The 55,904-nt window shown below is 71.3% G+C and carries 54 protein-coding genes (2 of these 54 running past the window's edge); 6 read left to right on the forward strand and 48 right to left on the reverse strand.

Features of this window, described 5'->3' with window-relative positions; all coding sequences use genetic code 11:
- Window positions 1-480, reverse strand: partial view of an NADPH:quinone reductase gene (locus tag ACYQ0U_RS12280; RefSeq protein WP_459973201.1) — the 5' end (the start) only. It extends 537 nt beyond the left edge of the window; 480 of the gene's 1,017 nt are visible here — the first part of the coding sequence; its start codon is at window positions 478-480; the stop codon falls past the left edge of the window.
- A 55-nt stretch (window positions 481-535) separates the two neighbouring features.
- Between ACYQ0U_RS12280 and ACYQ0U_RS12285 the strand changes: the two genes are divergently transcribed.
- Window positions 536-940, forward strand: a complete 405-nt coding sequence (locus ACYQ0U_RS12285) for a PPOX class F420-dependent oxidoreductase (protein ID WP_459973203.1) — start codon at window positions 536-538, stop codon at window positions 938-940.
- A gap of 105 nt (window positions 941-1,045) precedes the next feature.
- Here the strand turns inward: ACYQ0U_RS12285 and ACYQ0U_RS12290 are convergent, their stop codons facing one another.
- Window positions 1,046-2,470, reverse strand: a complete 1,425-nt coding sequence (locus ACYQ0U_RS12290; protein ID WP_459973205.1) for a MinD/ParA family ATP-binding protein — start codon at window positions 2,468-2,470, stop codon at window positions 1,046-1,048.
- 268 nt (window positions 2,471-2,738) lie between these two features.
- Between ACYQ0U_RS12290 and ACYQ0U_RS12295 the strand changes: the two genes are divergently transcribed.
- On the forward strand, window positions 2,739-7,337 hold the full coding sequence (locus ACYQ0U_RS12295; protein ID WP_459973207.1) for an NHL domain-containing protein: 4,599 nt from the start codon (window positions 2,739-2,741) through the stop codon (window positions 7,335-7,337).
- Between the two features lie 30 nt (window positions 7,338-7,367).
- Here the strand turns inward: ACYQ0U_RS12295 and ACYQ0U_RS12300 are convergent, their stop codons facing one another.
- From ACYQ0U_RS12300 to ACYQ0U_RS12425, 26 genes are all read right to left on the reverse strand, one after another.
- Window positions 7,368-8,174 carry a DUF1206 domain-containing protein gene (locus ACYQ0U_RS12300; protein WP_459973209.1) on the reverse strand — a complete coding sequence of 269 codons (807 nt, stop codon included), beginning with the start codon at window positions 8,172-8,174 and terminating at the stop codon, window positions 7,368-7,370.
- The gene (locus ACYQ0U_RS12305; protein ID WP_459973211.1) at window positions 8,119-9,492 is read right to left on the reverse strand and encodes a dihydrolipoyl dehydrogenase family protein; all 1,374 of its coding nucleotides are present in this window, start codon (window positions 9,490-9,492) and stop codon (window positions 8,119-8,121) included. The genes ACYQ0U_RS12300 and ACYQ0U_RS12305 overlap by 56 nt, the downstream gene beginning before the upstream one ends.
- A 4-nt stretch (window positions 9,493-9,496) precedes the next feature.
- Window positions 9,497-9,904, reverse strand: coding sequence for a transcription antitermination factor NusB (gene nusB / locus ACYQ0U_RS12310; protein ID WP_459973213.1), 408 nt, complete (start codon window positions 9,902-9,904; stop codon window positions 9,497-9,499).
- Window positions 9,904-10,467, reverse strand: a complete 564-nt coding sequence (gene efp, locus ACYQ0U_RS12315) for an elongation factor P (protein WP_459973215.1) — start codon at window positions 10,465-10,467, stop codon at window positions 9,904-9,906. Before efp ends, nusB begins: the two co-directional genes overlap by 1 nt.
- A gap of 94 nt (window positions 10,468-10,561) precedes the next feature.
- The gene (locus tag ACYQ0U_RS12320; RefSeq protein ID WP_459973218.1) at window positions 10,562-11,389 is read right to left on the reverse strand and encodes an SIMPL domain-containing protein; all 828 of its coding nucleotides are present in this window, start codon (window positions 11,387-11,389) and stop codon (window positions 10,562-10,564) included.
- Between the two features lie 114 nt (window positions 11,390-11,503).
- Window positions 11,504-11,935, reverse strand: coding sequence for a type II 3-dehydroquinate dehydratase (locus ACYQ0U_RS12325; protein ID WP_459973220.1), 432 nt, complete (start codon window positions 11,933-11,935; stop codon window positions 11,504-11,506).
- Complete coding sequence (aroB, locus tag ACYQ0U_RS12330) at window positions 11,932-13,041, reverse strand: 3-dehydroquinate synthase (RefSeq protein ID WP_459973222.1); 1,110 nt, start codon at window positions 13,039-13,041, stop codon at window positions 11,932-11,934. Before aroB ends, ACYQ0U_RS12325 begins: the two co-directional genes overlap by 4 nt.
- Complete coding sequence (locus ACYQ0U_RS12335) at window positions 13,041-13,544, reverse strand: shikimate kinase (protein WP_459973224.1); 504 nt, start codon at window positions 13,542-13,544, stop codon at window positions 13,041-13,043. The genes aroB and ACYQ0U_RS12335 overlap by 1 nt, the downstream gene beginning before the upstream one ends.
- A complete protein-coding gene (gene aroC / locus ACYQ0U_RS12340; protein ID WP_459973226.1) occupies window positions 13,541-14,719 on the reverse strand; it encodes a chorismate synthase in 1,179 nt (392 codons plus the stop codon). The genes ACYQ0U_RS12335 and aroC overlap by 4 nt, the downstream gene beginning before the upstream one ends.
- A 39-nt stretch (window positions 14,720-14,758) precedes the next feature.
- Window positions 14,759-15,481, reverse strand: coding sequence for a prepilin peptidase (locus ACYQ0U_RS12345; RefSeq protein WP_459973227.1), 723 nt, complete (start codon window positions 15,479-15,481; stop codon window positions 14,759-14,761).
- Complete coding sequence (locus tag ACYQ0U_RS12350) at window positions 15,478-16,329, reverse strand: shikimate dehydrogenase (protein WP_459973229.1); 852 nt, start codon at window positions 16,327-16,329, stop codon at window positions 15,478-15,480. The genes ACYQ0U_RS12345 and ACYQ0U_RS12350 overlap by 4 nt, the downstream gene beginning before the upstream one ends.
- Window positions 16,319-17,488: an endolytic transglycosylase MltG gene (mltG, locus tag ACYQ0U_RS12355; protein WP_459973231.1), complete on the reverse strand. Its 1,170-nt coding sequence runs from the start codon at window positions 17,486-17,488 to the stop codon at window positions 16,319-16,321. The genes ACYQ0U_RS12350 and mltG overlap by 11 nt, the downstream gene beginning before the upstream one ends.
- Window positions 17,485-17,955 carry a Holliday junction resolvase RuvX gene (gene ruvX / locus ACYQ0U_RS12360; protein ID WP_459973233.1) on the reverse strand — a complete coding sequence of 157 codons (471 nt, stop codon included), beginning with the start codon at window positions 17,953-17,955 and terminating at the stop codon, window positions 17,485-17,487. Before ruvX ends, mltG begins: the two co-directional genes overlap by 4 nt.
- 162 nt (window positions 17,956-18,117) lie before the next feature.
- Window positions 18,118-20,790, reverse strand: coding sequence for an alanine--tRNA ligase (gene alaS, locus ACYQ0U_RS12365; RefSeq protein ID WP_459973236.1), 2,673 nt, complete (start codon window positions 20,788-20,790; stop codon window positions 18,118-18,120).
- On the reverse strand, window positions 20,790-21,077 hold the full coding sequence (locus tag ACYQ0U_RS12370) for a DUF6167 family protein (protein WP_459973238.1): 288 nt from the start codon (window positions 21,075-21,077) through the stop codon (window positions 20,790-20,792). The genes alaS and ACYQ0U_RS12370 overlap by 1 nt, the downstream gene beginning before the upstream one ends.
- The gene (locus ACYQ0U_RS12375; protein WP_459973240.1) at window positions 21,074-21,580 is read right to left on the reverse strand and encodes a hypothetical protein; all 507 of its coding nucleotides are present in this window, start codon (window positions 21,578-21,580) and stop codon (window positions 21,074-21,076) included. Before ACYQ0U_RS12375 ends, ACYQ0U_RS12370 begins: the two co-directional genes overlap by 4 nt.
- Window positions 21,581-21,602: 22 nt before the next feature.
- Entirely contained in the window at window positions 21,603-22,970 is a 1,368-nt protein-coding gene (locus ACYQ0U_RS12380; protein WP_459973242.1) for a replication-associated recombination protein A, read from the reverse strand.
- A gap of 29 nt (window positions 22,971-22,999) precedes the next feature.
- Entirely contained in the window at window positions 23,000-24,106 is a 1,107-nt protein-coding gene (locus tag ACYQ0U_RS12385) for an ABC transporter ATP-binding protein (RefSeq protein ID WP_459973332.1), read from the reverse strand.
- Between the two features lie 167 nt (window positions 24,107-24,273).
- Complete coding sequence (locus ACYQ0U_RS12390; protein WP_459973244.1) at window positions 24,274-25,320, reverse strand: ABC transporter ATP-binding protein; 1,047 nt, start codon at window positions 25,318-25,320, stop codon at window positions 24,274-24,276.
- A 14-nt stretch (window positions 25,321-25,334) separates the two neighbouring features.
- The gene (locus ACYQ0U_RS12395; RefSeq protein WP_459973246.1) at window positions 25,335-26,351 is read right to left on the reverse strand and encodes an ABC transporter permease; all 1,017 of its coding nucleotides are present in this window, start codon (window positions 26,349-26,351) and stop codon (window positions 25,335-25,337) included.
- Between the two features lie 138 nt (window positions 26,352-26,489).
- Window positions 26,490-28,190, reverse strand: a complete 1,701-nt coding sequence (locus ACYQ0U_RS12400) for an ABC transporter substrate-binding protein (protein WP_459973250.1) — start codon at window positions 28,188-28,190, stop codon at window positions 26,490-26,492.
- Between the two features lie 120 nt (window positions 28,191-28,310).
- Window positions 28,311-29,324: an ABC transporter permease gene (locus tag ACYQ0U_RS12405; RefSeq protein WP_459973252.1), complete on the reverse strand. Its 1,014-nt coding sequence runs from the start codon at window positions 29,322-29,324 to the stop codon at window positions 28,311-28,313.
- Between the two features lie 145 nt (window positions 29,325-29,469).
- The gene (gene aspS, locus ACYQ0U_RS12410) at window positions 29,470-31,242 is read right to left on the reverse strand and encodes an aspartate--tRNA ligase (RefSeq protein ID WP_459973255.1); all 1,773 of its coding nucleotides are present in this window, start codon (window positions 31,240-31,242) and stop codon (window positions 29,470-29,472) included.
- Window positions 31,239-32,579: a histidine--tRNA ligase gene (gene hisS, locus ACYQ0U_RS12415; RefSeq protein ID WP_459973257.1), complete on the reverse strand. Its 1,341-nt coding sequence runs from the start codon at window positions 32,577-32,579 to the stop codon at window positions 31,239-31,241. The genes aspS and hisS overlap by 4 nt, the downstream gene beginning before the upstream one ends.
- 4 nt (window positions 32,580-32,583) lie before the next feature.
- Window positions 32,584-33,294, reverse strand: a complete 711-nt coding sequence (locus tag ACYQ0U_RS12420; RefSeq protein ID WP_459973259.1) for an MBL fold metallo-hydrolase — start codon at window positions 33,292-33,294, stop codon at window positions 32,584-32,586.
- Window positions 33,295-33,303: 9 nt separating this feature from the next.
- A complete protein-coding gene (locus tag ACYQ0U_RS12425; RefSeq protein ID WP_459973261.1) occupies window positions 33,304-33,468 on the reverse strand; it encodes a hypothetical protein in 165 nt (54 codons plus the stop codon).
- 187 nt (window positions 33,469-33,655) lie between these two features.
- Between ACYQ0U_RS12425 and ACYQ0U_RS12430 the strand changes: the two genes are divergently transcribed.
- Window positions 33,656-34,882, forward strand: a complete 1,227-nt coding sequence (locus ACYQ0U_RS12430; RefSeq protein ID WP_459973263.1) for a DUF349 domain-containing protein — start codon at window positions 33,656-33,658, stop codon at window positions 34,880-34,882.
- 104 nt (window positions 34,883-34,986) lie between these two features.
- Here ACYQ0U_RS12430 and ACYQ0U_RS12435 read toward each other — a convergent pair whose 3' ends face one another.
- The 8 genes from ACYQ0U_RS12435 to ruvC form a co-directional block, all read right to left on the reverse strand.
- A complete protein-coding gene (locus ACYQ0U_RS12435; RefSeq protein ID WP_459973334.1) occupies window positions 34,987-37,218 on the reverse strand; it encodes a RelA/SpoT family protein in 2,232 nt (743 codons plus the stop codon).
- Between the two features lie 96 nt (window positions 37,219-37,314).
- Complete coding sequence (locus ACYQ0U_RS12440; RefSeq protein ID WP_459973336.1) at window positions 37,315-37,842, reverse strand: adenine phosphoribosyltransferase; 528 nt, start codon at window positions 37,840-37,842, stop codon at window positions 37,315-37,317.
- 26 nt (window positions 37,843-37,868) lie between these two features.
- Window positions 37,869-39,116 (reverse strand): protein translocase subunit SecF, encoded by a 1,248-nt coding sequence (gene secF, locus ACYQ0U_RS12445; protein ID WP_459973265.1) that lies wholly within the window; start codon window positions 39,114-39,116, stop codon window positions 37,869-37,871.
- Window positions 39,116-40,846 carry a protein translocase subunit SecD gene (gene secD, locus ACYQ0U_RS12450; protein WP_459973267.1) on the reverse strand — a complete coding sequence of 577 codons (1,731 nt, stop codon included), beginning with the start codon at window positions 40,844-40,846 and terminating at the stop codon, window positions 39,116-39,118. Before secD ends, secF begins: the two co-directional genes overlap by 1 nt.
- Window position 40,847: 1 nt before the next feature.
- On the reverse strand, window positions 40,848-41,171 hold the full coding sequence (yajC, locus tag ACYQ0U_RS12455) for a preprotein translocase subunit YajC (RefSeq protein ID WP_459973269.1): 324 nt from the start codon (window positions 41,169-41,171) through the stop codon (window positions 40,848-40,850).
- Between the two features lie 118 nt (window positions 41,172-41,289).
- A complete protein-coding gene (ruvB, locus tag ACYQ0U_RS12460; RefSeq protein ID WP_459973271.1) occupies window positions 41,290-42,372 on the reverse strand; it encodes a Holliday junction branch migration DNA helicase RuvB in 1,083 nt (360 codons plus the stop codon).
- A 5-nt stretch (window positions 42,373-42,377) separates the two neighbouring features.
- Window positions 42,378-42,974, reverse strand: coding sequence for a Holliday junction branch migration protein RuvA (gene ruvA, locus ACYQ0U_RS12465; protein ID WP_459973273.1), 597 nt, complete (start codon window positions 42,972-42,974; stop codon window positions 42,378-42,380).
- A complete protein-coding gene (gene ruvC / locus ACYQ0U_RS12470; RefSeq protein ID WP_459973276.1) occupies window positions 42,971-43,492 on the reverse strand; it encodes a crossover junction endodeoxyribonuclease RuvC in 522 nt (173 codons plus the stop codon). Before ruvC ends, ruvA begins: the two co-directional genes overlap by 4 nt.
- Window positions 43,493-43,793: 301 nt before the next feature.
- On the opposite strand from ruvC, the gene ACYQ0U_RS12475 reads away from it, so the two are divergent.
- Window positions 43,794-44,789, forward strand: coding sequence for a type IV toxin-antitoxin system AbiEi family antitoxin domain-containing protein (locus tag ACYQ0U_RS12475; RefSeq protein WP_459973278.1), 996 nt, complete (start codon window positions 43,794-43,796; stop codon window positions 44,787-44,789).
- A 106-nt stretch (window positions 44,790-44,895) separates the two neighbouring features.
- Here the strand turns inward: ACYQ0U_RS12475 and ACYQ0U_RS12480 are convergent, their stop codons facing one another.
- The 8 genes from ACYQ0U_RS12480 to ACYQ0U_RS12515 form a co-directional block, all read right to left on the reverse strand.
- Entirely contained in the window at window positions 44,896-45,675 is a 780-nt protein-coding gene (locus tag ACYQ0U_RS12480; protein ID WP_459973280.1) for a YebC/PmpR family DNA-binding transcriptional regulator, read from the reverse strand.
- Window positions 45,676-45,691: 16 nt separating this feature from the next.
- Window positions 45,692-46,234 carry a pyridoxal 5'-phosphate synthase glutaminase subunit PdxT gene (gene pdxT / locus ACYQ0U_RS12485; RefSeq protein ID WP_459973338.1) on the reverse strand — a complete coding sequence of 181 codons (543 nt, stop codon included), beginning with the start codon at window positions 46,232-46,234 and terminating at the stop codon, window positions 45,692-45,694.
- A gap of 62 nt (window positions 46,235-46,296) precedes the next feature.
- The gene (pdxS, locus tag ACYQ0U_RS12490) at window positions 46,297-47,184 is read right to left on the reverse strand and encodes a pyridoxal 5'-phosphate synthase lyase subunit PdxS (protein ID WP_459973282.1); all 888 of its coding nucleotides are present in this window, start codon (window positions 47,182-47,184) and stop codon (window positions 46,297-46,299) included.
- Window positions 47,177-47,803 carry a phosphatidylinositol phosphate synthase gene (gene pgsA / locus ACYQ0U_RS12495; RefSeq protein ID WP_459973284.1) on the reverse strand — a complete coding sequence of 209 codons (627 nt, stop codon included), beginning with the start codon at window positions 47,801-47,803 and terminating at the stop codon, window positions 47,177-47,179. The genes pdxS and pgsA overlap by 8 nt, the downstream gene beginning before the upstream one ends.
- A 19-nt stretch (window positions 47,804-47,822) precedes the next feature.
- Window positions 47,823-48,998 carry an ROK family transcriptional regulator gene (locus ACYQ0U_RS12500; protein WP_459973286.1) on the reverse strand — a complete coding sequence of 392 codons (1,176 nt, stop codon included), beginning with the start codon at window positions 48,996-48,998 and terminating at the stop codon, window positions 47,823-47,825.
- Between the two features lie 12 nt (window positions 48,999-49,010).
- Window positions 49,011-50,261 (reverse strand): sugar ABC transporter permease, encoded by a 1,251-nt coding sequence (locus ACYQ0U_RS12505; RefSeq protein WP_459973288.1) that lies wholly within the window; start codon window positions 50,259-50,261, stop codon window positions 49,011-49,013.
- A complete protein-coding gene (locus tag ACYQ0U_RS12510; protein ID WP_459973290.1) occupies window positions 50,258-51,016 on the reverse strand; it encodes an ATP-binding cassette domain-containing protein in 759 nt (252 codons plus the stop codon). The genes ACYQ0U_RS12505 and ACYQ0U_RS12510 overlap by 4 nt, the downstream gene beginning before the upstream one ends.
- A 96-nt stretch (window positions 51,017-51,112) precedes the next feature.
- Window positions 51,113-52,219 (reverse strand): sugar ABC transporter substrate-binding protein, encoded by a 1,107-nt coding sequence (locus ACYQ0U_RS12515; protein WP_459973292.1) that lies wholly within the window; start codon window positions 52,217-52,219, stop codon window positions 51,113-51,115.
- A gap of 257 nt (window positions 52,220-52,476) precedes the next feature.
- Here ACYQ0U_RS12515 and xylA point away from each other — a divergent pair, with 257 nt between their 5' ends.
- Window positions 52,477-53,655, forward strand: a complete 1,179-nt coding sequence (xylA, locus tag ACYQ0U_RS12520; protein WP_459973294.1) for a xylose isomerase — start codon at window positions 52,477-52,479, stop codon at window positions 53,653-53,655.
- A gap of 60 nt (window positions 53,656-53,715) precedes the next feature.
- On the opposite strand, the gene ACYQ0U_RS12525 is transcribed toward xylA, so the two are convergent.
- Complete coding sequence (locus ACYQ0U_RS12525; RefSeq protein WP_459973296.1) at window positions 53,716-54,468, reverse strand: inositol monophosphatase family protein; 753 nt, start codon at window positions 54,466-54,468, stop codon at window positions 53,716-53,718.
- Window positions 54,465-54,983 (reverse strand): HIT family protein, encoded by a 519-nt coding sequence (locus tag ACYQ0U_RS12530; RefSeq protein WP_459973299.1) that lies wholly within the window; start codon window positions 54,981-54,983, stop codon window positions 54,465-54,467. The genes ACYQ0U_RS12525 and ACYQ0U_RS12530 overlap by 4 nt, the downstream gene beginning before the upstream one ends.
- A 22-nt stretch (window positions 54,984-55,005) precedes the next feature.
- Here ACYQ0U_RS12530 and ACYQ0U_RS12535 point away from each other — a divergent pair, with 22 nt between their 5' ends.
- Window positions 55,006-55,524: a GNAT family N-acetyltransferase gene (locus tag ACYQ0U_RS12535; RefSeq protein WP_459973301.1), complete on the forward strand. Its 519-nt coding sequence runs from the start codon at window positions 55,006-55,008 to the stop codon at window positions 55,522-55,524.
- Here ACYQ0U_RS12535 and ACYQ0U_RS12540 read toward each other — a convergent pair.
- Window positions 55,472-55,789 (reverse strand): hypothetical protein, encoded by a 318-nt coding sequence (locus ACYQ0U_RS12540; protein WP_459973303.1) that lies wholly within the window; start codon window positions 55,787-55,789, stop codon window positions 55,472-55,474. The two genes, ACYQ0U_RS12535 and ACYQ0U_RS12540, sit on opposite strands and share 53 nt — an antisense overlap.
- A protein-coding gene (locus ACYQ0U_RS12545; protein WP_459973306.1) for a hypothetical protein crosses the window boundary here: on the reverse strand, window positions 55,732-55,904 show its final stretch. Its footprint extends 511 nt past the window's final position; 173 of the gene's 684 nt are visible here — the last part of the coding sequence; its start codon lies beyond the right edge, outside the window — the gene reads right to left on this strand; its stop codon occupies window positions 55,732-55,734. Before ACYQ0U_RS12545 ends, ACYQ0U_RS12540 begins: the two co-directional genes overlap by 58 nt.

Raw genomic sequence — 55,904 nt, forward strand, 5'->3', positions numbered from 1 at the left:
CGCTCCCCCGGCCACCAGCACGACCCGGCCCTCCAGCGCGCTCGGCCCGAGCCGCGCCGGGCCGAACTCGTGGGCGGTGAGCGCCCGGTGCGCGGTCACCGCCGGCACCCCGACCGACGCGCCGAGGTCGAAGTCCGCGTTGTCGGGCAGCGGCACGACGTTCGCCACGGGCTGGACCGTGTACTCCGCCGCTGTGCCGAAGGCACGGCCGTGCTGCGCGAGCACCAGCCACACCCGGTCACCCGGCGCGAAGCCGGTGACCCCGGCACCGACTGCGTCCACGACACCCGCACCGTCCTGGCCGGGCACCACCTCGTCGTACCCGGTCATCATGCCGGCACGGAACTTCCAGTCCGTCGGGTTCACGCCCGCGCGGACCAGCCGGACCCGGACCTCGCCGGAGCCGGGCTCCGGGACGTCTCGTTCGACGACCTCCAGGACGGACGACGGGCCGGTCTCGCGATAGACGACTGCGCGCATGGCTTCCTCTCAGGGTTTCGGGTACCAGGGGCGTAACCCGACCTTAGGAGGATCCATGCCCGAGCTGCCCTTCCCCGACGACGTCCGTGCGCTGCTGGAGAAGCCGAACCCCGCCGTCGTGGCGACGCTGCGCTCCGACGGCGCGCCGGTCACCGTCGCGACGTGGTACCTGCTCGACGGCGACCGGATCCTGCTCAACATGGACCGCACGCGGGTCCGCCTCCAGCACCTGCGCCGCGACCCGAGGGTCAGCCTGACCGTGCTCGACGAGTCCGACTGGTACACCCACGTCTCGCTCGTCGGCGCCGTCGAGGAGATGTACGACGACGAGGGGCTCGCCGACATCGACCGGTTGAGCATCCACTACGGCGGAGAGGCCTACCCGGACCGCGAGTCGCCGCGGGTCTCCGCGTGGATGAGGGTCGAGCGCTGGCACGGCTGGGGCGCCGCGAAGGCCTGACACGACACCCGACACGACGCCCGACACGACGCCCGGACGAGACTGACCCGCCACGTATGGCTCCCCGAGAGGGGCCACACGTGACGGGTCAGCGGATCGTGGGGCCTAGAGGGCGGCCGCCATCCCGGCGCACGCCTTGAGCCACTGCATCTTGGTGTTCTCCGACAGCTGGGCGTAGGGCACGACCGAGCCGGCGACGAGGGCCGGGTCGTAGGGCACGCGGTACACGCCGCGCGTGCGCTGCTGGTACACGTCGACGAGGTCGTCGGCCAGCTTGGTGTCGACCTGCGCCGACGGGTCGGAGAGGACCGTGACGGCCTTGTACTTGAGGTTCTGGTAGCCGGCGTCTTGGAGGGCGTCGAGCATCCAGAGGCCGCTGTAGCCGGTGTCCTCGCGAACCGTCGAGGTGACGACCAGGAGGTCGGCGGCGCCGGCGGCCGCGAGCCAGTTCTCGGCGCGCATGTTGTTGCCGGTGTCGATGAGGATGATGCGGTAGAACCGCTCGAGCAGCTTGTGCACGGCGTCGAAGTCCTGCGCCCGGATCGTCCCGGTCACGTCGGGCCGCTCGTCGGAGGCGAGCACGTCGAAGTGGGCGTCACCCTGGGCGCGGACGAACGCGCCGAGGTCGCCGATCCGCGACTGGTAGACGTCGGTGAACCGGTCGAGGTCCTCGAGCAGCTCCCGCGTGGTGTTGCGGTGGCTACTGCGGGTGCCGCGGATGCCGAGGGTGCCGCGGGTCTCGTTGTTGTCCCAGGCGACCACGCCGCCACCGCGCACCGTGCCGAAGGTGTAGCCGGCCGCGAGGACGCCGGTGGTCTTCGCGGCGCCGCCCTTGGGGTTGATGAAGGCGATGGTCCGCGGGCCGTCGAAGTCCTTCTGGATCATCCGGCGGTCGTCCTCGTAGGCCATCTCGGCCGCGCCCATCTTCGGCGTGATCAGGCCGCCGGTCCAGCGGTGGACGCCGCCGCGCCAGCCCCACGTCGGCGGACCGTAGCCCTGGTCGGCCTCGCGCCGGTCGAGGAAGTCCGTCGCGGTCATGAACCGCCGCACCTCGGGCTCCTGCCCGAGCTCCGGGGTCGCCTCGGGGGTCGCCCCCGGGGTCGCCTCCGGCACCACGGGCGTCGCGGCTGCCGGGACCGCCGGCACCTGCGCCTGCGGACGGTACGCTGGGGGCGGGGACGACGGCGGCGGGCTGGTCGGCATCGGGGCCGTCGGCAGGACCGGCGCGGGCGCCTCCGCGGGTGCCTCCGCGGCCGCCGGCTGCTGGCCGGGGAGGGGGTCGGACAGCGGGTCGCACAGCGGGTCGGACAGCGGGTCGGACAGCGGGTCCGAGCGCACGCTGGACCCGCGGCCCTCGGGCCGGGCGGCGTACTGGGCGAGGTCCTCGGGCTGGTACAGCCGGTCGCTCGTGTCGTCGTGGTCCTGTCGCGAGCCGGCCGAGCTCCACTCCTGCGACACGGGCTGGTACAGCCGGTCGCTCGTGTCGTCGTGGTCCTGTCGCGAGCCGGCCGAGCTCCACTCCTGCGACATCGGATCCTCCCTCTGGCAAGCAGGACCGTCCTGCTCAGGCACCCCGTTCCCCTCATTCCCGCAGATCACACCCGGAAACGCGGATGGCTGGTGCACCTGGCCCGCTCACCCAAATGCGGTAGTTCAGCGCACCCTTCCCCCGGAGCCGGTCCCGCGTGGTCCGATGTCGCTACGACTGTGCGGGGCGGTCGAGGCGAGGTCGGCGTTGGTTGGGCTGGTCCGCAGCCCGCCGATGCCGCATGCCGCCCGGACGGTTCGAGGAGGCGTCGTGAGGAATCTGTTCCGGTTCGCCCTCGGATGCACCCTCCTCCTGACAGGAGCCTTGACGGTGGTCGCCACCGGTGAGCTGGCGCACGCCGACCCTGACGCGCGCCCCGGGGTGGTGGCGGAGCGACCTCGGGACGCGGGGGTGCACGCGATCGACGGCGAGGTTCGCACGGTGGCTCAGGTGGGCGGCTCGGTGGTGATCGGCGGCAACTTCACCCGGGTCGGTCCGGTCACCCGCGGCGCCGTCGGCGTCGTCGACACCGCGAACAAGACGTTCGCGCCCGGATTCCCCGACGTCGTCGGCTCGGTCAGCGTGGCGGTTCCCGACGGCTCCGGCGGCTGGTACCTCGGCGGTTCGTTCTCGAGCGTGGGCGGCGTCACCCGCACGAACCTGGCCCAGGTCGACTCGGCCGGCCAGGTGACCTCGTTCGATCCAGCGCCGAACGGTGCGGTGCTGGACCTCGCGACGGCGAGCAACGGCGACGTGCTCGCCGCCGGGGGTTTCACCACGATCGCCGGGCAGACCGCGCGAGGCGTGGGACGGCTCGCCTCCGGCGGCACCTTGGTCTGGGGCGCCACCATCACCGGCGGAACGGTGCGCGCCCTCGCCCTGTCCGCCGACGGATCGCTCGTCTACGTGGGTGGCGACTTCTCGCAGGTCGACGGCACGGCGTTCCGCCGCCTGGCCGCCCTGGACGCCACCACCGGCACCCGCCACGCGACCTTCGCGGTCGGGACGCCCAACCAGCGGGTCAACGACATCGTCGTCCGCGGCAGCGGCGAGGTGCTGATCACCGGCTCGTTCACCGCCGTCGGCGGTACCGCGCGGGTGCGGCTGGCCAACCTGGACGGCACCTCGGGGGCGCTGGGATCGCTCAACGTCAACGTGAACAACACGGTCAACGACATGGAGCTCGACGACGCCGGCAACGTGATCTATCTGGCCGGAACGTTCGGCAGTGTCGGTGGATCGAGCCGCAACCGCCTGGCCGGCGTCAGCCTCGCCGGCGCTGGGGCGGTGACGTCGCTGACCCTGACCGCCATCACGGGCAGCCTGTCCGCGGTCACGCTCGACGGCAACGGCGGCCTCTACATCGGCGGCGCGTTCCAGATCACGCCGGAGAAGGACAACCCGGGCGTGGTCGCCCGGGTCGCGATCGACACCAACGCCGTCACGGCTGTGGTGCCCTACTACGAGACGCCGCGCAGCCTGGCCCGCACGCCGGTCAGCGGCACCAGCGGTGCCCTGGCCCTCGTCCGCAGCGGCGGCTCGCTTCTGGTAGCCGGCGACTTCTCCGACTACGGCCAGACCGCGCGGAACGGCCTGGCGGCGTACGACCTCACGACGGGGGCGCTGCGCTCGGACTTCAACCCGGCGCCCGATGGCCAGGTCAACATCGTGAAGGCCTCGGCCGACGCCCAGTCGGTCTTCGTCGGCGGCGAGTTCCTCACCATCGCCGGGCAGGCGCACAGCCGGATCGCGAAGCTGGACATCGCTACGGGTCTCAACCGCCCCGGCTTCAGTGCAGCCGCCGACTCCTACGTCAAGGACATGGCCGTCCGTAGCGACGGCACCACGGTCTACGTGGGCGGCAACTTCGACTACTTCAACGGGGGCCTTGTCCACCGTCTCGTAGCGGTCAACGCTGCCACCGGCGCCACTGCTGCCGACTTCAGCATGCCGCTCACCGAGCCGACCAACGACTTCAGCGAGGGTGGGCTCCGGGCGATGGCCTTGTCGCCGGACGAGACCCGGCTGATGGTCATCGGCAACTTCCGCAAGATCGCCGGCGTCGACCGTCCGCTGGTCGCCCAGATCGCCCTCGACGGACCGTCCGCCACGGTCACCGACTGGCGCACCGAGGTCTACGACCAACCCTGTGCCCGCAGCGGCAAGATCGGGTTCATGCGGGACGTGGACATCGACCCGAACGGCCAGACGTTCTACGTCGTCAGCGCCGGTCACATCTACTACCCCGCCTGCGACACCCTGAACGCGTTCCCGATGGCTCCGGGTGGCGCCAACGTCCAGCCACTGTGGTCGGACAAGATCGGCGACACGATGGAGGCCGTCGCGGCCGACCGGGACGCGATCTACCTCAGCGGCCACTTCCGCTACCTCGAGACCGAGACGAGGACCGAGCCGCGGTTCCAGATCGCCGCGGTCGACCCCGACACCGGCGAGGGGATCAACTGGGTCCCGAACGCTGGTGGGTTCCGCGGTGTGCTGACCGTCGAGCTCGAGCCCGCCGGGTTGTTCGCCGGCAGCGACGGCAACGCCTTCGGCGGGGTCAACCACGGCCGCAACGCCTTCTGGCCGACGCCCGCGCCCGGTATCGAGGTCCGCAAGGCGCCGACCCGCGCCTGGGTACTGGCGCCGTCCGGCACGGTGGCCAACGAGATCCGCGTGCAGAACACGTTCGCCGACCGATCCCTCACCGTCACCGGTCTCAGCGACGCCAGGATGGGCAACCTCAACGGCTCGGGGACCTGCTCCCTGCCCCAGACCCTCGCCGCCGGCCAGATGTACAGCTGCACCACGGCGACCGAGACGATCAGCGGGACCGCGCCGAGCGACGTCCGTTCCACCGTGACCGCCACCGCCGACGCCGGCGGCCCGACCGTCACCGACACCGATACCTCGCTCGTGCAGGTGATCGCCAGCGCGACCACGTTCCGGCTGCGGACCGTGGTCGGTCCCGCGCAGGTCACGTACCCCGGCACCACGGCACGGTTCAACGTCACGATGATGAACCTCGACCTCGAGCGAGCCACGACGGTCACCAGCCTCACCAGCCCGACGTTCGGCGACGTCTCCTCCGAGTGCGGGCTGCCGAAGGTCGTCGGGCCCAACCAGCTCATCAACTGCCACGTGGACCGGTTCGTGACGGGGTCGGTGGGCTCGAAGCCCAGCTACAGCTTCACCGGCACCGCTACCTACAACACCGGCGCCCTGACCTCCACCAGCTCCACGAGCGCCACGGTCAACCCGCCGGTCGGCGGCACCAAGGTGCTCGCCGTCGTCGGCAACCCAGCGGCCCTGACGGGTGCGGACAACAAGGTCACCGACTTCGTCGAGGACAACTACTCGATCACCTATGCCGATGACAACACCGTCCAGGTCTCAGACGTCCTGCAGGACTACTCCTTCGTGATCCTCTACCCGAGCGTGGTCGAGGCACGGCTCGGGACGCGGCTGCGCGACCTGGACCGTCCGGTCATGGTGCTCCACAGCCGGATGCTCGACGAGATGGGGATGGCTGCAGTCGGCGGCGGGAGCGTGACGGGGACGACCGTGTCCATGGTCACCTCGATGCACCCACTGTCGGTCGCCCTCGCCGGGACCCAGACCATCAACAAGGCCGCCGCGGCGATCGGCTTCGCCACGCCGGCTCCCTCCGCCGACGTCATCTCCGAGGTCCCAGGCAGTGGCGCCACCGAGTTCGCCTACCAGGCGGGCGACGCCATGGCCGTGGGTACGGCGCCGTCGTGCCGCGTGTTCTTCAACGGCGTCACGCCCACGCAGCTGAACACGGTCGGGACGAACCTGTTCAACCGGGCCGCGGCGTACTCCGCGTACAACTGCGGTAGGAACATGCTGTGGACCTCCGCCGGCAACGGCACCACGACCTACGCCGGTGACGGCGTCCAGTCGGTCGCCCGTGGGCTCAGCTCGCCCTACGGCCTGGCGATCGACAGCCAGAACCGGGTCTACGTCGCCGACTCGGCGCTTCACGCGGTGCGCCGGATCAACACCGACGGCACCATCACCACGGTCGCCGGCACGGGCGTCTCCGGTGCCACCGGCGACGGCGGTCCCGCCACCGCGGCCCGGCTCAACACGCCGGTGCGGCTGGCCTTCGACACGGCGGGCAACCTCTACATCGCCGACTCCGGCAACAACAAGATCCGCAGGGTGACACCGGCCGGGATCATCTCCACCGTCGCCGGCACCGGGACGGCCGGAAGCACCGGCGACGGCGGCCAAGCCACCGCGGCACGGCTCCGCTCGCCCTACGACGTGGCCTTCGGCCCCGACGGGTCGATGTACATCGCGGACCGCGGCAACCACAAGATCCGCAGGGTCGCCACCAACGGCGTCATCACCACGTTCGCCGGGACCGGCGCCGCCGGCTACACCGGCGACGACATCCCGGCGACCTCCGCACGGCTGAGCAACCCTTACGGCGTCGACGTCGACGCGGACGGCAACGTCTACATCGCCGACTTCGACAACGAGCGGGTGCGCAAGGTCGATACCAACAAGATCATCACCACGTTCGCGGGCACCGGCATCGCCACCATCGACGGCGACGGCGGCCCGGCGACCGAGGCCGGCCTGCACAAGCCGATGTACGTCTTCGCCGCACCATCAGGCGACCTCTACATCGGCGAGTCCAACAACAACCGGATCCGCATCGTCCACGACGGCGCCATCGACACCCTCGCGGGCAGTGGCGTGTTCGGCTACGTCGGCGACGGCGGTGCCCCTCTGTTCTCGACCTGGCAGCGCCCCTCGTCCATGGCGTTGGACTCCTCGGGCAACCTCTGGGTCGCCGACCGGGTCAACCGCCGGATCCGGGTGATCAACGCCAGTTGATCACATGATGAGGGGCACCGGCTGGTCCACCTAGCCCTCGCCGAGGTGCTTCGCGCGGGCCAGCGTGAACAGCCCGAAGCAGGCCAGCCCGAGCCCGATCGCGCACAGCAGCACCGGGCCGAACGGCTGGTCGAGCACCTCGAAGAGCGCCTGGTCGAGGCCGCCGGACTTCTTCGCGTCGTGGGTGATCGCGGCGTAGCCGAACAGGCCGCCGACCATCGCGAACGCGACTCCGCGCGCGGCGAACCCGATCCGCCCGAACCAGAGGTACGCCGTCCCGGTGGACCCGCTGCGACCCTCGTGGTCGAGCTGATCGGCGAACTTGTCCGTCCAGGCCTTGTAGATCTCGTAGAGGCCGTAGCCGATGATGCCGAGCGCGACGGCACCGACGAGCAGCTGCCCGCCGGGCAGGTTCATCAGCGTGGCGGTCCAGGTCTCCTCGCCCTTGCCCGACGAGCCCGAGCCGGTGGCGACCTTGATGCCGCTGATGCCGATCGCCACGTAGATGACCGCCTGGACCGCGGCCGTCGCCCGGTCCTTGAGCTCGTCCGCGGCCACCACCTCGATCGCCTTCCAGATGGCCAGCACGAAGAGCCCCAGGGAGACGACCCACACCAGGACCCCGCCCAGGGGCTGCTCGGCGAGCTGTCGCATCGCCCCGGAGCTCGACGGCTTGCCCTCCCGGTCGCCGAACGCGAGCTGGAGCGCCAGCCAGGCGATCATCAGGTAGACGATGGCGAGCGCGACGTAGCCGATGCGCGCCAGGTGCCTCAGGCGGTCGTCATCCCAGCTCAGCGAGGGCAGACTCGATCGCCCGGTGGAACGTGGGGTAGGCATAGATCATCGACCTCAACGTGGCGACGGGGACCGCCGCGTGGACCGCGACGGCGAGGAAGCCGAGGATCTCACCGCCCGCGGGGCCCATGGCTGTCGCTCCGACCAGCACGCCGCGGTCGGCATCCTCGACGACCTTGATCACCCCGTGCCCACCCGCACCGTGGGTGAAACCGCGCGAGGAGCCGGCCAGGGCGGTCGTGCCGGTGCGCACGCTCAGCCCGGCGTCGCGGGCCTGCTGCTCGGTCATGCCCACGCCGCCGACCTCCGGGTCGGTGAAGGTCGTGTGCGGCACCGCGTGGTAGCGCGCGGGTGCGCCGCCGTGCCCCAGGACGTCGCGCAGCGCGACCGCGGACTGGTACATCGAGACGTGCGTGAACGCGCCGTGCCCGGTGACGTCGCCGATCGCCCAGAGCTTCTCCCCCGCCCGCAGCCACTCGTCGACCTCGACGGTCCGCGGGGCCGGGTCCAGGCCGACGGTCTCCAGCCCGAGGTCGTCGAGGTTCGGCGTGCGGCCGGCGGCGACCAGCAGCTTGTCGGCGGTCAGCTCCTCCCCGGTGTCGAGGGAGAGTGTGAACGCGCCGTCGGCGTACGACGCCCGCTGGAGCTCGACCCCGGTGAGGACGCGGATGCCCTCCTCGACGAAGACCCTCTCGAGCAGCTCGGCGGCCTCGGGCTCGTCGCCGGGCAGCAGCCGGGGGCCGTGCTGGACGAGCGTCACGCGGACCCCGAAGCGGGCGAACACCTGCGCCATCTCGCAGCCGATCGGGCCGCCGCCGAGCACCACCAGGGACCCCGGCAGCTCGGTGAGCCGCACGGCGTCGCGGTTGGTCCAGTACGGCGTGTCCGCGAGCCCGTCGACGGGCGGGACCGCCGGCCGGGTGCCGGTGTTGAGCACGACGCCGCGACGGGCCGTGAAGGCCTGGGTCTCCCCCGCCACGTCGACGGCGACCTCGCCCACGCCGGCCAGCCGGGCGATCCCGTGGCGGATCGTCGCACCCGCGTCGCGCAGCCGGTCGACCGCGATCGAGTCGTCCCAGTGGGTCGTGGCGTCCTCGTCGATGCGGCGGGCGACCACCGACCAGGCCGGCGTGATGGACGCCTCGCCCGCCAGACCGGGCGCCCGGCGTACCTCCGCGACCAGGTCGCTCCCGCGGACCATCATCTTGGTGGGGATGCAGCCGTAGTAGGGGCACTCGCCGCCGACGAGGTGCCGGTCGACCGCGACCACCTCGAGGCCCGCCCTGGCCGCGCCCGCGGCGAGGGCCTCGCCGCCGGGCCCGAGTCCGATGACGACCAGGTCGACCTCGCGAGCGCTCATGCGCTCAGACTAGAGACCCCTTGTTCCGGAGGATCGCCCCGAGCACGCCGTTGACGAACTGCGGGGACTCGTCGGTGGAGAGCTCCTGCACCAGCGCCGTCGCCTCCGCGACCGCGACCGCGTCGGGCACGTCGTCGGCGTAGAGGACCTCCCAGGTGCCGAGCCGCAGCACGTTGCGGTCGACGGCCGGCATGCGGGACAGCGTCCAGCCCTCGGCGTACGACGCGACGACCTCGTCGATGCGGGCCCGCTGCTCCTCGACGCCGCGGACGAGGACCCCGGTGTAGTCGTTCGTCGGGCCGTCACCCTCGGCGACGGCGCGCTCGAGCGCCTCGACCGCCGACTCGCCGCGCAGCTCCGACGCGTAGAGGAGGTCCAGTGCCCGCTTGCGGGCCTTGGAGCGAGCAGCCATCAGGCCTTCACGCGCCCCATGTACGACGAGTCGCGAGTGTCGACCTTGACCTTCTCGCCCTGGTTGATGAAGAGCGGCACCTGGATCTCGTGGCCGGTCTCCAGCGTGGCCGGCTTGGTGCGGCCGGTGGCGGAGTCGCCGGCGAGGCCGGGCTCGGTGAAGGTGATGGTGAGCTCGACCGAGGCCGGCAGCTCGATGAACAGCACGCGGCCCTCGTTGGTGGCCACCACGGCCTCCTGGTTCTCCAGGAGGAAGTTCGCCGCGTTGCCGACGATGTCGGGGCTGATCTCGAGCTGCTCGTAGGACTGGACGTCCATGAAGACGTACGACGAGCCGTCGTTGTAGAGGTACTGCATCGAGCGGCGGTCGACCGTGGCGGTCTCGACCTTGGTGCCGGCGTTGAAGGTCTTGTCGACGGTCTTGTTCGACTCGACGTTCTTGAGCTTGGTGCGCACGAAGGCCGGGCCCTTGCCGGGCTTCACGTGCTGGAACTCCACGACGGACCAGAGCTGACCGTCGATGTTGAGGACCATGCCGTTCTTGAGGTCGTTCGTCGTTGCCATGCGCGCGTGTCAGCCTTCGTACGTCGGGAGGAGTTCCGTGGGCGGCCCGGTGGCCGGGCGCCAACGGGGAACTCTATCGGCTGGACGCCGCGAATCAGGAACCGGCGAGCTCCCAGACGACCTTGACGGTGACCGCGCCCTTCTCCCGGCCGGCCCGGATCGGCAGCTTCGCCGCCAGGTCGCGGGCGGCGTAGGCAGCCCCGGCGTAGACCGGCGTCGGCACCGGCCTCGCGTGGACCTCCTGGAGCGTCAGCACCTCGCCGAGATCCTGACCCGACGCCTCGGCGTACTGCTTCGCCTTGGCGGTCGCCTCCGCCACGGCGGCCTCGCGTGCCCGCTCCATCACCGCGGACTCGTCGCCGACCAGCAGGCGGAGGTCGCTGACGCGGACGTCGTTCCCGCCCGACTCCACCGCCGCGGACACGGCGGCGCCGCCCCTCCTCAGCTCGCGGACGAGCACGGTCGCGCGCTGGCCGACCCGGTAGCCGATCAGCGTCGGCGGGTCGTAGGGGTGGTAGTCGTACACCGGGCTCATCGACAGCCCGGTCGTCTGCACGTCGCGGCGCGCCACGCCCGCGTCCTCGAGGACCCCGAGCACCCGCTCCATCGTGGCGCTGGCCGCCGCGAGCGCGTCGTCGAGGTCCGCACGCGTGAGGGTCACCCCGAGGTCGAAGGAGAGCTGGTCGGGCACGGCGGTCGCCTCGCCGGTGCCGGTCATCGTCAGCTGGCGGGCGGTGCTCGCGGGGTCGGGCTGCTCCTCGGCCGCCTGGGCCGGGGCGCCTGCGCCACTACCGCTGCCGAGGAGGTAGGCGACCACCAGGGCCAGGGCCACCAGGGCCGCCACCAGGATGCTGCGCACGCTCACCGTCACGTTGCCGTTCATGGCGGTGGGACGGGCGCCCCGCCCGGTCGGTTCCGACACCCCTGGCCGGGCAGCCTGTCGCGACGTCGAGTTGGGCGGCAATCGCCATCGAGTCGGGCTCGGTTCGCGCCGCGCAGCGAATCCGGCCCGATTCAACGGCGAATCGGGCCCAACTCAACGTCGGGCGAGGAGCTCCAGGGCGAGGCGGTAGCCGTCGACGCCGTGGCCGGCGATCACCTCGACGGCGTACGGCGTGACGACGGAGGTGTGCCGGAACTCCTCCGGACGCTGGCGGGGGTCGGAGATGTGGACCTCCACCAGCGGCGCGGTGAGCTGCGCGCAGGCATCGAAGATCGCGTAGGAGTAGTGGGTCCACGCGGCGGCGTTGAGCACGACCGGGTTGCCGTCGTCGGCGGCGGCGTTCAGCCAGTCGAGCATCTCGCCCTCGTGGTTGGTCTGCCGCACCTCGACCTCGAGCCCGAGCGCACGGCCCCACTCCACGCACTGGTGGGCGAGCTCGGCGTGGGTGGTGCTGCCGTAGATCTCGGGCTGCCGGCGGCCCAGGCGGCCCAGGTTGGGGCCGTTGAGCACCAGGACGCGGGTCACTTCTTGCCGCCGATCGCGGTGTAGGCGTCGCGGAGGTCGACGACCGAGGGTCCGGCGAGCACGGTCGGCTCCGCGATGTCGGAGAGCACCACGAACCGCAGCTGCGAGCCGCGGGCCTTCTTGTCGACCTTCATCGCGCGGTGCAGGTCGTCGAAGGAGGCCCGGGAGTACGTCGTGGGCAGCCCCACCCGCGCGAACGCATGGTGGTGCCGCGCGACGACCTCGGGAGCGAGGGTGCCGGCGCGGGCGGCGAGCTCGGCGACGTACACGCACCCGATGGAGACCGCCTCGCCGTGGCGGATGCGGTAGTTCTCGTTGCGCTCGATGGCGTGCGCCATCGTGTGGCCGTAGTTGAGGACCTCGCGGCCGGGGTGGCCGTGGGTGCCGCCGGTCTCGCGGAGGTCCGCGGAGACCACGTCGACCTTCACCCGGATCGCGCGCTCGACCAGCTCGCGGAGGACCGGCGAGTCGGCGCTGAGCGTGTCGACGTCGTGGTCCTCGACCAGGTCGAGGATGACCGGGTCGGCGATGAAGCCGCACTTCACGACCTCGCCGAGCCCCGCGACCAGCTCGGCCCGCGGCAGCGAGCGCAGCGTGGAGAGGTCGCAGAGCACGCCGGCGGGCTCGTGGAAGGAGCCGACGAGGTTCTTGCCGCTGCGCGTGTTGATCCCGGTCTTGCCGCCGACCGCCGCGTCGACCATGCCGAGCAGGGTGGTCGGGACGTGCACGACCCGCACGCCGCGCAGCCAGGTCGCGGCCACGAAGCCGCCCAGGTCGGTGGTCGCGCCGCCGCCGAAGGTGACGACCGCGTCGGAGCGGGTGAACCCGGCGTCGCCGAGCGCCTCCCAGCACGACGCCGCCACCGCCGCCTTCTTCGCGCGCTCGCCGTCCGGGATCGGCAGCACCATCACGTCGTACGCCGCCGCCAGCGAGTCGAGCACCGGGTTGACCAGCTCCGCCAGCGCGTCGGAGAAGACGACCGCGACCCGCTGGACCCCGACGCCGAGCATCTGCGGGAGCTGGTCGGCCAGGTCGTGGCCGACCACGACGTCGTACGGGGACGCGCCGGAGACCCGGAGCACGGTCTCGCGCAGCTTCCTCGCCATCAGGGGGCCTTCCTCGCCAGCGTCGTCACGATCTCCTCCGCGACATCCTGCGGGGAGCGTCCGTCGGTGTCCACGACCAGGGTCGCGACGGACTCATAGACCGGCGTCCGCTCGTCCAGGAGCGCCTTGATCCGACCGCGGACGTTGCCGAGCAGCAGGGGGCGGGACGTACCCAGTCCGACCCGCTTCACCGCGTCGGCCAGGCCGACGCGCAGGAAGACCACCTCGTGCCCGGCGAGCAGGTCGCGGGTCCCGGGGTCGAGCACCGCTCCCCCGCCGAGCGCCAGGACGCCGTCGTGGGTGGCGACCGCCTCGGCGACCGCGGCGCGCTCGAGGGTGCGGAAGGCCGCCTCGCCCTCGTCGACGAAGATCTCGGAGATCGGCCGGCCGGCCGTCGCCTCCACGTCGTGGTCGGTGTCGCGCGCGGTCGTGCCGAGCCGGCGGGCGACCAGGCCCGCGACCGTGGTCTTGCCCGCTCCCATGGGGCCGATGAGGACGATCATCGGTAGCGCAGGCTGTCCAGGTAGCTCTCGGCGTTGCGCCGGGTCTCGGCCACCGAGTCGCCGCCGAACTTCTCCAGCACCGCGTCGGCCAGCACCAGCGCGACCATCGCCTCGGCGACGATGCCGGCGGCCGGGACCGCGCAGACGTCCGAGCGCTGGTGGTGGGCCACCGACTCCTCGCCGGTGGCGACGTCGACGGTGCGCAGCGCGCGGGGCACGGTGGCGATCGGCTTCATCGCGGCGCGCACGCGCAGGACCTCGCCGGTGCTCATGCCCCCCTCGGTGCCGCCGGAGCGGCCGCTCACGCGGCGGATGCCCTCGTCGGTGGGCACGATCTCGTCGTGCGCGAGCGAGCCCGGCGTCGCGGCGAGCTCGAAGCCGTCGCCGACCTCGACGCCCTTGATCGCCTGGATGCCCATGAGGGCACCGGCCAGCCGGGCGTCGAGCCGCCGGTCCCAGTGCACGTGGGAGCCCAGGCCCGGCGGGAGGCCGTGCACGACCACCTCGACGACGCCGCCGAGCGTGTCGCCGTCCTTGTGGGCCTGGTCGATCCGCTCGACCATCCGCTTGCTGGTGTCGGAGTCGAGGCACCGCACCTCGTCGGCGTCGAGCCGGGCGACGTCGTCGGCCTGCGGCCACAGCCCGGACGGGGCGCGGACGCCGCCGAGCTCGATGACGTGGGAGACGATCCGGGCGCCGACGGCCTGCTCGAGGAAGTTCGACGCGACCCGGCCGAGCGCGACGCGGGCGGCGGTCTCGCGGGCGGAGGCGCGCTCGAGGATCGGGCGGGCGTCGCCGAAGTCGTACTTCTGCATGCCGACCAGGTCGGCGTGGCCCGGGCGCGGCCGGGTCAGCGGGGCGTTGCGGGCCAGCGCCTCGAGCTCGACCGGGTCGACGGGGTCGGCCGACATGACCTTCTCCCACTTCGGCCACTCGGTGTTGCCGACCTCGATGGCGACCGGGCCGCCCTGGCTCTCGCCGTGGCGGACGCCTCCGACGAGGGTGACCTCGTCCCGCTCGAACTTCATCCGCGCGCCCCGGCCGTACCCGAGGCGCCGGCGCGCGAGGGCGTCGGCGATGTCGTCGGAGGTCACCCGGACATGGGCGGGCAGCCCCTCCAGGATCGCGACCAGGGAGGGGCCGTGGGACTCACCCGCAGTCAGCCAGCGCAGCATGGGACCAGTCTTTCACGAGGGTTCCGCTGCAGATTCGGGTCACCCCCCGACGAGACGGGACCAGACCGGGTCGCCGAGCACGACGCCGGCGAGCGCCCCGCCCAGCAGGAACGGCCCGAACGGGTAGGACGCCCCCAGCACCGCCCGGCTGCGCCGGAACACCGCGACGACGAGGCCGGGCACCGCGAACACCAGGAACGCCCCGTAGATGCCGACCGCGACCTCCGCCCAGCCCAGGTAGCCGAGCGCGAACCCGAGGATCGCGGAGAGCCGCACGTCGCCGTACCCCATGCCCGGCGGGTGGATCCACCACAGCGCGTAGAAGATCCCGAAGACCACGGCGGTGGCGATCCCGGCGCGGACCAGCGCGTCCGGGTCGCGCTCGAGGTACGCCGTGAGGCAGCCGAGCAGCACGACGGCCACGAGCGCCGGGCGCACCACGGCGGTCGGCAGCAGGCGGGTGCGCAGGTCCACGAGCGCGAGAGCGACGCCGACCGGGACGAGCGGGAGCAGGTAGAGCAGCGGCCACGTCATCCCGACGCCGAGCCCGACGAGCGCGCCGGAGACGAGGCACAGTGCGACGGCGACGGTGCCGAGCGCGGGAGCGGCCGCGACGACGGCGTACGACGGCTTGGCGTGCTCCGTTGCGTCGGCAGGGTCCGGCTCCGGCTCGGGTATCCGCGCGATCAGGCTCGGGACGAGGAGGCCGGCGGCACTGCACCCGACCGCGCCGAGCGCGACCGCCGCCGGGTCGGCGCTCACCCCACCGTCCGCCGGGCGGCGAGCTCGCGCTCGCCGGCGGCGCGCATCGCGTCGAGCGGGCCGGCCACGCCGGTGAACAGCTCGAACTGCAGCACGGCCTGGTGGACCAGCAGGTCCAGCCCACCGACCAGCACCCGGTCCTCGCCCACGGATGCCGCGAGCGGCGTGGGCCAGGTCTCGTAGACGACCTCGAAGACCACCGGGGCGCCCGCGCACCGGGCGACCAGCCCGGAGTCCTGTGCGGCGACCGGGATGGTCGAGACGACCACCTCACCGACCACGTCGCCACCGGTGAGGGGCAGGACCTCGACGTGCGGCTCGCTGGGGTGCGCCTCGATCGCGCCGACGGTCGGAAGCGCGCGCCGCGGGTCCCGGGCCAGCAGCCGGACCGACGTCGCGCCCAGCTCGCAGAGCGCCAGGCCCGTCGAGGCCGCGGTCGCTCCGGCACCCAGCACGGTGGCGGTGGTGACCGGGCCGTCGTAGCGCTCGCGCACGGCGGCGACCGCACCCGGCAGGTCGGTGTTGTCGGCCAGGACGACCTGCCCGTCCTCGAGCACCAGCGTGTTGACGCCGCCGGCCAGCCGGGCGCGGTCGGTCAGCCGGGCGCCGGTGACCGCGAGGCCCGCCCGCTTGTGCGGCATGGTCACCGACAGCCCGCGCCACGAGGCGTCGAGGCCGCGCACGAACTCGGCCAGCCCTCCGTCGGGGACCCGGACGGCGTCGTACTCCCAGTCCAGGCCGGCGGCGGCGTACCCTGCGCGGTGCAGGGTGGGTGAGAGCGAGTGGGCGATCGGGTCACCCAGCACGGCGCACCTCATCGCGGGCGCGGCCGGGTGTTCAGCAGGCACCGCCCGACTCGTTCGCGCAGTAGTCGCGGAGCTCGTCCTTGTACTCGAGGAACTCGTCGTAGGTCTCGGCGAACTTGGTCTCACCCGTCTTCAGGTTGACCGTGACGTAGTAGTACCAGTCGCCGTCCGCCGGGTGGGTCGCCGCGCGGATGGCCGCGTCGCCGGGTGCCTCGATCGGGCCGGGCGGCAGGCCGGGGTACTTGTAGGTGTTGTACGGCGAGTCGATCTGGAGGTCGTCCTCGGTCGGGACCGCGCCCAGGTCGTTGCCGGCGGCGTAGTTGACCGTCGCGTCGATCTGGAGCAGCCCGTTGGTCTCCGAGCCGGTGAGCCGGTTGTAGATGACCCGGGCGATCTTGGGCATGTCGTCGCCGCGGCCCTCGGACTCGACCAGGCTGGCGATCGTCATGAGCTCGGCGGGCGTGTAGCCGAGCTCAGCGGCGGCCGCCTCGAGGTCGGCGTCCTCGGCCGCCTGCTCCCAGCGGTCGACCATCGCGCTGAGCATCGAGGCGGGCGTGGCGTCCGGTCCGAAGTCGTAGGTCGCCGGGAAGAGGTAGCCCTCGGCCTCGCCCTCGGCGTAGTCGGGCAGGCCGAGCTTGGCCGGGTCGGCGAGGACCTTCTCGAAGGCCGACGCCTTGAAGTCGGTCTGGTCGGCGAGGATCGCGACCGTGTCCTCCACCGTCAGCCCCTCGGGGATGGTCACCGTGGCCTTCACCATGTTGGACGGGTCGACCAGGATCGAGACGACGTCGTCGGCCGCCATCTCCTTCTTCAGCGCGAAGAAGCCCGGCTGGAGGTTGGCCCAGTCCGGGTTGCCGTTCGCGGCCACGGTGAAGGCCTCCACCGAGGCGACGACGCCCTGCTCCTTGAGCCGGCGGCCGATCGCCGCGGCGTTGTCGCCGCTCACGACCTCGAACGTGACCTTGCCGCGGCCCGGCCCGTCGAAGTCCTCGGCGGACTGGAACTGCTCCTCGATCTTGTCGATGCCCCACGTCGCGACGAAGTAGAGCCCGCCGACGATCACCGCCAGCGCCACCAGCACCGCCAGGCAGCCGGGCAGGCTGCGGCGCTTCTTGCCGCGGCGGCGCCCGCCGGGGCTCTGCTCGCCCAGGAACGACTCCTGCTCGTGCTCCCCCAGGGTCTGGTCGTGCTCGTCCGTCATGCGGTCTCCTCGACGATCTCCCCCGGTGCGTTCCCGGTCGTGCGTTCGGTATCCAGGGCGTGCTGCAGGATGAGCACGGCTGCTGCCTGGTCGACCACGGCGCGCCGCTTGCCCCCCGTGCGGCCCTGGTCGCGCAGCATAGCCTCCGCGGAAACCGTGGTCATGCGCTCGTCGACCAGGCGCACGGGCACCGGGGCCACCCGACGGGCCAGCGCGGCGGCGAACTCGCGCACCTTGACCGCTGCGGGTCCCTCCCGTCCGGACAGCGACCGGGGTAGCCCGACGACGACCTCCAGGACGGTCGAGCCGGCCTCCTCCTCGGCGAGGATCCCGGCGATCCGGGCGAGGTCGCCCTTGCCGCGGCGGACGGTCTCGACCGGCGTCGCGAGGAACCCGGACGGGTCGCTCCGCGCGACCCCGATCCGGGCGTCTCCCGGGTCGATGCCGAGGCGTACGCCGTGGCGCATCAGACCGTGTCCTCCGCCCCTCGGTCGTCGCGAGCGGTGCCTCCGCGGGATGCATCGCCAGGCGGGGGAGGGAGACGGGACGGAGTCCCGGCGACCGACGACAACGCAGCGAGGCGCCCGCGGGGCGCCGCGCAGCAGGCCATGGGGGTGGAGGACACGGTCTTAACAGGCTCCGACCCGGCCGACCTCGGCGGTCACGACCGCGAGCGCCTCGTCGATGCGCGCCGCGTCGGTGCCGCCGCCCTGCGCGACGTCGGCCTTGCCGCCGCCCTTGCCGCCGACCAGCGGCCCGACGGCGCGGACCAGGTCGTTCGCACTGAGTCCGCGGGCCTGGGCCTCCTCGTTGAGCGCGGCCACCACGGAGACCTTGCCGTCGGCGGCCCCGATGACGACGACCACGCCGGGCTCGCCCTGCGGCAGGCGGCCGCGGACGTCGAGCGCGAGCGTGCGGACGTCGCCGCCGCCCGCTCCGTCGGCGCGGTGTGCGACCAGGTTGACCGGCCCGACCTTCGCCGCACCCGCCGCGAGCTCGCCGCCGGCGGCCAGCAGCTGGCCGAGGCGGACCTTCTCGATCTCCTTCTCCGCGGCGCGGAGCTTCTCGACGATGTCGTTGACCCGCTCGGGCAGCTGCTCCGGGCGCACCTTGAGCGTCTCGGAGAGCTGGTTGACCAGCACGTGCTCGCGCGCCAGGAAGCGGTAGGCGTCGCTGCCGACCAGCGCCTCGACGCGGCGCACGCCCGACCCGATGGAGGACTCGCCGAGCAGCTTGATCACGCCGAGCTTGCCGGAGCTGCCGGCGTGCGTGCCGCCGCACAGCTCGCGCGCCCAGTCGCCGACCGAGACGACACGCACCTGGTCGCCGTACTTCTCGCCGAAGAGGGCCATCGCCCCGGAGGCCACCGCCTCCTTCTGGGTCATGATCTCGGCGTGCACCGCGAGGTCGTCGAGGACGACGTCGTTGACGCGCGCCTCGACGTCGGCCATCACCGACGCCGGCACCGCGCCGGTCGCGGAGAAGTCGAAGCGGAAGCGGCCGGGCGCGTTCTCCGAGCCCGCCTGGGTCGCGGTCTCCCCGAGCGCCTCGCGGAACGCCTTGTGGACCATGTGGGTCGCCGTGTGCGCCCGGGAGATCGAGCGCCGGCGCTCCACGTCCACGAGCGCCTGGGCCGACAGTCCGGCGGTGACCTCGCCCTCGAGCACCCGCACGTGGTGCGCGATCACGCCGGTCACCGGCGACTGGACGTCGAGCACCTCGAGCTTCGCGCCGTTCGCGAGCTCGATCACGCCCTGGTCGGCGAGCTGGCCGCCGCCCTCGGCGTAGAACGGCGTGCGGTCGAGGACCACCTCGACCAGCTCGCCCGGTCCCGCCGAGCGCACGACGCCACCGTCGGCGACGATGCCGCGCAGCGTGCCCTCGTCGGTGACGGTCTGGTAGCCGGTGAACTCGACCGGACGGCCCATCTCGTCGGCGACCTCGCGGTAGGCCGACGCGTCGCGGTGCTGGCCCTTCTTGGCCCGCGCGTCGTCCTTCGCGCGCTGGCGCTGCTCGTTCATCAGCCGGCGGAAGCCGTCCTCGTCGACGGACAGGCCCTGCTCCGCCGCCATCTCCAGGGTCAGGTCGATCGGGAAGCCGTAGGTGTCGTGCAGCGCGAACGCACGGTCACCCGACAGCTGGCTGCCGCCACCCTGCTTCACCTCGGTCGCGGCCAGGTCGAAGATCTGGGTGCCCGCCCGCAGCGTCTGGCGGAACGCCTGCTCCTCGGCGTACGCGACCGTCGAGATCCGCTCCCAGTCCTGGTGCAGCTGGCGGTAGGTCTCGCCCATCTTGTCGCGGCTGACCGGGAAGAGCTCGGGCAGCGCCGGGTCCTCATAGCCGAGCAGCCGCACCGAGCGGACCGCGCGGCGCAGCAGCCGGCGCAGGACGTAGCCGCGCGCCTCGTTGCCGGGCGTGACGCCGTCCGCGATCAGCATCATCGAACTGCGGACGTGGTCGGCGACGACCCGGAACCGGACGTCGTCCTCGGGGTTCGCGCCGTACCGGCGGCCGGTGAGCTCCATGGCCCGCTCGATCACCGGGAACATCACGTCGATCTCGTACATGTTGTCGACGCCCTGGAGCATGAACGCGACGCGCTCGAGACCCATGCCGGTGTCGATGTTCTTCTTGGGCAGCGAGCCGGCGATGTCGAAGTCCTCCTTGGACCGCACCGCGGACAGCTCGTCCTGCATGAAGACGAGGTTCCAGAACTCCAGGTACCGGTCCTCCGCGGAGAAGTCGCCCGCGGGGCCGTAGGCGTCGCCGCGGTCGATGAGGATCTCCGAGCACGGGCCTCCCGGCCCGGGCACGCCCATCGACCAGTAGTTCTCCTTGGGCCCCAGGCGGATGATCCGGTCGTCCGGCAGGCCGGTGATCTTGCGCCAGAGTCCGAGCGCCTCGTCGTCGCCCTCGAGGATCGAGGGGTACAGCCGGCTCTCCTCGAAGCCGAAGCCGCCGTCGGCGATCGGCTTGGTCACGAGCTCCCAGGCGAGCTCGATCGCGCCCTCCTTGAAGTAGTCGCCGAACGAGAAGTTGCCGCACATCTCGAAGAACGTGCCGTGGCGGGTGGTCTTGCCGACGTCCTCGATGTCCGGGGTGCGCACGCACTTCTGCACGCTCGTCGCGCGGGGGTAGGGCGGCAACTCCTGCCCGAGGAAGTAGGGCTTGAACGGCACCATGCCGGCGTTGACGAACAGCAGGTTCGGGTCGTCGAGCAGCAGCGATGCGGACGGGACCGGGGTGTGCCCGTGCGACTCGAAGTGAGCCACGAACCTCCGGCGAATCTCCGCGGTGTCCATCAGTTGCTGCCTTCCTGCTCCTGGTTGGTGGCCGGGACCGCCTTATGGCGGCCACCGGTGAGCTCGGGTGTCCCATGAGGCACGAGGCCCAGCCGCTCGCGCAACTCCGATTCCTTGTCCGACCGGCCCTGGGCGACCTCGTCGCGGAACATGCGAGCCCCCAGCTCGAGAGCCCCGACCCGGTCCTTGAGACCGTCGACGGTGAACGCCTCCGCCGCGCGCCGGCCGCGCACCATCACGTAGACGGCGGAGCCGGCCCCGGCGACGAACCAGAGCCCACGCCTCATGCCGCCGACCCCTCCTCGTCGAGCTCGGCCCGCTGGCGGGCCTGCCGCTCCCGGACGGCCTCGCGGGTGTCGGCCTTGCGCTCCTTGCGGGCCCGCCGGACCTCGCGCTTCATCTCGAACCGGATCCGGTTGCGCGACTCCGCGTCGAGTGCCCGGCGTACGCCATGCGCGAGCGACACCGCCTTGACCGCGGTCTCCCGCAGGACCAGGTCGGCGAACGGCGCGCCGGCTCCTCGGGGTGCCGGCTGCGGCTCCGGCTCGGCCGTCCCCAGGTCGGTGATGACGTACCCGACCTCGGCGTCGGTCTCTGACCGGATGGTCCGCTCCGGCCGCGCCACCCGCCGCTCGAGCTCGTCGAGCTGGGTGCGCAGCGCGGCGGTCTCCGCGCGGGCCGCGGCGAGCTCCCGGTCGGTCCGGGACCGGGCGCGCAGCAGCGCGGCACCGAGCGCCAGCGCGACCAGCGCCGGGCCCACGGCCACCACGGGCACGATCCAGTCCTGCATGGTCACCGACCCTATCGCGCGGTCAATCGCCGCGGATCAGCCGCCGGACCCGCTCCCACCGCTCCTTGATCGCGGCCTCGGCGCCGAGGGTCGTCGGCTGGTAGTACGCGCGGTCGAGGACCACGTCGGGGGCGTACTGCTGCTCGGCGATGCCGAACGGCTCGTCGTGGCTGTACTTGTAGGTCGCGCCGTGGCCGATCTTCTTCGCCCCGGAGTAGTGCGCGTCGCGCAGGTGCGGTGGGACCTGGCCGATCTTGCCCGCCCGGACGTCGGCGATCGCCGCACCGATCGCGGTCGTGACCGCGTTCGACTTCGGCGCGACGGCCAGGGCGATCGTGGCGTGCGCGAGGGTCAGCTGCGCCTCGGGCATCCCGATCAGCTGGACGGTCTGCGCGGCCGCGACGGCGGTCTGGAGCGCGGTCGGGTCCGCGAGGCCGATGTCCTCGGAGGCCAGGATCATCAGCCGGCGCGCGATGAAGCGCGGGTCCTCCCCCGCCTCGATCATCCGGGCGAGGTAGTGCAGGGCGGCGTCGGCGTCGGAGCCGCGCACCGACTTGATGAACGCGCTGACCACGTCGTAGTGCTGGTCTCCCTGGCGGTCGTAGCGCACGGCGGCCCGATCGACCGCCGTCTCGGCGGTGGTGAGGTCGACGGTGTCGAGGCCCTGCGAGGCGGCGCTGCCGGCGGCGGCCTCGAGGTAGGTGAGCGAGCGGCGGGCGTCGCCGCCGGCGAGCCGGACGAGGTGCTCCAGCGCTTCGTCGTCGACCTTGATCGCCCCGCCGAGCCCGCGCTCGTCCGCGATCGCCTGGTCGAGCACGGCCCGCACGTCGTCGTCGGTGAGGGACTCCAGCCGGAGCAGCAGGCTGCGCGAGAGCAGCGGCGAGATCACGCTGAAGAAGGGGTTCTCGGTCGTCGCGGCGATGAGCGTGACCCAGCGGTTCTCCACGCCGGGCAGCAGCGCGTCCTGCTGGGCCTTGCTGAAGCGGTGCACCTCGTCGACGAACAGCACGGTCTCGCGGCCACCGGCCACGAGCTCGGCGCGGGCCGCGTCGATCGCCGCGCGCACCTCCTTGACGCCGGCCGAGACCGCCGACACCTCGACGAAGCGGCGGTCGGTCTGGTTGCTGACGATCGAGGCGATCGTGGTCTTGCCGGTCCCCGGCGGGCCCCACAGCAGCAGCGACATCGACTGGTCCCCCTCGACCAGCCGGCGCAGGGGTGAGCCGGCGGCCCGCAGCTGCTCCTGGCCCACCAGCTCGTCGAGCGTGCGCGGACGCATGCGGACGGCCAGGGGCGCCGACGCGTGGGTGTTCGCGTTCAGCGAGCCGCCCCCGGTCCGGCCTCCTGTCGAGGAGGCGGAGCCGGGGGCGTCGAAGAGTCCGTCGTCCACCCGCTCAGGCTAGTGCGCGCTGGCGACGGTCAGGCGCTCGCCATCGTCTTGCGGTTCAGGTCGAACCACGTGTCCGCGTAGCCCGGCTCGTTGCCGAGCGCCGGGGACGGGGTCGCACCCGGGTCCGGCGTACCGGTGTCGTCCACGCCGAGCAGCGAGGCCGTGACCGGACGCTCGGGGTGGTTGCCCAGCTCGCCCGCGAAGTGGCAGGCGACCTTGTGCCGCTTGCCGATCTGGAGCAGCGGCGGCTCGACCCGTGCGCAGATCTCCTGCGCCAGCGGGCAGCGGGTGCGGAACCGGCAGCCCGAGGGCGGGTTGATGGGGCTCGGGACGTCGCCCTGGAGGCGGATGCGCTCGCGGCGCCCGCCGATCGCCGCCTGCTTCACGTCCGGCACCGCCGACAGCAGCGCCTGCGTGTAGGGGTGGTTCGGGCGGTTGTAGAGCGTCTCCCGGTCGGCGATCTCGACGATCTTGCCGAGGTACATGACCGCGATCTCCGGGCAGAAGTGCCGGACGACTGCGAGGTCGTGCGCCACGAACAGGAAGGCGATCCCGAACTCCTTCTGGAGGTCCTGGAGCAGGTTGACTACCTGCGCCTGGATCGAGACGTCCAAGGCCGAGACGGGCTCGTCGGCCACCAGCAGCTTCGGCTGGAGGGTCAGTGCCCGGGCGATGCCGATGCGCTGCCGCTGTCCGCCCGAGAACTCGTGCGGGTACCGGTTGTAGTGCTCGGGGTTGAGACCGACGGTCTCCAGGAGCTCCTGCACGCGCGGGAGGATCTTCTTCTTCGGCACGATCCTGTGGATCGCCAGCGGCGCCCCGACGATCGAGCCGACAGTCTGCCGCGGGTTCAACGAGGTGTACGGGTCCTGGAAGATCATCTGGATCTCGCGCCGCAACGGCTTGAGTCCGCGCGCCGAAGTCTTCGCGATGTCCTTGCCCTCGAAGAGGATCGAGCCGCTGGTCGGCTCATAGAGGCGGGTGATCATCCGTCCGGTCGTCGACTTGCCGCAGCCCGACTCGCCTACCAGGCCCAGCGAACCGCCCGCCGGCACCTGGAAGGAGACGCCGTCGACGGCCTGCACGTGGCCGATGGTCCGCCGGACCAGTCCCGAGGACTTCACCGGGAAGTACATCCGGAGGTCCCTGACCTCCAGGATCGGCTCTGCGTGCGGGTCGAACTCGGTCGGCGCGTGACCGACGACGTCCGTCGCGATCTCGTTGCTGTCGATCCCGGTCCCGTCACCCTCGCCGGGGTGCGGGTCGTCGGTCGGCATGCCGGCACCTGCCGACAGCTGGTCGTTCATCGTTCCTCCACCAGGTCTGGCGCGATCTCCGGCAGGACCTCTCGTTCGAACACGGCATCGGGGTTGGCGAGGTGACACCGCTTGAGGTGCGTCTCGCTCCGTGTGCCCGGGGCCAGCTCGGGCAGGACCGTCGTGCACAGGTCGCCGGGCACCTTGTCGCGATGCAGGCACCGCGGATGGAAGGCGCAGCCCGACGGCGGCGACAGCAGACTCGGCGGGTTGCCGGGGATCGGGATGAGCTGCGCCGAGGTGTCCCCACTGACGTCCGGGACGCTCGAGAGCAGGCCCCAGGTGTAGGGCATCTCCGGATGCGTGAGGATCTCCTTGGTCGTGCCGTACTCCACGGCTCGGCCGGCGTACATCACCAGGACGTCGTCGGCCATCTCGGCCACGACACCCAGGTCGTGGGTGATGATGATGATCGCCGACTCGAACTCCTTCTGGAGATCCTGGAGGAGGTCGAGGATCTGCGCCTGCACCGTCACGTCGAGCGCGGTGGTGGGCTCGTCGGCGATGACCAGGCTCGGGTTGTTGATCAGCCCCATCGCGATCATGGCGCGCTGACGCATGCCTCCCGAGAACTGGTGCGGATAGTCGTCCACGCGACGGTCCGGCTGCGGAATGCCGACTCGGTCGAGCATCTCGATCGCCCGCTTGCGCGCCGCCTTCTTGCTGACCTCGTGATGCACCCGGTAGGCCTCGGAGATCTGAGCGCCGACGCGGAAGTAGGGGTGCAGGGAGGAGAGCGGGTCCTGGAAGATCATGCTCACCTCCCGCCCCCGCTTGGCTCGCATCTCGGCGTCGGAAAGGCTGAGCAGGTCGGTGCCGTCGAGAACGATGCGACCACTGACGCGCGCGGCGCTCCCTCTGTGCAGCCCCAGGATCGCGGAGCTGGACACCGACTTGCCCGACCCGGACTCGCCCACGATGCCGAGCGTCTTGCCGCGCTGCAGGTCGAACGACAGACCGTCCGTCGCCTTGACCACGCCGTCTGCAGTCGGGAAGTGGACCTTGAGGTCGCGGACGCTGAGGAAGGGTTCCATGAGTTCGGCTCCGTTCAGCCCAGCCGCACGCGCGGGTCGATGAAGGCGTAGGACACGTCGACGATGATGTTGGCCAGGATGACGAAGGCACCGGCCACCAGCACCACGCCGACGATGGTCGGCAGGTCGAACGCGGCGTTGGCCTGGACGGTGAGGAGTCCGAGCCCTGGGTAGGAGAAGACGTACTCCGTGATGATCGCTCCACCGAGCAGGGTGGCGAAGTCGAGACCCGCCATCGTGACCAACGGGGTGAGCGCCGCCCGCAACCCGTGCTTGAAGAGCACGGTGCGCTGCGGAAGGCCCTTGGCGCGAGCGGTGCGGATGTAGTCCTCACCCATGGACTCGAGCACGAACGCCCGGCTCATGCGCACGTAGCCGGCGATGAACACCAGCGCCAGCGTGAACGCAGGCATGATCAGGTTCGAGAACCATCCCCAGACGCCGCCGTCCGCGATGGTCGTGTAGTTCGGGTACGGGAACACCGCCCACTTGACCGCGAGGTACTTCAGGAAGAACGCGCCGATGAAGAAGGTCGGGAAGGCGTAGGCGACCAGCGTCAGACCGACGACGCCGCGATCGAGCAAGGATCCCTTGTAGACGGCAGCCAGTACGCCGAACAGCACCCCGCACACCAGCCACATCACCAGCGCGACCAGGGCGAGCGACATCGAGACGGGCGCGGCGTCCGCGACCAGTTCGTTCACCGTCGACGAGTTCAGGTGCGAGTAGCCCAGGCACGGCGGCCCGCAGTGGGTCACGCCGCTGGGGAGAGCCTCACGCAGCTCCGGGTCGGCGGGGAAGTCGCGGCCCACGACGAGTCCCTTGGCGAACGCGGTGAACTGGGTCGTGATCGGCTGGTCATAGCCGAGCGCCTTCTCCGCCTGGTTGATCTGCTCCTGGCTGCAGTTCTTGCCGCAGGCCAGCCGCGCTGCGTCGATCGGCGTGGCGAAGAACAGCACGAACGTGATCATGGTCAGGGCCAGCAAGAGGCCGATGCCCACGATGCAACGACGCACGATGTATGCCCACATCGGTCCGACTCACTTTCTGCTGCTCAGAGATGCTCGCGATCAGCCGCCGAACCAGAGCGGCGGCCGATCGCGTGCGTGATCGGGTGGGGCGGGTGTCGACACCCGCCCCACCCGCGGGTGGTGCGACTCAGCTCAGCGTCACTGCTCGACGCCGATGAGCCCGATCTCCGGATAGGAGGACGACGCGGCGGTCGTCGTGAAACCGGTGACCTTGCTGCCGTGCAGCCAGTTGAAGCTGGTGATCTCCAGCGGGATGTAGGCGTAGTCCTCACCGAGGATCAGGTCGGCCTCCTGCAGCGCCGCGACCTGGGCGTCGATGTCCGGGGCGTTGGCCGCCTCGTCCACCTTGGCCTCGAACTCGTCGCTCTGGTAGCAGCCGTAGTCCTGGCCACAGGTCGTCGGCGAGAAGTTCGGACGGCTGTCGAACAGCGGCGGCAGCACCGTCGACATCGACGGCCAGTCGGCGCCCCAGCCGGCCCAGGTGATGTCGAACTCGTCGTCCGGCCGAGCGATCACGTCGTAGTAGGTGTCGCCCTGCGGCGCCAGTGTGGTCTTGAAACCGGCGGCGTCCCACGCCTCCTTGACGGCAGCGAAGGCGCTGTCCATCGTCGGCGAGGCCTGGTAGGCGACGGTGATCGGGTACGGCATCTCGACGCCGGCCTCCTCGAGGATAGCCTTCGCTGCCTCGGGGTCACCGTTGTTGTCGTTGTCGTTGGCGAACGCCGGGTTGTCCTGAGCGCCGGAGACGCCCGGGTTGACGATGGTCTCGCCGGGAACGCCGACCTTCTCGCCACCGAGGGCGGTGAGGTAGCTGTTCAGGTCGAGGCCCACGGCCAGCGCCTCACGGACCGCCGGGTCCTTGAGACGGTTGAAGTTCGGCACCAGGTAGGAGTTGTACGGCGACTCCACGTTGAGGTACCGGTCCAGGACGGGGCCCTGGAGCGCAGGGAACTGCGGCGGGGCCACGCGAGCGGTGGTGATCGCGGTCTGGTCAGCGGGCGCGTCTGCGATCAGACGGTCGTTGAACAGCTCACCGGCGGTGTCCGACGGGTCGATCTGGTAGTCGATCTCGTCCGGCAGGGCCAGGCGCAGGGCCTCGGGGTCATCGGTGGAGGGGTCGTACTCCTCATTGCGGACCAGCGTCGCACCGGAGTTCTTCGACCACATGCCGCCCTCGACCTTGTACGGGCCGTTGGAGAGCACCTTCCACTGCGACTTCGCGCCGTCGTCGAACTCCTTCTTGTACGGGTCGGTCATCATCATGCCCGCGACCGCCTGCGGGAAGTCCGCCCAAGGCTTGTTGAACCGGAACGTGATGGTCTTGCCGTCACAGCTCACCGCGTCCTCGTAGGCCGCCTGCTGCTCCGGGGTCGCCTTGTACGGGCCGGGGTAGTCCTCGACATCGATGTAGCTCAGCGTGTAGTTCGGCCCCCCGGTGATGAGGTCGTTCGCGAACACGCGGCTGGTGCCGTACTGGACGTCCTCACAGGTGATGTCGGAGCCGTCCTCCCAGCGCACACCGTCCTTGAGGGTGAACGACCAGACCTTGCCGCCCTCGGACGAGGTGCCGGTGTCGGTGGCCAGGTCCGGGACCGGGGTCGTGGCGACCTCGCCGTCCTCGGACATCGGGAACGCGAGGAGGCCGCGGTAAATGAGGCGGCGGAACCAGGCGAGCTCGACGCCGTAGTAGATGCGCTGCGGATCCGAGGCCTCGTACGGGAAGTGCTGTAGGACGGTGAGCGTGCCGCCCTTGGCACCTGCAGCGGCATCGTTCTCCGGCCCGGGGCCGTCGTCCCCGCCACCGCAGGCAGCCAGTGTCAGACCGAGAGCTGCGGCCACGGATGCGGCGACTGCCCCCCTCAGTTTCCTACGCATGTTTCCTCCTTCTATGTGCGCGGTTGCGGCACATTCCGGCGACGCGATGTCGCCGAAGTCGGTGCTGGGACGCCGAGACGGCATCTATCGGTTGGCCTTCGGGTCGAGCGCGTCGCGCAGACCGTCGCCGAGCAGGTTGAAGCAGATGACGATGGTGGCGATGAGGATCGCCGGGACGAAGAAGTAGACCGGGGCGTACTGGGCATAGCCGATCGAGTCGGCCAGGATGTTGCCCAGCGTCGGCGTCGGGGGCTTGATGCTGACCCCGAGGAAGCTGAGGGCGGCCTCGGCCGAGACGAAGGCCGGCAGGATCAGGGTGAAGCTGACGAGGATCGGCGCCCACAGGTTGGGCAGGATCTCACGGAAGTAGATGCGCATCCGCGAGGCTCCGAGGAGGGTCGAGGCATGGACGAACTCCTGCTCTCGGATGGACAGCACCTGCCCGCGGACCAGGCGGGCGATGCTGGTCCAGCCGAACAGGCCGAGCACCAAGATGACATAGAGCGCCGCCGACGGGTCGCCGGAGGGGACGCCGGCCTTCTCGAGCAGCAGGATGCCGACCGCCGAGAACGCCAGCAGCATCAGTGTCTGCGGGAACGCGAGGGTGAGGTCGATGACGCGGCCGATGATCGCGTCGACCCAGCCGCCCGACGCACCCGAGACGATGCCGAGCACGACCCCGATGAAGACCGCGATGAGGGTCGCAGCGATCGAGATGCCGAGCGAGAAGCTGATGCCGTACCAGACCCGGGACATCAGGTCGCGGCCCGTGCGGGGGTCGATCCCGAGCGGGTGCTCGGAGGAGATGCCACCCCACGAACCCTCGGGGAGCGTGTTCGCATCGAGCAGGTTCTGGTTCAAGCTGAAGGGGTCGAGCACGCCGGACTTCACCAAGACGGGCGCAGCGATCGCCGCCAGGAAGTACAGAGCCACCACCGTCAACGACACCATCGACAGCTTGTCCTTGCGGAACCGAGCCATCGCGAGCCGCGTCGGGGACTTGCTGACGACCGAGCCAGAGCTCTCGGGGGTCGCCTGGGGCTCCCCTCCCTCGCCGCTGAGCAGATGGCCGCTCAGCTCGCTGCTCGGCGTCGTCATCGTCACCCCATTCACACTGAGAAGTCAGGCGCGATACAAGACGTGGTCCGAGCGCCGCGGGCGACTCTACGCCACCGCTTGGGGCAGAGCGATGACCCGCGGGTAACGATCTGGTCTCGACAGATGGACAGTCCTGTCCGGCCGATCAGGCTCGACCCGGGACGTCCTTCGCCAAGAGGGCGTCGATCCCTGCTTCCTTGCGCTGATCGGCTGTGATGGGCGCAGGAGCCGAGGTGAGCGGGTCGAAGCCGCCACCGGACTTGGGGAACGCGATGACGTCGCGGATCGAGTCGGTCCCCGCGAGCAGCGCGACGACGCGGTCCCAGCCGAACGCGATGCCGCCGTGCGGCGGCGCGCCGTACTTGAACGCCTCGAGCAGGAAGCCGAACTTCTCCTCCGCCTCGGCCTCGCCGATGCCCATCACGGAGAAGACGCGCTTCTGGATGTCCTCGCGGTGGATACGGATGGACCCGCCGCCGATCTCGTTGCCGTTGCAGACGATGTCGTAGGCCCACGCGAGCGCGTTGCCGGGGTCCTGGTCGAACGTGTCGGGGTCCTGGGGGCTGGTGAACGCGTGGTGCACCGCGGTCCACGCCCCGCCGCCGACCGCGACGTCGCCCGCGGCGGTCGCCTCGTCGGCCGGCTCGAACAGGGGGGCGTCGACGACCCACAGGAAGCTCCACGCGCTCTCGTCGATGAGGCCGCAGCGGCGACCGATCTCGAGGCGCGCGGCCCCGAGCAGGGAGCGGCTCGACTTCACCGGGCCCGCGGCGAAGAAGACGCAGTCGCCGGGCTGGGCGCCGACGTGCGCGGCGAGGCCGGCCTTCTCCTCGTCGGTGATGTTCTTCGAGACCGGGCCGGTCAGCTCGCCGTCCTCCTGGACCAGCACGTAGGCCAGGCCCCGGGCACCGCGCTGCTTGGCCCATTCCTGCCAGGCGTCGAGCTGCTTGCGCGGCTGGCTCGCTCCCCCGGGCATGACGACAGCGCCGACGTACGGCGCCTGGAACACGCGGAAGGGCGTGTCCTTGAAGTACTCGGTGCAGTCGACGAGCTCCTGGCCCATGCGCAGGTCCGGCTTGTCGGAGCCGTAGCGGGCCATCGCCTCGGCGTAGGTCATCCGCGGCAGCGGGACCGGGACATCGTGGCCGACCAGCCGCCAGAGCGCGACCAGGATCTCCTCGGCGACCGCGATGACGTCGTCCTGCTCGACGAAGCTCATCTCGATGTCGAGCTGGGTGAACTCGGGCTGGCGGTCGGCGCGGAAGTCCTCGTCGCGGTAGCAGCGCGCGATCTGGAAGTAGCGCTCCATGCCGGCGACCATCAGCAGCTGCTTGAACAGCTGCGGGCTCTGCGGCAGGGCGTACCAGCTGCCGGGCTGGAGGCGCGCCGGGACCAGGAAGTCACGCGCGCCCTCGGGCGTCGACCGGGTGAGGGTGGGCGTCTCGATCTCGACGAAGTCGTGGCGGTCGAGCACATCGCGCGCGGCCTTGTTGACCTGGCTGCGCAGGCGGATCGCGTGGTTCGGGCCGGAGCGGCGCAGGTCGAGGTAGCGGTGCTTGAGCCGCGCCTCCTCGCCGACGTCGACGTGGTCGCTGATCGGGAACGGCAGCGGCGCCGCGGAGCTGAGCACCTCGACCTCGGTGGCGACGACCTCGATCTCACCGGTGGCGAGGTTGGGGTTCTCGTTGCCCTCCTTGCGGCGGGCGACCTCGCCGGTGACCTTGATGCAGTACTCCGCCCGCAGGTGGTGCGCGACCTCCTCGTCGCGGATGACGACCTGGACGACGCCGCTCGCCTCGCGCAGGTCGATGAAGGCCACGCCGCCGTGATCGCGCCGGTTGGCCACCCATCCCGCGAGGGTGACGGTCTGGCCGGCGTGCTCAGCGCGGAGGGCGCCGGCGTCCTGGGTGCGGATCACTGCTCTTGCTCCTTCATCGTGACCTGCGGTCGCAGGTCCTCGGCGGGTGGGGTCCAGGCGGCGGGATCGGCCGCCACCTGCTCCCCCGAACGGATGTCCTTGACCTCGTGGGTGTCGCCCGGGAACCACACGTAGGGGATGCCCCGGCGCTCGGCGTACCGGATCTGCTTGCCGAACTTCTGCGGGCTCGCGGCCACCTCGCACGGGACGCCCCGCGCGCGCAGCGCCGTCGCCACGGCGTCGCTCGCGGGCCGGCTCTCCTCGTCGGCGAGCGCGACCAGCACCGCGCTCGGCACCTTGCGGTCCGAGCCGAGCAGGCCACGGCTCATCAGCGGCACCAGGGAGCGGCTGATCCCGAACGAGATGCCGACGCCCGGGTAGGTGCTGCGGCCGTCGGAGGCGAGCGCGTCGTAGCGCCCTCCCCCGCCGACGGACTTCAGGAACTCGAAGCCGACCATGTAGATCTCGAAGACGGTGCCGGTGTAGTAGTCGAGGCCTCGCGCCAGGCTGAGGCTCGCCTCGACCTCGAACCGGTCGCTGCGGACGCTGGCGCAGCCGTCGATGACGGCGGCGAGCTCGGCCAGGCCGGTGTCGAGCAGCTCGTGGTCGACCCGCAGCTCCCGCACCTGCTCGACGAAGGAGGTGTCGCTCGTGGTGATCCGCGCGAGCGCGAGGCACTGCTGGACCTGCTCGTCGCCGAGGCCGGCGTCGCGCCCGAGCAGCGCGGCGACCTCCTTCTCCGGGAGCTTGTCGAGCTTGTCGATGATCGTGATGACCGCCTGCGGGTCCTCCGCGCCGATGCCGCGGTAGAAGCCCTCGATCAGCTTCCGGTTGTTGACCCGGAGCCGCAGCGGCGGCAGCGGCAGGCCGGACAGCGCCTCGGCCATCACGCGGGCGACCTCGACGTCGAAGTGGAAGGGCAGCTCGTCCTTCATCACCACGTCGATGTCGGCCTGGGTGAACTCGCGGTAGCGACCCTCCTGCGGCCGCTCACCCCGCCAGGCCTTCTGGATCTGGAACCGGCGGAAGGGGAACTCGAGCTTGCCGGCGTTCTCCAGCACGTAGCGCGCGAAGGGGACGGTCAGGTCGAAGTGCAGGCCCATGCCGGAGTCGGTGCCGGCGTCCGCCTCCTGGAGGCGTCGCAGGACGTAGACCTCCTTGGAGGTCTCGCCCTTGCGGAGCAGCTGGTCCATGGGCTCGACGGCGCGGGTCTCGATGCCGGCGAAGCCGTGCAGCTCGAAGGTACGGCGCAGGGTGTCGATCACCTGCTGCTCGACGAAGCGCTGCTCGGGCAGCAGCTCGGGGAACCCGCTGAGCGGGGTCGGCTTGGCATTCATGGGTTCAGAGACCTCGAGTGGTCTGGGTGGAGTCGCCGCTGGAGAGCAGGTCGAGCAGGAAGGGGTTGGTCGCGCGCTCGCGGCCGATCGACGTCTGCTCGCCGTGTCCGGGCAGGACCACGACGTCGTCGGGCAGGGTCAGCACCTTGCTGGCGAGGCTGCGCAGCATCGTCGGGTGGTCGCCACCGGGCAGGTCGGTGCGTCCGATCGACCCCGCGAAGAGCAGGTCGCCGGAGAACATCACCTCGGAGACGTCCTCGCGCTGGTACGGCGAGCGGAAGGTCACCGATCCCTCGGTGTGGCCGGGCGCGTGGTCGACGACGAAGCGCAGGCCGGCCAGCTCCAGCTCCTGGCCGTCGCCGAGCTCCTGGACGTCGTCGGGCTCGGCGAACTCGTACTTCCCCCCGAGCAGCATCTGGGTCGTCTCGCGGGACATGCCGGCCATCGGGTTCGCCAGCAGGTGGCGGTCGGCCGGGTGGATCCAGGCGGTCGCGTCGTAGGTGCCGGCGACCGGGGCGACGCACCACATGTGGTCGACGTGGCCGTGGGTCACCAGCACGGCGACCGGCTTGAGCCGGTGCTCGCGGACGACCTGGGCGACGCCGTCGGCGGCGTCCTTGCCGGGGTCGATGACCACGCACTCGTTGCCCGGGCCGGTGGCGGCCACGTAGCAGTTCGTGCCCCACGGACCCGCGGGGAAGCCGGCGATCAACACCCCGGCAGCCTACCGATGACGCGGGGGCAGCGCCGCACCGGTGTGCCGGTGCGACGCCGGGGCGGGCGACTCCTCGTCCGCCCATGCGGCGGTGCCACCCGTCGGCGCCAGCACCACCAGCGTGCCCGCCGCGAGAGCGGCCGCCACCTGCTTCACTCTGCTCGTCGTGCTCATGTCCGCCGTCCTTGCTCGCTCGTGAGCGCCACCGCGGTCGCCCGCGTCGATCCTGCGGGCGGCAGGTGGACGCGAGAATGATCCGCGCGGGTGGTCGGGATGGCAGGTATCTGGCAGAGATCCAGCGCCTCCGGCGAGGGCCATTAGCATGGTCTCGACACGACCAGGGATGCGAGCGGAGTGCACTGTGACGAGCCACGATTGGGGCCGCGTCGACGACGACGGCACCGTCTACGTGAAGACCGACGACGGCGAGCGTTCCGTCGGCCAGTACCCCGAGGGCACCCCGGAGGAGGCGCTGAAGTTCTTCACGGAGCGGTACGACGCGCTCGCGTTCGAGGTCGACCTGCTCGAGCAGCGGATCAAGTCGGGGGTGATGTCCCCCGACGAGGCCGCCACCTCGGTCCGCACGGTCCGCGAGCAGGTCACCGAGGCGAACGCCGTCGGGGACCTCGCCGGCCTCGCCGCCCGCCTCGACGCCCTCAGCCCGGTGCTGGAGAGCCAGCGCGAGGCCCGCAAGGCCGAGCGCGCCCAGCGCTCGGCGGAGGCCCGCGCCGGCAAGGAGCGCATCGTCACCGAGGCCGAGCAACTGGCCTCCGGCAACGACTGGCGCAACGGCGCCAACCGGATGCGCGAGCTGCTCGACGAGTGGAAGACGCTCCCCCGCATCGACCGGTCGTCCGACGACGCGCTCTGGCGGCGCTTCTCCACCGCCCGCACGTCGTACACCCGGCGCCGCAAGGCGCACTTCGCCGAGCAGCACGAGAAGCGCGACCAGGCCCGCTCGGTCAAGGAGCGCCTGGTCGTCGAGGCCGAGGAGCTGGCGACCTCCACGGACTGGGGCCCGATGGCGGGCCGCTACCGCGACCTGATGCGCCAGTGGAAGGCCGCCGGCCCGGCGCCCCGCGACGTGGACGAGGCGCTGTGGAAGCGCTTCCGCGGAGCGCAGGACACGTTCTTCGGTGCCCGCGACGCCGCAGCCGCCGAGCAGGACCAGGAGTTCGCCGCGAACGCCGAGGTGAAGGAGCAGCTCCTCGCCGAGGCCGAGGCCCTGCTGCCGGTCTCCGACGTCGAGGCCGCCAAGCGCGCCTTCCGCGACATCGCCGAGCGCTGGGACGCCGCGGGCAAGGTGCCGCGCGACCGGATGCGCGAGCTCGAGGGCCGCATCCGCCGCGTCGAGCAGGAGATCCGCAGCATCGAGGACGAGCAGTGGCGCAAGTCGGACCCCGAGAAGTCCGCCCGCGCCGACGACATGGTCTCCAAGCTCGAGGCCGCCATCGCCCAGGTCGAGGCCGACCTGGAGAAGGCCCGCTCCGCCGGGAACGACAAGTTGGTCAGGGAGCTCGAGGAGAACCTCGAGTCCCGTCAGTCCTTCCTCGAGATGGCCAAACGGGCTTCGGCCGACTTCTCGTAGGTCTCGATAGCTCTACGCGTGCGGCCACAAGGCGCCGGTCCGAAGGCGACCTTCGAGCGGAGCGGGTCGTCGAGCGCCGGCAACGCCGCGGACGCTCCGTAGAGCTACTGAGTGACGCGGTAGGCGTCGAAGACGCCGGGCACGGAGCGCACCGCCTTGAGCACGGTGTCGAGGTGCTTGGCCTCGGCCATCTCGAAGGTGAACCGGCTCTTCGCGACCCGGTCGCGGGTCGTCGAGAGGTTCGCGCTGAGGATGTCGACGTGGGCGTCGGAGAGCGCCATCGTGATGTCCGAGAGGAGCCGGGCCCGGTCGAGCGCCTCGACCTGGATGTTGACCAGGAAGCTCGACTGTCCGGTCGGGGCCCACTCGACGTCGAGGAGCCGCTCCGGCTGGGACTGGAGGCTGTTGGCGTTGGTGCAGTTCTGCCGGTGCACGGACACGCCCCCACCCTTGGTGACGAAGCCGAGGATGGGGTCCGGCGGCACCGGCGTACAGCACTTGGCGAGCTTCACCCACACGTCCGGAGCGCCCTTGACGATCACGCCCGAGTCACCGCCCGGCTGCACCTTCGACCGGCCGCGCCGGCCGGTGATCGTCACGCCCTCGGAGAGGTCCTCCGCCGCGCCCTCGTCGCCTCCGTGGAGGTCGATGACCCGGCGTACGACGGCCTGGGCGCTGATGTTGCCCTCGCCGACGGCCGCGTAGATCGCCGACACGTCGGCGAGCTTGAAGTGGACCGCGGCCAGCATCAGTGCCTCGTGGGACATCAGGCGCTTGAGCGGGAGCCCCTCCTTGCGCATCAGCTTGGCGATCTGCTCCTTGCCGCGGTCGATCGCCTCCTCGCGTCGCTCCTTGGTGAACCACTGGCGGATCTTGGAGCGCGCGCGCGGGGACTTCACGAAGCCGAGCCAGTCGCGCGACGGCCCGGCGGTCGGCGCCTTCGAGGTGAAGACCTCGACCACGTCGCCGTTCTCCAGGCCGGACTCCAGCGGCACCAGCCGGCCGTTGACCCGGGCACCGATCGTGTGGTGGCCGACCTCGGTGTGGACGGCGTAGGCGAAGTCGACCGGTGTGGCGCCGGTCGGCAGCGCGATCACGTCGCCCCGCGGGGTGAAGACGTAGACCTCGGCGCGGTTGATCTCGAAGCGGAGCGACTCGAGGAACTCCCCCGGGTCCTCGACCTCGTTCTGCCAGTCCAGCAGCTGCCGGACCCAGGTCATGTCGTCGAGGTCGCCGGCGCGGTCGGTGTCGACGCCGGCGCGGCCGTCCTCCTTGTACTTCCAGTGCGCCGCGACGCCGTACTCCGCGCGGCGGTGCTGGGCGAACGTGCGGATCTGGAGCTCGACGGGCTTGCCCTGCGGGCCGATGACCGTCGTGTGCAGCGACTGGTACATGTTGAACTTCGGCATCGCGACGTAGTCCTTGAACCGGCCGAGCACGGGGTTCCAGCGGGCGTGCAGGATGCCGAGCACGGTGTAGCAGTCGCGGTCGTTCTCGACGAGGACGCGGATGCCGACCAGGTCGTAGATGTCGGAGAAGTCGCGGCCCCCGACGATCATCTTCTGGTAGATCGAGTAGTAGTGCTTCGGCCGGCCGGTGACGGTCGCCTTCACCTTCGCGTCGCGCAGGTCGGCCTCGACCTGGGCGATCACCTCGGCGAGGAACTGGTCGCGCGAGGGCGCCCGCTCGGCGACCATCCGGACGATCTCGTCGTAGATCTTGGGGTGCAGGGTCGCGAACGCGAGGTCCTCCAGCTCCCACTTGATGGTGTTCATGCCCAGCCGGTGGGCCAGCGGGGCGTAGATGTCGAGCGTCTCGCGCGCGACCCGCTCCTGGGTCTCCTGCTTGACGTAGCGCAGCGTGCGCATGTTGTGGAGACGGTCGGCGAGCTTGATCACCAGCACCCGGATGTCGCGCGACATCGCGACGATCATCTTGCGGATGGTCTCGGCCTGCGCCGAGTCGCCGTACTTGACCTTGTCGAGCTTGGTCACGCCGTCGACCAGCTGCGCCACCTCGTCACCGAAGTCCTGCCGGACCTGCTCGAGGGTGTACGGCGTGTCCTCGACCGTGTCGTGGAGCAGCGCCGCGGCGAGGGTCGGCTCGGTCATGCCGATGTCCGCGAGGATCGTCGTCACCGCGAGCGGGTGCGTGATGTAGGGGTCGCCGCTCTTGCGGGTCTGCGTGCCGTGCAGCCGCTCGGCGGTGAGGTAGGCGCGCTCCAGCAGCGCCAGGTCGGCCTTGGGGTGGTTGGCGCGCACCGAGCGGAACAGCGGCTCGAGGACCGGGTTGGCCGACTGGTTGCGGGTGCCCATCCGGGCCAGCCGCGCCCGCATGCTCCGGGTGGAGGACGCCGTCTCCGGCGCGCGCCGCTCCCGCTCGACTGCCCGGGCGGTGCGTTCCTCCGTCACAGGGTTCAGTCTACGTACGACTCATACCGTCAGGAGGGCGGTCACGGGTACGTCGCCGACCGCCTCGCGGCCGGCCAGGAAGCCGAGCTCCATCAGCACCGCGATCCCGTGCACCTCGGCCCCGCACTTGGCGACCAGGTCGAGCGTCGCCCTCGCCGTGCCGCCGGTGGCGAGCACGTCGTCGACGAGCAGCACGCGCTCCCCCGGCTCGAGCGCGTCACGGTGCACCTCGAGCGTCGCCTCGCCGTACTCCAGCGCGTAGGAGACGGCGTAGGTCTCGCGCGGCAGCTTGCCGGCCTTGCGGACCGGCACGAAGCCGACGCCGAGCGCCAGCGCGACCGGGGCGCCGAGGATGAAGCCTCGTGACTCCATGCCGAGCACCTTGTCGACCATCGGACGACCGGCGTCGTCACGCGCCGGCGCGGCCAGGGCGGCCACGACCGTCTCCAGTGCGGCGTGGTCCGCGAGCAGCGGCGTGATGTCCTTGAAGAGGATCCCGGGCTCGGGGAAGTCGGGGACGTCGGCGATCAGCGCGAGCGCCGCGGCCAGTCTCTCCTCCCCCGGCCCGGGTGCCGTCACTTCTTGCCTCGCTTGGACTTCGGCTGGCGGGTGGGCTGCTGGCGACCGGAGGCGCCGCTCTGCCGCACCGGCCGGTTGGCCTCCGGCACGTTGCGGCCACGGCCCATCGCCTCCGGAGCGCGCTGCTCGCGCACCGGCGGCGCCGCGCCCCCGACGGGCGCGTCCTCGGCCAGGTCGGGACCCGGCTCCTCGTGGACGGGCATGTCCTCGGTGAACGCCGGAACGTTCGCGTAGCGGTCCGCGTCGTGGCGGGCCCGCGACTGGGCGCGCTTGTCGGAGAGCTGGACCGACGCCTCCGCGCCCTTCATCTGCACCAGGATGCGCGGCGCGATGAAGATCGACGAGAACAGCCCGGCGGCCATGCCGACGAACTGCGCGAGCGCCAGGTCCTTGAGCGAGCTGGCGCCCAGCTGGATCGTGCTGACGTAGAGGATCGCACCGATCGGGATCAGCGCCACGATCGAGGTGTTGATCGAGCGCACCAGGGTCTGGTTGACCGCGAGGTTCGCGGCCTGGGCGTAGGTCTGGCCCTTCTGCCGCAGCTCGTGGGTGTTCTCGCGCACCTTGTCGAACACGACGACCGTGTCGTACATCGAGAAGCCGAGGATGGCGAGCAGACCGGTCACCGCGGCAGGCGTCACCGGGAAGCCGGACAGTGCATAGATACCGACGGTGAGCGCGATGTCGTGGAACAGCGCGATGAGCGCGGCGACCGACATCTTCCACTCACGGAAGTAGGCCCAGATGAACAGCACGACGAGGCCCAGGAAGATGACGACGCCGATGATGGCGCGCTCCGCGACCTCCTTGCCCCAGCTGGCGCCGATCTCGTCCTGGGAGATGTCCTCTCCGGTCGGGTCGACACCGGTGACGTCGGCGATGATCCCGCGGATCACCTCGTCGTCGGCGTCCGAGACGTCCTCGACCTGGATGATGATCGAGCTCTCGCCGGACGTCGTGACGGTCGGCTCGGCGTTGAAGTCGAGCTCGGGCGACCCACCGATCTCGTCACGGAGGGTGTCCGCGGTGTCCTGGCCCGAGACGCTCGAGGACAGGTTGTCGATCCGGTACTGGGTGCCGCCGGTGAACTCGATGCCGAAGTTCAGGCCCTTGACGACCACCACGAGGATCGCCAGGCCGACCAGGGCGCCCGAGATGGAGTACCAGAGCGCCCGGTGGCCGACGAAGTCGTAGGACTTGCGGCCCTGGTAGAGGTCGTTGCCGAGCCTCGAGAACTTCCCCATCAGGCCCTCCCCTCCACGTTGACGCGATCGATGCCGAGCGTGCCGGCGCTGAGGCCGGACAGCGTGCCACCGCCGTTGAAGAACCGGAACCGGGCCAGGTAGGACACCAGCGGCTTGGTGAACCAGAACAGCACCGCGAGGTCGATCAGTGTCGACAGACCGAGCGCGAAGCCGAAGCCCTTCACCACGCCGGTGGCGAAGATGTAGAGCACCGCGGCCGACAGCAGCGAGACGACGTTGGCTGCGACGCGGGTCTTGCGGGCTCGCTTCCAGCCGGTCTCCACCGCGACCCGCATCGACCTGCCTTCGCGCATCTCGTCACGGATGCGTTCGAAGAAGATGACGAAGGAGTCCGCGATGACACCGACGCCGATGATGAGGCCGGCGATACCGGGCAGCGTCAGCGTGAAGCCGGCGGTCTTGGCGAGCAGCAGCACCAGCGCGAAGGTGACGGCCGCGGAGACGATGAGCGACGCGAGCACCACCAGGCCGAGGCCGCGGTAGTAGAGCAGGCAGTAGATCATCACGAGGAGCAGGCCGAGCGCAGCGGCGGTCAGGCCGGCCTTGAGCTGGTTGCCGGCCAGCGACGGCCCGACGTCCTCGTAGGTGGTGTCGTCGGTGAACGAGATGGGCAGCGAGCCGAACTTGAGGCTGGTGGCGAGGTCCTTCGCCTCCGTCTCGGTGAAGTCGCCGCTGATCTGGGCGTCGCCGCCCGTGATCACGCCGTCGAAGCCCGGGAAGCTGATGACGTTGCCATCGAGCACGATCGCGAACTGCTGCTCGGTGCCGACCATCTGCCGGGAGAGGTCCGCGAAGACCTGCCGGCCCTCGCCACCGATGGACAGGTTGACCTGCCAGCCGACGCCGCCCTGCGGCACGCCCGCGGTGGCGTCGGTGAGGTCGGTGCCCTCGAGCGCGGCCGGGGAGAGGAGGAACTTCACGTCGGCGTACTCGCCGGTGCCGCAGGTGACCAGCGGCTGGTCAGGGTCGTCGACGATCGGCTCGGTGGCCGGGCAGGTGTAGGCGTGGTAGGCCCGAACCGACTTCGCGTCGGGGTTGGCCATGAAGGCCAGCGCCTCCGTCGCGGGGTTGGTGTCCTCACCGGCCCCCCCGCTCGGCTGGTCGCTCGGCGCGTCCGACGGGGAGGGCGACGGGGAGGGCGAGTCCGACGCCTGGTCGTTGCTCTTCGCGTCCGCGAGGAACGCCGGGCGGTTCTTGGCGGAGCCGTCCTTCTTGCTCTTCTGCTTGCCCGGCGACGCGGACGGCGACTCGGAGGGGGCGGGCGTCTCGGACGCACCCAGGTCGCCGAGCGGGTCCTGGACCGGGTTCTGCGTCGGGTCGGCGCCACAGGGACCCGGGGAGAGCGACGAGCAGGCCACGACCCGGAAGCGCAGCTGGGCCTGGCGCTCGACGACGTCGACGAGGTCGCGGCGGTTGTCACCGGGGATCTCGACCACGATGAAGCGGCCGCTCTGGGTGGTCACCTCGGACTCGGCGACGCCCGTGGCGTTCACGCGCGCATCGATGATCGCCTTCGCCTCTTCGAGGCTCTCCGCCGTGGGGTCGCCCTCGGCGGTCAGCGTGATGCGCGTGCCGCCCTGGAGGTCCAGGCCGAGGGCCGGCTTCCAGTTGCCGGCGAGTGCCACGAGCCCGTAGAGGACGGCCACGCCGAGCAGGAAGACGAGCACCTTGCGTCCGGCGTGCTTGGCGCTGCCGCCCTTACGTGCCATGTCAGCTCTCCTCGGGCCCGGCGTTCCTGCCGGGCGGGTCCTCGTGCGCCGGCGCGGCCGGGTCCTCCGGCTGCTCCGCCTTGGTCGCGATCGTGCCGACCGCACCGCGGGCGACCTTGATCACGACGCCCTCGGCGACGCGCAGGCGGAGGTGGTCATCCTCCACACCGGCGACGACGCCGTAGACGCCCGAGGTCAGCACGACCTCGTCACCTACGGACAACGACGACTGCATGCGTCCGAGTTCCTTCTGACGCTTGCTGGCGGGGCGGATGATGAAGAGCCAGAAGAGCAGGGCGATGCCGATCAGCGGCAAGAACTCCACGACGAAACGACCTCTCGAGCGACAAGCAGGGGTGCGGCGCAGCCCAGACCGGGCGACCGACGACGGGCAAGTCTAACCAGCGGGATGGTCTGGCTCACCAATCGGCACCGCTGCGGCGTCAGTCCTCGAAGAGCGTGGCGTCCCCGTCGACCGCCACGGGAAGCGGCGGCGGCTTCAGCCCGAGGTGCTCCCAGGCGGCCGGGGTGGCGACCCGGCCGCGCGGCGTACGGGCCAGGAAGCCGTTGCGGACGAGGAACGGCTCGGCCACCTCCTCGACGGTCTCGCGCTCCTCGCCGACGGCGACCGCGAGCGTGGAGATGCCGACCGGTCCCCCGCCGAACCGGCGGCAGAGGACATCCAGGACGGCCCGGTCAAGCCGGTCGAGGCCGAGCTGGTCGACCTCGTACAGGTCGAGCGCCGCCTGGGCGACCGGCAGCGTGACGACGCCGTCGGCGCGGACCTGGGCGTAGTCGCGGACCCGGCGCAGCAGCCGGTTGGCGATGCGCGGGGTACCGCGGGAGCGCGAGGCGATCTCGCTGGTCCCGTCGAGCAGCACGTCGACCTCGAGCAGGCGGGCCGAGCGCTGGACGATCTGGTCGAGCTCGTGCGGCTCGTAGAACTCCAGGTGCGCGGTGAAGCCGAACCGGTCGCGCAGCGGGCCCGGCAGGAGTCCGGCGCGGGTGGTGGCCCCGACGAGCGTGAACGGCGGGATCTCGAGCGGGATCGCGGTCGCGCCCGGACCCTTGCCGATGACGACGTCGACCCGGAAGTCCTCCATCGCCATGTAGAGCATCTCCTCGGCCGGCCGCGACATCCGGTGGATCTCGTCGACGAAGAGGACATCGCCCTCGTTCATGCCGGAGAGGATCGCGGCGAGGTCGCCGGCGTGGGTGATCGCCGGGCCACTGGTCAGGCGGAGCGGGGCGCCCATCTCGGCGGCGATGATCATGGCCAGCGTGGTCTTGCCGAGCCCGGGAGGTCCCGAGAGCAGCACGTGGTCGGGTGCGCGACCGCGGCGCCGGGCCGCCTCGAGCACCAGCCCGAGCTGGTCGCGCACCCGCGACTGTCCGACGACCTCGTCGAGGGTCCGCGGGCGCAGCGCCGCCTCGACGGCGCGCTCGTCACCCTCGGCCTCGGCCGCGGTGAGCGAGCGGAAGTGCGTCGACTCCGCCGCGTCCAGGTCGTCCTCGTGGAAGGGCATCGGTCCTACGCCTTGCTGAGGGTCCGGAGGGCCGCACGGAGCAGGCCGGCCACGTCGGGGACGTCGCCCGCCTCGGGCGCCACGGTGTCGACCGCCTTCTCGGCGTCCTTGGCCGACCAGCCGAGGCCGACCAGGCCCTGGTGCACCTGGTCGCGCCACGGGGCGGCCACGGCAGGCGCGGCGGCGGAGCGGCCGCCGGTCGGCGTACCGATGCGGTCCTTGAGCTCGAGGATGATCCGCTGGGCGCCCTTCTGGCCGATGCCGGGCACCTTGGTCAGCGTCTTGGGGTCGTCGCCGGCGATGGCGACGCGCAGGTCGTCGGGGCTCATCACGGCCAGCATCGCCTGGGCCAGCTTGGGGCCGACACCCGAGGCCGTCTGGAGCAGCTCGAAGGTCTGCTTCTCGTCGTCGTCGATGAAGCCGAACAGCGTCAGCGAGTCCTCACGCACGACCATGCTGGTCGGCAGGGTCGCCGCGTGCCCGGTGCGCAGGGTGGCGAGCGTGCCGGGGGTGCACATCAGCTCCAGGCCGACTCCCCCGACCTCGAGCACCGCACTCGAGAGCGTCATCGCGGCCACCTTGCCGGACACGAACGCGATCACTGCTTCCTCCCTGCTGCGGCCACCGCCGCGTCGATCCGGGCCTGGGCGCCGCCGCGCCAGATGTGGGTGATGGCCAGCGCGAGCGCGTCGGCGGCGTCCGCGGGCTTCGGCAGCGCGTCGAGGCGCAGGATCCGGGTCACCATCGCGCCCACCTGGGCCTTGCCGGCCCGGCCGTTGCCGGACACCGCGGCCTTGACCTCGCTCGGCGTGTGCAGGGCGATCGGCAGCCCGCGCCGCGCGGCGCAGACCATCGCGATCCCGCTCGCCTGGGCGGTGCCCATCACCGTGCTGACGTCCGAGCGCGCGAACACCCGCTCCACCGCGACCGCGTCGGGGGCGTACTCGTCGAGCCAGGCGTCGACGCCCTTCTCGATGGTCACCAGCCGCTGCGGCACCGGTAGGTCGCTCGACGTACGCAGCACGTTGACGTCGACCAGGCTCAGCGGTCGCCCCACAGTGCCCTCGACCACGCCCATGCCGCAGCGGGTCAGGCCGGGGTCGATCCCGAGCACGCGCATGGAGCCGCCTTCCCGTCGCATCCTGTGGCTACCGTCCGAACAGGTGTTCGGAGACCACGCTAACCGGCTGCTCCCCCGTCGGCGGGTGCGACACGCGGGGCGTCGCGGGCCGGTCCTTGTAACGCCGGGTTATCTGCTCCTCCCCTGTGGATGCACCGCCCTGTGCGCAGTCAACAACCCGGCGTTACAAGCGTCCGCGGAGGGGCCACCAACCATCCACCGGCCCGGCCTCCGGCACCGCTGTCCACCGGTGACGGTGCAGCGCCGGCGCCGCCGACGGCCGGCGCGCGAGCCTCCCACGATGCAGCTCCTCCGCCTCGCGGTCCCACCCGACGCCCACGGCCTCATCACTCGTGCTGCCGCCGTCCGGTCCGGCCTCGACGACCGTCACCTGGCCCGCCTCGTGACGTCCGGCGACCTGGTCAGGCTCCGCAGGGGCGTCTACGTGGACGCCGACCACTGGCGAGCGCTCGATCCCTTCCGGGGACAGCCCCTCCTCCGGGTGCGGGCGGCACAGCTGACGCTGAGGTGCGAGCACGTGCTCAGCCACGACTCCGCCGCGCTCGCCTTGGGCCTCGGCGTGCCCGATGCCCGCCACGAGCTGGTGCACGTCACCCGGCCCAAGGTCCACGGAGACGCGGTGCGCGCCGGGGTGAAGCACCACCTCGCGCCGTACCTCCCCTCGCAGGTCCGGGAGGTCGACGGTCTCCGCCTCCTCGATCCGGCCAGGACGGCGCTCGACATGGCGCGCGAGCACGGACTGGTCGCCGGCGTGGCGTGCTGCGACCGGGCGCTCCGCCGGGGTGTCACCCCCGCGCAGCTCGAACGGGCACGCGCCGCCATGTGGTGCTGGCCCGGCAGCCGGGTCATGGACCGCGTCCTCGACCTCGCCGACCCCGGAGCCGAGTCGTGGCTCGAGTCGGCCGCCCGCGTGCTCGTCCACAGCCTCGGCGCCGGACGTCCCGAGACGCAGTTCGGTCTGACCGACGGAGACCGGGCCGTCTGGTGCGACCTCCGGTTGGGTCGTCACGTGTTCGAGGTCGACGGCTGGGTGAAGTACGGCGCCGACAACATCACCGGGCAACCGCCGCGCGACGTCCTGCTGCGGGAGAAGCTGAGGCAGGACTTCATCGGCGGCTTCAAGCTCGGGATCTCCCGCATCACGGCGGCCGACTGCGGTCCCGGCCAGGACGCCGCGCGGCGGCGGCTGGCGCGGGAGTACGCCGACACCTGCGCCCGCTTCGGCACCGAGATCGCGGACCTCGCGCCGTACCGGATCCGGCGCCGCGCGGCCTGACCGCGCGCCGAACACTGTAACGCCGGGTTATCTGCTCTGCCCACGGGCGGGCAACCCCGTGGACGGTGCGAATAACCCGGCGTTACAAGCAGCGCCCGGACGCCCGTCAGGCGTCGATCGACTCCAGCACGTCCTCGGGGATGTCGGCGTTGGTGAAGACGTTCTGCACGTCGTCGAGGTCGTCGACGGCGTCGACGAGGCGGAAGACCTTGCCGGCCACGTCGACCTCGGCCACGGGGATGTCCATGGTGGCGACGAACTGGACCTCGGCGGAGTCGTAGTCGATGCCGGCGGCCTGGAGCGCCGTACGGACCGCGACCACGTCGCCGGGCTCGGACTGGATCTCGAAGGTCTCGCCGAGGTCGTTGACGTCCTCGGCCCCCGCGTCGAGCGTCGCCTCGAGGACGTCGTCCTCGGAGACGTCCCACGGCTGCCCGCCACGCTCCTGGCTCTTCTCGACCACGACGACGCCCTTGCGGGTGAACAGGCGCGAGACCGAGCCGGGGTCGGCCATGGTGCCGCCGTTGCGGGTGACCGCGGTGCGGACCTCCATCGCGGCGCGGTTGCGGTTGTCGGTCAGGCACTCGACCAGCAACGCGACGCCCGAGGGCCCGTAGACCTCGTACATGATCGTCTCGTAGTCGACGCCGCCGCCGTCGAGGCCGCCGCCGCGCTTGACCGCGGAGTCGATGTTCTTGTTCGGGACCGACTGCTTCTTCGCCTTCTGGATGGCGTCGTAGAGCGTCGGGTTGCCGGAGGGGTCGGGACCACCCATCTTCGCCGCGATCTCGATGTTCTTGATCAGCTTGGCGAACAGCTTGCCGCGCTTGGCGTCGATCGCGGCCTTCTTGTGCTTGGTGGTCGCCCACTTGGAGTGGCCAGACATGCAGTCCCTCTTCTACTCAGCTCCGGACCAGGTCCACGAACAACCGGTGGACCCGGGAGTCACCACCCACCTCGGGATGGAACGACGTCGCCATCAGCGAACCCTGACGGACCGCGACGATCCTACCCGCGGCCGGACCGTGCTCCACGCGCGCGAGCACCTCGACCCGGTCGCCGACGGCCTCGACCCAGGGCGCCCGGATGAAGACCGCGTGCACCGGTTCGTCCAACCCGGCGAAGTCCAGGTCGCCCTCGAAGGAGTCGACCTGGCGCCCGAACGCGTTGCGCCGCACGGTGACGTCGAGCCCGCCGAGCGTCTCCTGGTCGTGCATGCCGTCCTCGATCCGGTCGGCGAGCATGATCATCCCCGCGCAGGTCCCGAAGGCCGGCATCCCCTCCTTGACACGCTGCCGGATCGGCTCGAACAGGTCGAAGGTCCGCGCCAGCTTGGCCATCGTCGTGGACTCGCCGCCCGGGATCACGAGGCCGTCGCATGCCTCGAGCTCGGAGGTACGCCGCACGGTGATCGCGTGCACGCCGAGGTCGTCCAGCGTCCGCATGTGCTCGCGGACGTCGCCCTGGACGGCGAGCACACCGATCGTGGTCGCGGTCGTCGTGGTGGTCACCAGCCCCGCTCGGCCAGCCGGTGCGGCTGCGGGATCTCCTCGACGTTGATGCCGACCATGGCCTCGCCGAGGCCGCGGGAGACCTTGGCGACCACGTCGGGGTCGTCGTGGAAGGTCGTCGCCTTGACGATCGCCTCGGCCCGCTGCGCCGGGTTGCCGGACTTGAAGATGCCCGATCCGACGAACACGCCCTCGGCGCCCAGCTGCATCATCATCGCCGCGTCCGCGGGGGTCGCGATGCCGCCGGCGGTGAACAGGACGACCGGGAGCTTGCCCGCCTCGGCGACCTCCTTGACCAGGTCGTACGGCGCCTGGAGCTCCTTGGCGGCGACGAACAGCTCGTCGCCCTGGAGTGCGCCGAGGCGGCGGATCTCCTGGCGGATCGTGCGCATGTGGGTCACGGCGTTCGAGACGTCACCGGTGCCGGCCTCGCCCTTGGAGCGGATCATCGCCGCGCCCTCGGTGATCCGGCGCAGCGCCTCGCCCAGGTTGGTCGCCCCGCACACGAACGGCACCGTGAACGCCCACTTGTCGATGTGGTTGGCGTAGTCGGCCGGGGTCAGCACCTCGGACTCGTCGATGTAGTCGACGCCCAGCGACTGGAGGACCTGGGCCTCGGCGAAGTGGCCGATCCGGGCCTTGGCCATCACCGGGATCGAGACGGCCTCGATGATGCCGTCGATCATGTCGGGGTCGCTCATCCGGGACACGCCGCCCTGGGCGCGGATGTCCGCGGGCACGCGCTCCAGCGCCATCACGGCGACCGCACCGGCGTCCTCGGCGATCTTCGCCTGCTCGGGCGTGACGACGTCCATGATGACGCCGCCCTTGAGCATCTCCGCCATGCCGCGCTTGACGCGCGTGGTACCGGTGTTCTCAGTCATGGGACGAGCGTAGTGCCACGTCGCTCAGCGCCTGCTTCCGGACCACCCACACGCGCTGGACCACGGTGATGGTAGACGCCGCGGCCAGTCCCCAGAGGGCGATGTAGAGCAGCACCGGCAGGTCGAAGATCGCGCTGAGGCCGGTCAGCACGAGGATCGCGACCAGCCGGTCGGCGCGCTCGGCGATGCCGACCTTGACCTCGAAGCCGAGCGTCTCGCCGCGCGAGCGGGCGTAGGAGGTGACCGCGCCCATCAGCAGGCAGACCAGGCTGAGCACGAGGTAGACCTTGCTCGGCTCCTCCCACGCGAAGTACAGCGCGAGGCCGATGAAGATCGCGCCGTCGCCGAGCCGGTCGAGCGTGGAGTCCCAGAACGCGCCGAACTTGCTCACCCGGCCCGTGGTGCGGGCCATGTAGCCGTCGAGCAGGTCGCTGAACACGAACGCCGTGATGACCAGCACGCCGGTCAGCAGCATGCCCTGCGGGAAGAAGACCAGCGCCCCGGCGCACACGCCCAGGGTGCCGACCAGCGTCACGGCGTCCGGGCTGACCCCCAGCCTGGTGAGGAGGTGGGCGACCGGAGAGATGACCTGGGTGAAGAAGGCGCGGAAGCGTTCCATGGCGGGAGCAGGCTACCTGTCAGACTCCCTGCGGATCGTCGAGCACCGGCGCGAAGGCCAGCTCGGCCGCCCCGATGAGCGGCGCCTCGTCCTCGAGGCTGGCCGTGCGGATCACGACGTCCTCGCGCGGGGACATCATCGTGCTCCGGTTGAGGGCCTCGTCGACGCGGTCGTCCGCGGCCCGCCAGACCTGGGCCAGACACCCGCCGAGCACGACGATCTCGGGGTTGAACAGGTTGACGATCGCGCGGATGCCCACGCCGCACCAGTCGGCGACCTCGGCCACCGCCTCGGCGGCCCGGGCATCACCCTCCTTGGCGGCCGCGATCACCTCCGCGACCGCCGGCGGCCCGCCCCCCGCGAGCCGGCCGGCGTGGCGCAGCAGCACGTTCTCGCCGACCTTGGTCTCCCAGCAGCCCACCGCGCCGCACCGGCAGACCGGCCCCTCGGAGTCGACCTGCATGTGGCCGACCTCACCGGCGTACCCGTTGGTGCCCGTGAGGGGGCGTCCGGCCACGAGGAAGCCGCCACCGATGCCGACGCTCGCGCTGAGGTAGACGACGTCGGAGTAGCCGACGGCGGCGCCCCGGAGATGCTCGGCGAGCACGCCCAGGTTCGCGTCGTTGCCGGTCTCGACCGGACGGCCGAGCCGCTTGGAGAGCAGGGCGGTGAACGGCTCGTCCACCCAGCCCAGGTTGGGCGCGAACCGGACCAGGCCGTCGCCGGACCGGACCGCGCCGGGCACCGCCGCGCCGATGCCGAGGCACCGCGCGCCGGTGCGGGTCGCCAGCACGTCCTCCACCATCTGCGCCACGGCGTCGACGACATGGTCGACGTCGTGCTCGCCGCGCTGGTGGCCACGGGTACGCCGCTCAAGGACCTGCCCGCCGAGGCCGACCAGGGCCACGGCGATCCGGTCGACGCCGACGTCCACGGCCACCACCACGTTGTCCTCCCGGGGGACGACGAGGTGGGACGGGCGGCCGGACCGCCCGCCCACCGGGGCGGACTCCTCCGACACCAGCGCGAGGCTCTGCAGCTCGCCGGTGAGCGCACCGATGGTGCTCCGGTTGAGCCCGAGCTGCTTGGTGAGCACCGCGCGGGTGGTCGGTCCGTGCGTGTGCACCGTCTGGAGGATGGCGCGCAGGTTCGCGCGCCGGAGCTCCTCGGTGCCGACGCCGGTCGGGGTGGGCACGTGCTTCTCCCGTCAGATTCGGCCGCTGGCTGTAGCCCGGCGACGGCTGATCGCGTCGACGCTGGCCGCCACGAGCAGCACCAGGCCGGTCACGATGTACTGCCGGCTGGCGGGCTGGTTCATCAGGCCCATGCCGTTGGCGATGACCGCGACGACGGTGCCGCCGATGACGGCGTCGACGATGCGCCCCTTGCCGCCGAAGAGGCTGGTGCCACCGATGACCGCCGCGCCCACGGCGTAGAGCAGGGTCGGGCCACCACCGGAGACGTTGTTCACGCCACCGCTGAAGCTCGCGAGCATGAGCCCACCCATCGCCGCGACCGTCGAACAGATCATGAAGCAGCTGAGCTGGACGAGCTTGACGTTGATGCCCGCACGGCGCGCCGCCTCCCTGCTGCCGCCGACGGCGTAGACGTGACTGCCCCACCGGGTGCGGCCCAGCAGCACGCTGAGCACGAGGGCGAGACCGATGATGATGACGAGCGCGATCGGCACGCCCGTGATCGACCTGATCTGCGGGTTCGGGCTGCGCTCGATCGACAGGTAGAGCACCACCAGGAAGGCGACGACCGCGAGGCTCCCGGTCTTCAGCGCCCACAGGAGGTCCGGCTCGCTCGTCAGTCTCTTGGCGCGACGCCGCCTGTTGCTGACGAACGTGACGACCGCGTAGACCGCCACGAGGACGCCCGCGATCACCCAGCCGAGCCAGACCGGGAGGGTGTCGCTGTTGAGCGTCCGGATGAACTCTCCGGAGCTGATCGAACCCCTCTCGCCGATGAGCGTCAGCAGGACGCCCTGCAGCGCGAGGAACGTGGAGAGGGTCACGACGAACGACGGGATGCCGAGCCGGGAGACGATCACGCCGTGGAACGCACCGATCGCCGTCCCGGTGAGGAGTCCCGCCACGATGGCCAGGCCGGTCTGCCACCCTTGGTTGGTGAGCAGGACGGAGGTCACCGCGGCGGCCACGCCGGCGGTGTAGCCCGCCGCGAGGTCGATCTCACCGAGCAGGAGCACGAAGACGAGCCCCATCGCGATGATCGTGACGCCGGCGGACTGCTGGATGAGGTTCTCGAAGTTGAACGCCGAGGTGAACGTCGTCGGTCGCAGGATCGAGAAGGCGACGACGAGCACGAGCAGCCCGAGGATCGCGGGCAGCGATCCGACGTCGCCACCGCGGATCTTGGCGACGTAGTCCTTCCACAGGGTGCTGGCCGAGTCGTCGGGACTCACGTCATGGATCTCCTCCGTCACGACGCTCATGCCGCATCCCCGCTGTTCAGCTCGCCGGTGGTGATCGCCGTGACGATCCGGTCCCGGGTGGTGGAGGCGGCGTCGACCTGGGCGACCATCTGGCCGAGGTACAGGACCGCGATGTCGTCTGCGACCTCGAAGACGTCGTTCAGGTTGTGACTGATCAGGACGACCCCGAGGCCGCGATCGGCGAGGCGGCGGACCAGCTTGAGCACCTGCTCGGTCTGGGCGACGCCCAGGGCAGCGGTGGGCTCGTCGAGGATGACGATCTTGGAGTTCCACAGGACGGCGCGCGCGATGGCGACCGTCTGCCGCTGGCCGCCCGAGAGGGAGGCGACGCGCGTCCGCACCGACCTCAGCGTGCGGACCGAGAGGCCGTCGAGCGTCTCGCGCGCCCGTCCCTCCATGCTGTCCTCGTCCACCAGTCCGTTCTTGGTGATCTCCCGACCGAGGTACATGTTGTGGACGACGTCGAGGTTGTCGCACAGCGCGAGGTCCTGGTAGACGACCTCGATGCCCAGCGCGTTCGAGTCGCGGGGGCTCTTCACGTGGACGGGGTGGCCCTCGAACGTGTAGTCACCGTCGTCGAACGGGTGGATGCCGGCGATCCCCTTGATCAGGGTGCTCTTTCCCGCTCCGTTGTCACCGACGAGCGCGGTGACGCGACCGGGCCGGACGGTCAGGTCGACGCCGCGCAGCACGTGCACGGCACCGAAGGTCTTCTGAACGCCGCGCAGCTCCAGCAGCGGCTTGTCACTCGACATTTGCATTTGCCCTTCTGGGGTTCTTCAAGGTGAGACAGGGGCCCGCCCCGAAGGACGGGCCCCCGCTGGTGAAGCTGTCGGACAACCGCTACGCGGTCAGCTGACGCCGTGCTTCTTGCACAGGTCCTCGATGCCCTTGCAGATCTCGGCAGCGTCGGCCTGGCCGGCGTCGACGACGGACTGGACGCTGTCGGCGGTGACCCACACGGGGGTGGCGAGCACCGACGGGACGTCGACGCCGAGCTCCGAGTCGTTGACCGCGGCCGTCGCGAGCGACGAGGTGTCGTCACCGTTGATGAGCGCGATCGCCAGGTCAGCCGCGGCCTTGGCCTCGAGCGAGGTGTCCTTGAAGACGGTGCCGCACTGGTAGCCCTGCAGGACGTTGGCCAGGCCCTCGGCCGTGGCGTCCTGGCCGGTCACCGGGATCTCGCCCTCGACGCCGGCTGCCTTCTCACGAGCGATCACGCCGTTCGCCATGCCGTCGTTCGCGGTGACCAGGCCGACGAGGTCCGGGTGGGCGGCGTACATCTGGTCGAAGACCTGGCCCGCGACGTTGGGGTCCCACTCACCGGTCTGGTCGGCGACGACCTCGTAGCTGCCGTCGTCGGTGATGACCTGCTCGTAGCCCTGCTTGAACAGCGTCGCGTTGTTGTCGGTCGCGGCGCCGTTGATGAAGGCGATGGGGCCGCTCTCGACGCCCTTGCCCTGGAGGCAGTCGATCAGGCCCTGCCCCTGGAGCTCGCCGACCACCACGTTGTCGAAGGACACGTAGAAGTCCGCACCGCCGCCCAGCGTGAGCCGGTCGTAGTCGATCACCGCGACGCCGGCGTCCTTGGCCTTGTCGATGCACGCCTTGCCCGAGTCAGGGTCGAGGTTCGTCGCGATGATGACGTTGACCTGCTCGGTGATCATCTGGTCGCAGAGCTGACCGTAGGTGTCGGGCGAGCCCTCCGCGTTCTGGATGATCGACTCCAGGCCGGCGGCCTCGAAGGCGGCCTCCAGGTTCGGGCGGTCCTGCGTCTCCCAGCGGACCGACGACTTCGAGTCGGGCAGGATCACGCCCACCTTCCCGCTGGCGGACTCGCCACCGTCGCCGCCTTCGCTACCGCTACCGCCGTCGTCACCGCACGCGGCGAGCGCGCCGAACGCCAGCACACCGACCGCTACCAAGGACGCGAACCGCGCACCCGACTTCTCGACCATTCCTCGACCTCCATGGCTCTGACCGGCTCGGCTCATCTGGCGAACATGTGACCACTGTCCTGTGACGACCATCACCGGGTATGTTGTGGCGCACAACATAGTCACGCCGGCCGAGCGCGGCAAGGCCTCTTGCGGACGCGTTTTGTTGCACGTTCCAACCAAGCGTCGCCCCCCCGTGGCCGTGACCGAATCGTGACCGAATGACCGACCTGACACCTGCCCGACAACGACCCCACACCGCCTGGATCGAGGACCCGATGAGCGCTGACGACCGCTTCGCACCCACCCGTGACGACCGCTTCTCCTTCGGCCTGTGGACCGTCGGCTGGCAGGGCGTCGACGTCTTCGGAGGCGCGGTCCGTCCCGTGCTGGACCCGGCCGAGGCGATCCACCGGCTCAGCGACCTCGGGGCCTACGGCATCACTTTCCACGACAACGACGTCTTCCCCTTCGACGCCTCGCCGGCCGAGAAGGAGCAGCACCTCGCGCCGTTCCGCAAGGCGCTCGAGGAGACCGGCCTGGTCGTGCCGATGGTCACCACCAACCTCTTCTCGCACCCGGTGTTCCGCGACGGCGGCTTCACCAACAACGACCGCGACGTCCGCCGCTTCGCGATCCGCAAGGCCGCCGACCAGATCGACCTCGCCGCCGAGCTGGGCGCGAAGATCTTCGTCGCCTGGGGCGGCCGCGAGGGCGCCGAGTCCGGCGCCGCCAAGGACGTGAAGACCGCGCTGTCGCGCTACCAGGAGGCGTTCGACGTTCTCGGGGCCTACTCCGAGGAGCAGGGCTACGGCCTGCGCTTCGCGATCGAGCCGAAGCCCAACGAGCCGCGCGGCGACATCCTGTTGCCGACCGTCGGCCACGCCCTGGCGTTCATCAACGAGCTCGAGCGACCCGACCTCGTGGGCCTCAACCCCGAGGTCGGCCACGAGGAGATGGCGTCGCTCAACTACGCGCACGGCCTCGCCCAGGCGCTGTGGCACGGCAAGCTCTTCCACATCGACCTCAACGGCCAGACCGGGCCGCGCTACGACCAGGACCTCCGCTTCGGCGCCGGCAACGCCCGCGGCGCCTTCTGGACCGTCGACATCGTGGAGAACGGCGGCTACGACGGCCCGCGGCACTTCGACTACAAGCCCCCGCGGACCGAGGACATGGACGGCGTCTGGGAGTCCGCCCGGGCCTGCATGCGCAACTACCTGATCCTGCGGGACAAGGTGCAGGCCTTCCGCTCGGACCCCGAGGTCCAGCAGGCGCTCACGGATGCGCGCGTCGACGACCTCGCCCAGCCCTCCCTCGCCGCCGGCGAGACCATCGCCGACCTGCGCGCGGATCTCGACTCGGGGTCCTTCGACCCCGACGCCGCCGGCCGGCGCGGCATGGCGTTCGAGCGGCTCGACCAGCTCGCGCTGGAGCACCTGTACGGCGTGCGGTGAGGGGATAGTCCCTGACGTTCGGGGGGCTCGACGGCGTGTCGACCCCCGAACCGTGAGGGACTACCCCAGCAGCGCGCGTCCCAGGTCGGCCACGGCGGTCGGGGCGCCGGCGGCGTACCAGCTCACGCCGGCGGCCTCGACCACGCGGGTGGTGCCGCCGGCTCCGCGGATGAGGGCGGCACCGGGGAGCAGGTCCCAGGGCGGGACGGAGTGCTGGCAGAGCGCGTGCAGCCGGCCCTCGGCGATCGCGGTCGCGTCCATGGAGCCCGAGCCCATGATCCGGATCGTGGCAGCGGCGCCGGCGATCCGGCCGAAGGTGGTGCCGACCTCCGTGTCGTAGAACGGCGGGTGCAGGTAGGTGACCAGGCACGACTGCGCCAGCGGCCGATCGGTGATCGGCGCCAGCGGTACGCCGTCGACGGTGGTCGGCAGGTCCGGTCCCCCGACCCAGGTGCGACCGGTCGCCGGGTGGTGGATCGCTCCCAGCACGAGGTCGTCGCCGTCCGTCAGCGCGATGGCGGAGCACCACCAGTCGAGGCCGGCGACGAAGTTGTAGGTCCCGTCGACCGGGTCGATCACCCAGGTGCGGCCCGAGGTCCCCGCGCGCGCGGCACCCTCCTCGCCGAGCACGCCGTCGTCGGGCCGCTCGGCGGCGAGCGTGTCGACGACCAGCAGCTCCGCGGCACGGTCGGCCGCGGTGACGACGTCGGAGATCGACGTCTTGGCGTCGACCGACAGGCCCTCGCCGCGCATCCGGAGCGCGAGGGTCCCGGCCGCGCGCACCAGGTGGACGGCGAGCTCCGCGTCGTTCACGCCCAGGCCTCGGCCAGCAGCGCGCGGGTGTCGCCGAGCAGCTGCGGCAGCGTCTTCGTGCCCCCGACGACCGTGATGAAGTTGGCGTCCCCGGACCACCGCGGCACGACGTGCTGGTGCAGGTGCTCGGACAGGGAGCCGCCGGCGACGCCGCCGAGGTTGAGCCCGACGTTGAACGCGTGCGGGCCGCTCACCCGGCGCAGGACCCGCACCGCCTGCTGGGTCATCGCCATCAGCTCGGCCGCCTCCTCGTCGGTGAGGTCCTCGAGCTCGGCGACGTGCCGGTGCGGCAGCACCATGAGGTGGCCGGGGTTGTAGGGGTGCAGGTTGAGGACGGCGAAGCAGGTCTCGCCCCGGTGGACGACGAGGCTCTCCTCGTCCGGCAGCTTCTCCATCGCGCAGAACGGGCAGCCGTCGGCGGGCCGGGCCGGGGCGACGTACGCCAGCCGGTGCGGCGTCCACAGCCGGTCGAAGCCCTCGAAGCCCTCGCGCTGGTGGCCCGCGGGATCGGTCATGCCCCAACCCTAGGGTGAGGGCATGGAGCTCCGTCCGGCCGTCCCCGAGGACATGGCGACCGTCGCCGACATCTGGCACCGGGCCTGGCATGTGGCCCACCCCGGTCACGTGCCGGACGGGCTGACGGCCGCCCGGACCCTCGAGGCGTTCCACGAGCGCACGCCCTCCCGCGTCGCCGACACCACCGTGGCCGAGGTCGACGAGCGCATCGTCGGCTTCACGATGGTCGACGGCGACGAGCTCGAGCAGCTCTTCGTCGACCCCGGCCTCCACGGCGGCGGCGTCGCCGCTCCCCTGCTCGCCGCGGGCGAGCGGCAGATCGCCGCGGCCGGTCACGAGGTCGCCTGGCTGGCCGTCGTCGTCGGCAACGCGCGGGCGCGCCGGTTCTACGAAAAGCACGGCTGGTACGACGCCGGCGACCTGCCCTACGAGGTCACCGCGCTCGGCGAGCGCTTCGTCTCCCCGTGCCGTCGGTACGAGAAGCGCGTCAGTACTGCTGGAACCAGCGGCCCAGCCGGGCCGACACCCCGGGACAGGTGATGTTGTGGTCGCGCTGGTCCTCCAGCCACTGACCGAGGACCGCCCGACCACCCTGGATCGACCAGTCGTCCCCGCAGCGCTCCCGCGCCTCGGCCCGGGACGTCTCCCCGGCCGCGCGCCACTCGGGCAGCCCGAGGGCGAGGTCGGCGACGACGCCCGCCCACAGCGCGGGCGTGGAGTAGATCCCGACCTCGTAGCCGGCGTCGGCTAGCCGTGCACCGCCCCCTCGACCACGGCGGCGTTCGCCACCGGGTCGGCGCTCCACGCGAAGTCGGGCACCGGCTCCACGTCGACCCAGACGATCGGTGAGGCGAGCCCGGCGGCGCGCATGGTGACGACGTTCGCCAGCGCCTGCTGGTAGCCGGTGTTGGCGAGCGCAC

This window comes from Nocardioides pyridinolyticus (genome assembly GCF_054653575.1).

Excerpts from the sequence above, each read along its gene's own strand:
- nusB (WP_459973213.1), bottom strand. The coding sequence starts at position 9,904 with ATGGCTGCTCGCTCCAAGGCCCGCAAGCGGGCACTGGACCTCCTCTAC.
- ACYQ0U_RS12305 (WP_459973211.1), bottom strand. The coding sequence starts at position 9,492 with ATGAGCGCTCGCGAGGTCGACCTGGTCGTCATCGGACTCGGGCCCGGC.
- ACYQ0U_RS12530 (WP_459973299.1), bottom strand. The coding sequence starts at position 54,983 with ATGACCGATCCCGCGGGCCACCAGCGCGAGGGCTTCGAGGGCTTCGAC.
- pdxS (WP_459973282.1), bottom strand. The coding sequence starts at position 47,184 with ATGACTGAGAACACCGGTACCACGCGCGTCAAGCGCGGCATGGCGGAG.
- secD (WP_459973267.1), bottom strand. The coding sequence starts at position 40,846 with ATGGCACGTAAGGGCGGCAGCGCCAAGCACGCCGGACGCAAGGTGCTC.
- ACYQ0U_RS12480 (WP_459973280.1), bottom strand. The coding sequence starts at position 45,675 with ATGTCTGGCCACTCCAAGTGGGCGACCACCAAGCACAAGAAGGCCGCG.
- pdxT (WP_459973338.1), bottom strand. The coding sequence starts at position 46,234 with ATGCGGACGCTGGACGACCTCGGCGTGCACGCGATCACCGTGCGGCGT.
- ACYQ0U_RS12370 (WP_459973238.1), bottom strand. The coding sequence starts at position 21,077 with ATGAGGCGTGGGCTCTGGTTCGTCGCCGGGGCCGGCTCCGCCGTCTAC.
- ACYQ0U_RS12535 (WP_459973301.1), top strand. The coding sequence starts at position 55,006 with ATGGAGCTCCGTCCGGCCGTCCCCGAGGACATGGCGACCGTCGCCGAC.
- ACYQ0U_RS12335 (WP_459973224.1), bottom strand. The coding sequence starts at position 13,544 with ATGATCGTCCTCATCGGCCCCATGGGAGCGGGCAAGACCACGGTCGCG.
- ACYQ0U_RS12375 (WP_459973240.1), bottom strand. The coding sequence starts at position 21,580 with ATGCAGGACTGGATCGTGCCCGTGGTGGCCGTGGGCCCGGCGCTGGTC.
- ACYQ0U_RS12505 (WP_459973288.1), bottom strand. The coding sequence starts at position 50,261 with ATGAGCGTCGTGACGGAGGAGATCCATGACGTGAGTCCCGACGACTCG.
- ACYQ0U_RS12475 (WP_459973278.1), top strand. The coding sequence starts at position 43,794 with ATGCAGCTCCTCCGCCTCGCGGTCCCACCCGACGCCCACGGCCTCATC.
- ACYQ0U_RS12385 (WP_459973332.1), bottom strand. The coding sequence starts at position 24,106 with ATGTACTTCCCGGTGAAGTCCTCGGGACTGGTCCGGCGGACCATCGGC.
- ruvB (WP_459973271.1), bottom strand. The coding sequence starts at position 42,372 with ATGCCCTTCCACGAGGACGACCTGGACGCGGCGGAGTCGACGCACTTC.
- ACYQ0U_RS12425 (WP_459973261.1), bottom strand. The coding sequence starts at position 33,468 with ATGAGCACGACGAGCAGAGTGAAGCAGGTGGCGGCCGCTCTCGCGGCG.
- aroB (WP_459973222.1), bottom strand. The coding sequence starts at position 13,041 with ATGGCGAGGAAGCTGCGCGAGACCGTGCTCCGGGTCTCCGGCGCGTCC.
- ACYQ0U_RS12300 (WP_459973209.1), bottom strand. The coding sequence starts at position 8,174 with ATGCCTACCCCACGTTCCACCGGGCGATCGAGTCTGCCCTCGCTGAGC.
- alaS (WP_459973236.1), bottom strand. The coding sequence starts at position 20,790 with ATGGACACCGCGGAGATTCGCCGGAGGTTCGTGGCTCACTTCGAGTCG.
- ACYQ0U_RS12515 (WP_459973292.1), bottom strand. The coding sequence starts at position 52,219 with ATGGTCGAGAAGTCGGGTGCGCGGTTCGCGTCCTTGGTAGCGGTCGGT.
- aroC (WP_459973226.1), bottom strand. The coding sequence starts at position 14,719 with ATGCTGCGCTGGCTGACTGCGGGTGAGTCCCACGGCCCCTCCCTGGTC.
- ACYQ0U_RS12395 (WP_459973246.1), bottom strand. The coding sequence starts at position 26,351 with ATGTGGGCATACATCGTGCGTCGTTGCATCGTGGGCATCGGCCTCTTG.
- ACYQ0U_RS12290 (WP_459973205.1), bottom strand. The coding sequence starts at position 2,470 with ATGTCGCAGGAGTGGAGCTCGGCCGGCTCGCGACAGGACCACGACGAC.
- ACYQ0U_RS12510 (WP_459973290.1), bottom strand. The coding sequence starts at position 51,016 with ATGTCGAGTGACAAGCCGCTGCTGGAGCTGCGCGGCGTTCAGAAGACC.
- pgsA (WP_459973284.1), bottom strand. The coding sequence starts at position 47,803 with ATGGAACGCTTCCGCGCCTTCTTCACCCAGGTCATCTCTCCGGTCGCC.
- ACYQ0U_RS12405 (WP_459973252.1), bottom strand. The coding sequence starts at position 29,324 with ATGACGACGCCGAGCAGCGAGCTGAGCGGCCATCTGCTCAGCGGCGAG.
- ACYQ0U_RS12285 (WP_459973203.1), top strand. The coding sequence starts at position 536 with ATGCCCGAGCTGCCCTTCCCCGACGACGTCCGTGCGCTGCTGGAGAAG.
- ruvC (WP_459973276.1), bottom strand. The coding sequence starts at position 43,492 with ATGCGCGTGCTCGGGATCGACCCCGGCCTGACCCGCTGCGGCATGGGC.
- ACYQ0U_RS12435 (WP_459973334.1), bottom strand. The coding sequence starts at position 37,218 with ATGCGGGCGCGGCTGGCCCGGATGGGCACCCGCAACCAGTCGGCCAAC.
- secF (WP_459973265.1), bottom strand. The coding sequence starts at position 39,116 with ATGGGGAAGTTCTCGAGGCTCGGCAACGACCTCTACCAGGGCCGCAAG.
- ACYQ0U_RS12390 (WP_459973244.1), bottom strand. The coding sequence starts at position 25,320 with ATGGAACCCTTCCTCAGCGTCCGCGACCTCAAGGTCCACTTCCCGACT.
- hisS (WP_459973257.1), bottom strand. The coding sequence starts at position 32,579 with ATGAATGCCAAGCCGACCCCGCTCAGCGGGTTCCCCGAGCTGCTGCCC.
- efp (WP_459973215.1), bottom strand. The coding sequence starts at position 10,467 with ATGGCAACGACGAACGACCTCAAGAACGGCATGGTCCTCAACATCGAC.
- ruvX (WP_459973233.1), bottom strand. The coding sequence starts at position 17,955 with ATGCGCCACGGCGTACGCCTCGGCATCGACCCGGGAGACGCCCGGATC.
- xylA (WP_459973294.1), top strand. The coding sequence starts at position 52,477 with ATGAGCGCTGACGACCGCTTCGCACCCACCCGTGACGACCGCTTCTCC.
- mltG (WP_459973231.1), bottom strand. The coding sequence starts at position 17,488 with ATGACGGACGAGCACGACCAGACCCTGGGGGAGCACGAGCAGGAGTCG.